General features: G+C 39.1%; 61 protein-coding genes, 1 tRNA gene and 1 pseudogene (2 of these 63 running past the window's edge). 33 read left to right on the plus strand and 30 right to left on the minus strand.

Annotated features, from left to right (window positions below; all coding sequences use genetic code 11):
- Positions 1-4, minus strand: the start of a protein-coding gene (locus tag MKL62_RS18280) for a hypothetical protein (protein ID WP_085941198.1). It extends 131 nt beyond the left edge of the window; the window shows 4 of its 135 coding nt (coding positions 1-4); the start codon lies at positions 2-4; the stop codon falls past the left edge of the window.
- A 58-nt stretch (positions 5-62) separates the two neighbouring features.
- Here MKL62_RS18280 and MKL62_RS18285 point away from each other — a divergent pair.
- Positions 63-138, plus strand: a tRNA-Asn gene (locus MKL62_RS18285).
- Between the two features lie 183 nt (positions 139-321).
- On the opposite strand, the gene MKL62_RS18290 is transcribed toward MKL62_RS18285, so the two are convergent.
- The 12 genes from MKL62_RS18290 to MKL62_RS18345 all read right to left on the minus strand — a co-directional run bounded on the left by MKL62_RS18290 (position 322) and on the right by MKL62_RS18345 (position 10,641).
- On the minus strand, positions 322-1,080 hold the full coding sequence (locus MKL62_RS18290) for an SDR family oxidoreductase (protein ID WP_000880601.1): 759 nt from the start codon (positions 1,078-1,080) through the stop codon (positions 322-324).
- 293 nt (positions 1,081-1,373) lie between these two features.
- The gene (locus MKL62_RS18295; protein WP_000095056.1) at positions 1,374-2,018 is read right to left on the minus strand and encodes a MiaE family protein; all 645 of its coding nucleotides are present in this window, start codon (positions 2,016-2,018) and stop codon (positions 1,374-1,376) included.
- Between the two features lie 6 nt (positions 2,019-2,024).
- Positions 2,025-2,750 (minus strand): pyridoxine 5'-phosphate synthase, encoded by a 726-nt coding sequence (pdxJ, locus tag MKL62_RS18300; RefSeq protein ID WP_000729414.1) that lies wholly within the window; start codon positions 2,748-2,750, stop codon positions 2,025-2,027.
- Positions 2,751-2,763: 13 nt separating this feature from the next.
- The gene (recO, locus tag MKL62_RS18305) at positions 2,764-3,477 is read right to left on the minus strand and encodes a DNA repair protein RecO (protein WP_030423607.1); all 714 of its coding nucleotides are present in this window, start codon (positions 3,475-3,477) and stop codon (positions 2,764-2,766) included.
- 9 nt (positions 3,478-3,486) lie between these two features.
- Positions 3,487-3,687 (minus strand): NF038104 family lipoprotein, encoded by a 201-nt coding sequence (locus MKL62_RS18310; RefSeq protein ID WP_001985517.1) that lies wholly within the window; start codon positions 3,685-3,687, stop codon positions 3,487-3,489.
- 18 nt (positions 3,688-3,705) lie between these two features.
- Positions 3,706-4,728 (minus strand): GTPase Era, encoded by a 1,023-nt coding sequence (gene era / locus MKL62_RS18315; protein WP_001985518.1) that lies wholly within the window; start codon positions 4,726-4,728, stop codon positions 3,706-3,708.
- A gap of 11 nt (positions 4,729-4,739) precedes the next feature.
- Entirely contained in the window at positions 4,740-5,432 is a 693-nt protein-coding gene (rnc, locus tag MKL62_RS18320; protein WP_000160699.1) for a ribonuclease III, read from the minus strand.
- A complete protein-coding gene (locus MKL62_RS18325) occupies positions 5,404-5,778 on the minus strand; it encodes a DUF4845 domain-containing protein (RefSeq protein WP_001224039.1) in 375 nt (124 codons plus the stop codon). The genes rnc and MKL62_RS18325 overlap by 29 nt, the downstream gene beginning before the upstream one ends.
- Before the next feature lie 23 nt (positions 5,779-5,801).
- Positions 5,802-6,629, minus strand: coding sequence for a signal peptidase I (gene lepB / locus MKL62_RS18330; RefSeq protein WP_000344900.1), 828 nt, complete (start codon positions 6,627-6,629; stop codon positions 5,802-5,804).
- A 70-nt stretch (positions 6,630-6,699) separates the two neighbouring features.
- Positions 6,700-8,517, minus strand: a complete 1,818-nt coding sequence (gene lepA, locus MKL62_RS18335; RefSeq protein WP_000035781.1) for a translation elongation factor 4 — start codon at positions 8,515-8,517, stop codon at positions 6,700-6,702.
- 177 nt (positions 8,518-8,694) lie between these two features.
- Positions 8,695-9,144: an acyl-CoA thioesterase gene (locus tag MKL62_RS18340; RefSeq protein ID WP_005128127.1), complete on the minus strand. Its 450-nt coding sequence runs from the start codon at positions 9,142-9,144 to the stop codon at positions 8,695-8,697.
- 120 nt (positions 9,145-9,264) lie between these two features.
- Complete coding sequence (locus MKL62_RS18345; protein WP_000842416.1) at positions 9,265-10,641, minus strand: Do family serine endopeptidase; 1,377 nt, start codon at positions 10,639-10,641, stop codon at positions 9,265-9,267.
- A 230-nt stretch (positions 10,642-10,871) separates the two neighbouring features.
- On the opposite strand from MKL62_RS18345, the gene nadB reads away from it, so the two are divergent.
- Entirely contained in the window at positions 10,872-12,515 is a 1,644-nt protein-coding gene (nadB, locus tag MKL62_RS18350; protein WP_031945795.1) for an L-aspartate oxidase, read from the plus strand.
- Positions 12,516-12,569: 54 nt separating this feature from the next.
- On the opposite strand, the gene MKL62_RS18355 is transcribed toward nadB, so the two are convergent.
- The 4 genes from MKL62_RS18355 to pabC all read right to left on the minus strand — a co-directional run bounded on the left by MKL62_RS18355 (position 12,570) and on the right by pabC (position 15,616).
- Positions 12,570-12,986 (minus strand): PaaI family thioesterase, encoded by a 417-nt coding sequence (locus MKL62_RS18355; protein ID WP_000842540.1) that lies wholly within the window; start codon positions 12,984-12,986, stop codon positions 12,570-12,572.
- 136 nt (positions 12,987-13,122) lie between these two features.
- Positions 13,123-13,722 carry a dTMP kinase gene (gene tmk, locus MKL62_RS18360; protein ID WP_000470763.1) on the minus strand — a complete coding sequence of 200 codons (600 nt, stop codon included), beginning with the start codon at positions 13,720-13,722 and terminating at the stop codon, positions 13,123-13,125.
- Positions 13,723-13,731: 9 nt separating this feature from the next.
- Complete coding sequence (gene mltG / locus MKL62_RS18365; protein ID WP_001125860.1) at positions 13,732-14,802, minus strand: endolytic transglycosylase MltG; 1,071 nt, start codon at positions 14,800-14,802, stop codon at positions 13,732-13,734.
- 1 nt (position 14,803) lies between these two features.
- Positions 14,804-15,616, minus strand: coding sequence for an aminodeoxychorismate lyase (gene pabC / locus MKL62_RS18370; protein ID WP_000263427.1), 813 nt, complete (start codon positions 15,614-15,616; stop codon positions 14,804-14,806).
- A gap of 263 nt (positions 15,617-15,879) precedes the next feature.
- On the opposite strand from pabC, the gene MKL62_RS18375 reads away from it, so the two are divergent.
- The 6 genes from MKL62_RS18375 (at position 15,880) to MKL62_RS18400 (ending at position 21,389) form a co-directional block, all read left to right on the plus strand.
- Positions 15,880-16,887: a sulfate ABC transporter substrate-binding protein gene (locus MKL62_RS18375; RefSeq protein WP_001212600.1), complete on the plus strand. Its 1,008-nt coding sequence runs from the start codon at positions 15,880-15,882 to the stop codon at positions 16,885-16,887.
- 30 nt (positions 16,888-16,917) lie between these two features.
- On the plus strand, positions 16,918-17,526 hold the full coding sequence (locus tag MKL62_RS18380; RefSeq protein ID WP_000149921.1) for an RBBP9/YdeN family alpha/beta hydrolase: 609 nt from the start codon (positions 16,918-16,920) through the stop codon (positions 17,524-17,526).
- 80 nt (positions 17,527-17,606) lie between these two features.
- Positions 17,607-18,440: a sulfate ABC transporter permease subunit CysT gene (cysT, locus tag MKL62_RS18385; RefSeq protein WP_000083115.1), complete on the plus strand. Its 834-nt coding sequence runs from the start codon at positions 17,607-17,609 to the stop codon at positions 18,438-18,440.
- Positions 18,437-19,321, plus strand: coding sequence for a sulfate ABC transporter permease subunit CysW (gene cysW / locus MKL62_RS18390; protein ID WP_001048807.1), 885 nt, complete (start codon positions 18,437-18,439; stop codon positions 19,319-19,321). The genes cysT and cysW overlap by 4 nt, the downstream gene beginning before the upstream one ends.
- Before the next feature lie 11 nt (positions 19,322-19,332).
- A complete protein-coding gene (locus MKL62_RS18395; protein ID WP_000027499.1) occupies positions 19,333-20,394 on the plus strand; it encodes a sulfate/molybdate ABC transporter ATP-binding protein in 1,062 nt (353 codons plus the stop codon).
- Between the two features lie 71 nt (positions 20,395-20,465).
- Positions 20,466-21,389 carry a CysB family HTH-type transcriptional regulator gene (locus tag MKL62_RS18400; protein ID WP_001011052.1) on the plus strand — a complete coding sequence of 308 codons (924 nt, stop codon included), beginning with the start codon at positions 20,466-20,468 and terminating at the stop codon, positions 21,387-21,389.
- Between the two features lie 90 nt (positions 21,390-21,479).
- On the opposite strand, the gene carO is transcribed toward MKL62_RS18400, so the two are convergent.
- Positions 21,480-22,208, minus strand: coding sequence for an ornithine uptake porin CarO type 4 (gene carO, locus MKL62_RS18405; RefSeq protein ID WP_000866518.1), 729 nt, complete (start codon positions 22,206-22,208; stop codon positions 21,480-21,482).
- Between the two features lie 294 nt (positions 22,209-22,502).
- On the opposite strand from carO, the gene dapD reads away from it, so the two are divergent.
- The 7 genes from dapD to MKL62_RS18440 all read left to right on the plus strand — a co-directional run bounded on the left by dapD (position 22,503) and on the right by MKL62_RS18440 (position 27,202).
- On the plus strand, positions 22,503-23,324 hold the full coding sequence (dapD, locus tag MKL62_RS18410) for a 2,3,4,5-tetrahydropyridine-2,6-dicarboxylate N-succinyltransferase (protein ID WP_000080867.1): 822 nt from the start codon (positions 22,503-22,505) through the stop codon (positions 23,322-23,324).
- Positions 23,325-23,402: 78 nt separating this feature from the next.
- Positions 23,403-24,113: a 7-carboxy-7-deazaguanine synthase QueE gene (gene queE, locus MKL62_RS18415; RefSeq protein WP_000157724.1), complete on the plus strand. Its 711-nt coding sequence runs from the start codon at positions 23,403-23,405 to the stop codon at positions 24,111-24,113.
- Positions 24,114-24,153: 40 nt separating this feature from the next.
- Positions 24,154-24,825, plus strand: coding sequence for a 7-cyano-7-deazaguanine synthase QueC (queC, locus tag MKL62_RS18420; RefSeq protein WP_001247780.1), 672 nt, complete (start codon positions 24,154-24,156; stop codon positions 24,823-24,825).
- A 13-nt stretch (positions 24,826-24,838) separates the two neighbouring features.
- Positions 24,839-25,255 carry a hypothetical protein gene (locus MKL62_RS18425; protein WP_005128125.1) on the plus strand — a complete coding sequence of 139 codons (417 nt, stop codon included), beginning with the start codon at positions 24,839-24,841 and terminating at the stop codon, positions 25,253-25,255.
- Between the two features lie 90 nt (positions 25,256-25,345).
- The gene (locus tag MKL62_RS18430; RefSeq protein ID WP_005128124.1) at positions 25,346-26,032 is read left to right on the plus strand and encodes a Dph6-related ATP pyrophosphatase; all 687 of its coding nucleotides are present in this window, start codon (positions 25,346-25,348) and stop codon (positions 26,030-26,032) included.
- A gap of 17 nt (positions 26,033-26,049) precedes the next feature.
- On the plus strand, positions 26,050-26,511 hold the full coding sequence (locus tag MKL62_RS18435; protein WP_001293484.1) for a peroxiredoxin: 462 nt from the start codon (positions 26,050-26,052) through the stop codon (positions 26,509-26,511).
- Between the two features lie 121 nt (positions 26,512-26,632).
- Positions 26,633-27,202: a CAP domain-containing protein gene (locus tag MKL62_RS18440; RefSeq protein WP_005128123.1), complete on the plus strand. Its 570-nt coding sequence runs from the start codon at positions 26,633-26,635 to the stop codon at positions 27,200-27,202.
- A gap of 70 nt (positions 27,203-27,272) precedes the next feature.
- On the opposite strand, the gene MKL62_RS18445 is transcribed toward MKL62_RS18440, so the two are convergent.
- Positions 27,273-27,863, minus strand: a complete 591-nt coding sequence (locus tag MKL62_RS18445; protein ID WP_001991184.1) for a nicotinate-nicotinamide nucleotide adenylyltransferase — start codon at positions 27,861-27,863, stop codon at positions 27,273-27,275.
- A 109-nt stretch (positions 27,864-27,972) separates the two neighbouring features.
- On the opposite strand from MKL62_RS18445, the gene MKL62_RS18450 reads away from it, so the two are divergent.
- On the plus strand, positions 27,973-28,773 hold the full coding sequence (locus MKL62_RS18450; protein WP_000175549.1) for an enoyl-CoA hydratase-related protein: 801 nt from the start codon (positions 27,973-27,975) through the stop codon (positions 28,771-28,773).
- Here MKL62_RS18450 and MKL62_RS18455 read toward each other — a convergent pair.
- From MKL62_RS18455 to purL, 4 genes are all read right to left on the minus strand, one after another.
- A complete protein-coding gene (locus MKL62_RS18455; protein ID WP_000916029.1) occupies positions 28,770-29,087 on the minus strand; it encodes a YqfO family protein in 318 nt (105 codons plus the stop codon). The genes MKL62_RS18450 and MKL62_RS18455 overlap by 4 nt on opposite strands.
- A 67-nt stretch (positions 29,088-29,154) precedes the next feature.
- Entirely contained in the window at positions 29,155-29,280 is a 126-nt protein-coding gene (locus MKL62_RS18460) for a KGW motif small protein (protein WP_000977277.1), read from the minus strand.
- 200 nt (positions 29,281-29,480) lie between these two features.
- Positions 29,481-30,686: a multidrug effflux MFS transporter gene (locus tag MKL62_RS18465; RefSeq protein ID WP_005128122.1), complete on the minus strand. Its 1,206-nt coding sequence runs from the start codon at positions 30,684-30,686 to the stop codon at positions 29,481-29,483.
- Between the two features lie 82 nt (positions 30,687-30,768).
- A complete protein-coding gene (gene purL, locus MKL62_RS18470; RefSeq protein ID WP_005128121.1) occupies positions 30,769-34,602 on the minus strand; it encodes a phosphoribosylformylglycinamidine synthase in 3,834 nt (1,277 codons plus the stop codon).
- A 309-nt stretch (positions 34,603-34,911) separates the two neighbouring features.
- On the opposite strand from purL, the gene MKL62_RS18475 reads away from it, so the two are divergent.
- The 10 genes and pseudogenes from MKL62_RS18475 to pal all read left to right on the plus strand — a co-directional run bounded on the left by MKL62_RS18475 (position 34,912) and on the right by pal (position 44,603).
- Complete coding sequence (locus MKL62_RS18475) at positions 34,912-36,252, plus strand: deoxyguanosinetriphosphate triphosphohydrolase (protein WP_000437078.1); 1,341 nt, start codon at positions 34,912-34,914, stop codon at positions 36,250-36,252.
- A 91-nt stretch (positions 36,253-36,343) separates the two neighbouring features.
- Positions 36,344-36,943 (plus strand): Holliday junction branch migration protein RuvA, encoded by a 600-nt coding sequence (gene ruvA / locus MKL62_RS18480; RefSeq protein WP_000578663.1) that lies wholly within the window; start codon positions 36,344-36,346, stop codon positions 36,941-36,943.
- 8 nt (positions 36,944-36,951) lie between these two features.
- Complete coding sequence (ruvB, locus tag MKL62_RS18485) at positions 36,952-37,956, plus strand: Holliday junction branch migration DNA helicase RuvB (RefSeq protein WP_001154002.1); 1,005 nt, start codon at positions 36,952-36,954, stop codon at positions 37,954-37,956.
- A gap of 205 nt (positions 37,957-38,161) precedes the next feature.
- Positions 38,162-39,496 (plus strand): annotated as a pseudogene (locus tag MKL62_RS18490) (M20 family metallopeptidase).
- 210 nt (positions 39,497-39,706) lie between these two features.
- Positions 39,707-40,114 (plus strand): tol-pal system-associated acyl-CoA thioesterase, encoded by a 408-nt coding sequence (ybgC, locus tag MKL62_RS18495; RefSeq protein ID WP_001273591.1) that lies wholly within the window; start codon positions 39,707-39,709, stop codon positions 40,112-40,114.
- Positions 40,115-40,137: 23 nt separating this feature from the next.
- The gene (gene tolQ, locus MKL62_RS18500; RefSeq protein WP_000224630.1) at positions 40,138-40,836 is read left to right on the plus strand and encodes a protein TolQ; all 699 of its coding nucleotides are present in this window, start codon (positions 40,138-40,140) and stop codon (positions 40,834-40,836) included.
- Positions 40,836-41,288: a protein TolR gene (gene tolR, locus MKL62_RS18505; RefSeq protein ID WP_001007562.1), complete on the plus strand. Its 453-nt coding sequence runs from the start codon at positions 40,836-40,838 to the stop codon at positions 41,286-41,288. Before tolQ ends, tolR begins: the two co-directional genes overlap by 1 nt.
- A 3-nt stretch (positions 41,289-41,291) precedes the next feature.
- Positions 41,292-42,638: a cell envelope integrity protein TolA gene (gene tolA, locus MKL62_RS18510; RefSeq protein WP_005128116.1), complete on the plus strand. Its 1,347-nt coding sequence runs from the start codon at positions 41,292-41,294 to the stop codon at positions 42,636-42,638.
- A gap of 93 nt (positions 42,639-42,731) precedes the next feature.
- On the plus strand, positions 42,732-44,012 hold the full coding sequence (gene tolB / locus MKL62_RS18515) for a Tol-Pal system beta propeller repeat protein TolB (protein ID WP_000858386.1): 1,281 nt from the start codon (positions 42,732-42,734) through the stop codon (positions 44,010-44,012).
- A 27-nt stretch (positions 44,013-44,039) separates the two neighbouring features.
- Entirely contained in the window at positions 44,040-44,603 is a 564-nt protein-coding gene (pal, locus tag MKL62_RS18520; protein WP_005128115.1) for a peptidoglycan-associated lipoprotein Pal, read from the plus strand.
- 54 nt (positions 44,604-44,657) lie between these two features.
- Here the strand turns inward: pal and MKL62_RS18525 are convergent, their stop codons facing one another.
- The gene (locus MKL62_RS18525) at positions 44,658-44,846 is read right to left on the minus strand and encodes an NF038105 family protein (RefSeq protein WP_000208542.1); all 189 of its coding nucleotides are present in this window, start codon (positions 44,844-44,846) and stop codon (positions 44,658-44,660) included.
- A 182-nt stretch (positions 44,847-45,028) separates the two neighbouring features.
- Between MKL62_RS18525 and MKL62_RS18530 the strand changes: the two genes are divergently transcribed.
- The 5 genes from MKL62_RS18530 to MKL62_RS18550 all read left to right on the plus strand — a co-directional run bounded on the left by MKL62_RS18530 (position 45,029) and on the right by MKL62_RS18550 (position 48,296).
- Entirely contained in the window at positions 45,029-46,000 is a 972-nt protein-coding gene (locus tag MKL62_RS18530) for a class 1 fructose-bisphosphatase (protein ID WP_000067971.1), read from the plus strand.
- Positions 46,001-46,056: 56 nt separating this feature from the next.
- Positions 46,057-46,833, plus strand: coding sequence for a TrmH family RNA methyltransferase (locus tag MKL62_RS18535; protein ID WP_000268346.1), 777 nt, complete (start codon positions 46,057-46,059; stop codon positions 46,831-46,833).
- A gap of 159 nt (positions 46,834-46,992) precedes the next feature.
- Positions 46,993-47,607 (plus strand): RNA polymerase sigma factor, encoded by a 615-nt coding sequence (locus tag MKL62_RS18540; RefSeq protein WP_000362312.1) that lies wholly within the window; start codon positions 46,993-46,995, stop codon positions 47,605-47,607.
- Positions 47,597-47,917 (plus strand): hypothetical protein, encoded by a 321-nt coding sequence (locus tag MKL62_RS18545; RefSeq protein WP_005128113.1) that lies wholly within the window; start codon positions 47,597-47,599, stop codon positions 47,915-47,917. Before MKL62_RS18540 ends, MKL62_RS18545 begins: the two co-directional genes overlap by 11 nt.
- On the plus strand, positions 47,907-48,296 hold the full coding sequence (locus MKL62_RS18550; protein ID WP_000225917.1) for a DUF3106 domain-containing protein: 390 nt from the start codon (positions 47,907-47,909) through the stop codon (positions 48,294-48,296). Before MKL62_RS18545 ends, MKL62_RS18550 begins: the two co-directional genes overlap by 11 nt.
- An 89-nt stretch (positions 48,297-48,385) precedes the next feature.
- On the opposite strand, the gene MKL62_RS18555 is transcribed toward MKL62_RS18550, so the two are convergent.
- The 4 genes from MKL62_RS18555 to cxpE form a co-directional block, all read right to left on the minus strand.
- Complete coding sequence (locus tag MKL62_RS18555) at positions 48,386-50,815, minus strand: CSLREA domain-containing protein (RefSeq protein ID WP_005128112.1); 2,430 nt, start codon at positions 50,813-50,815, stop codon at positions 48,386-48,388.
- A gap of 15 nt (positions 50,816-50,830) precedes the next feature.
- Positions 50,831-52,684 carry a rhombotarget A gene (rbtA, locus tag MKL62_RS18560; RefSeq protein ID WP_270899798.1) on the minus strand — a complete coding sequence of 618 codons (1,854 nt, stop codon included), beginning with the start codon at positions 52,682-52,684 and terminating at the stop codon, positions 50,831-50,833.
- Positions 52,685-53,001: 317 nt separating this feature from the next.
- Entirely contained in the window at positions 53,002-53,700 is a 699-nt protein-coding gene (gene hda / locus MKL62_RS18565) for a DnaA regulatory inactivator Hda (RefSeq protein ID WP_001249535.1), read from the minus strand.
- Between the two features lie 20 nt (positions 53,701-53,720).
- Positions 53,721-54,914, minus strand: a complete 1,194-nt coding sequence (cxpE, locus tag MKL62_RS18570; protein WP_001153980.1) for a chloramphenicol efflux transporter CxpE — start codon at positions 54,912-54,914, stop codon at positions 53,721-53,723.
- 135 nt (positions 54,915-55,049) lie between these two features.
- On the opposite strand from cxpE, the gene purM reads away from it, so the two are divergent.
- Entirely contained in the window at positions 55,050-56,120 is a 1,071-nt protein-coding gene (gene purM / locus MKL62_RS18575) for a phosphoribosylformylglycinamidine cyclo-ligase (protein WP_000071984.1), read from the plus strand.
- Positions 56,117-56,746 carry a phosphoribosylglycinamide formyltransferase gene (gene purN / locus MKL62_RS18580; protein WP_000975534.1) on the plus strand — a complete coding sequence of 210 codons (630 nt, stop codon included), beginning with the start codon at positions 56,117-56,119 and terminating at the stop codon, positions 56,744-56,746. Before purM ends, purN begins: the two co-directional genes overlap by 4 nt.
- A 63-nt stretch (positions 56,747-56,809) precedes the next feature.
- On the opposite strand, the gene MKL62_RS18585 is transcribed toward purN, so the two are convergent.
- Both MKL62_RS18585 and sppA read right to left on the minus strand, forming a co-directional pair.
- Positions 56,810-57,619, minus strand: a complete 810-nt coding sequence (locus MKL62_RS18585) for an alpha/beta fold hydrolase (RefSeq protein ID WP_000114072.1) — start codon at positions 57,617-57,619, stop codon at positions 56,810-56,812.
- Positions 57,620-57,637: 18 nt separating this feature from the next.
- Positions 57,638-57,671, minus strand: partial view of a signal peptide peptidase SppA gene (gene sppA / locus MKL62_RS18590; RefSeq protein WP_025469996.1) — the 3' portion only. Its footprint extends 983 nt past the window's final position; 34 of the gene's 1,017 nt are visible here — the last part of the coding sequence; the start codon falls outside the window, past its right edge; it ends in the stop codon at positions 57,638-57,640.

Below are 57,671 nucleotides of genomic sequence, written 5' to 3' on the forward strand. Positions count from 1 at the left end.
GAATGAAACATGACGATTTTTACTTGACCCTTGTCAAAATCTCCTTATAATCGCATGCAGATTCTCCCATAGCTCAGTCGGTAGAGCGACGGACTGTTAATCCGCAGGTCCCTGGTTCGAGCCCAGGTGGGAGAGCCAAATACTAAAAAGCCCGCAGCATTAAAGCGGGCTTTTTTATTGCTCTCTATTAAAGTATACCTATAAAAAAATCCCCTACTGCCTGTAGAGGATTTGCTTTTCATAATTCGAATATTTACCAGATCAAATCATCAGTTCTAAACTTAGGTAGACCTTCTACGCTTAGATCTTTTTAAAATTACATTATTCCACTTCTACAACTTTTAAAGGGTTAAAAGTCTGAGTCGTTGGCATCATTTCTATACGGTTAATATTAATATGCGGTGGTTGTGATGCGATCCATGCTACTGTATTTGCAATATCTTCCGGCAAAATTGGATTTTTCTTATCGTATAGACTGTTAGCTTTCTCCTGATCTCCCTTAAAACGTACAAGAGAAAATTCGGTACCACCACACAACCCTGGCTCAATATTCGTTACTCGCACGCCAGTACCAGCCAAATCTGCACGTAGATTTAAACTAAACTGCTCTACAAAAGCTTTTGTTGCCCCATATACATTACCACCTGGATATGGGTATGTACCTGCAATTGAACCCATATTAATGATTAAGCCTGATTTCTTCTTTACCATACTTGGTAAAATTAATCGGGTAACCGTAACAAGGCCTTTAACATTGGTATCAATCATGGTGTACCAATCATCTAAATCCGCTTTATCTGCTGGCTCTAGACCCAATGCCAAGCCTGCATTATTCACTAATAAATCAATTTGATCGATTTGAAATTCATTTGGTAATTCTTTAAATAACTTATTTATATTTTCTGCCGTATCAGTCATATCAAATACGAGTGGGTAGAAATTTTCGCCAAGCTGTTTTTGTAGTTCTTCTAATTTTTCTGCGCGTCTTCCACATCCAATAACTTTATAGCCTGACTCAATCAGTTTTTTTGAAATACTATAACCAAAACCTGCTGATGCGCCTGTAACTAATGCTAACATTCTTATATCCTTAGAAATAATCAACTGTTTCAGTTGAACTCATGATGAACATATCAGCCTTTATATTTACACAATATTTATTATTAGCCTAAAAAAATAAAAGTTTTTTTAAAAATTTTAAGAGAAATTTAAATCTGTAAAAAATATATTTATTAAATAATGATATGCATTAAAAAACTAAAAAATGGTCCTTACTTAACCTTAAATATCGGCTCAAACTATTTAGAAGTTAGAGCTACTTAATAAAAAAGTTTACCATGAAAGGTAAACTTTTTAACTTGAGGTATCCAAGCTTATGCAGGGATACCACTATGAAAACGGAAAGTATCATCTGGAGTCAAAATCAGATTCTTTTCAACTTCACGGATATGTTCAATACGCTGTTGAATATCTTCTTCAGGATCTTTCATTTTGGCAGTTTTTGCGACGTCAAGCGCTAGTGCTAAATAGTCTTCAAAATGACGAGATTCTGACTTAAGCAAGTAACGGTAATAGCGTCCTAACTCATCATCAACACGCGGAGCAAGCGCATAAAAGCGTTCACATGAACGTGCTTCTACAAAAGCCCCAATCACGAGTACATCAATTAGAGCTTCTGGTTCATATGTGCGGATTTCTTTTCGTAAGCCACCTGCATAGCGTCCAGCACTTAAACCTTTCCACTCTTGCCCACGTTTCGTCATAAATTCTAGAACTTGTTCATAGTGAAGCATTTCTTCACGTACAAGCTGGGCAAGCTTAACTTGTAGGTCCGTGAAAAAGCTATAGCGGAACATCAAGTTCATGGCTGTACCCGCTGCCTTTTTCTCACAGTTAGCATGATCTTGCATCAAGATGTCTAAATTATTAACAGCCTCATCCAACCATTCTTTTGGGGTTTGGCACCCTAAAAATGCTAATACAGGCTGCATTAATTCATCGTAATTGATACTCGACATTACTACTTATCCTGCTGCCTGAATCGCTGTTTTCATGTCTTTCACCGCCTGTACTAGTCCAACAAAAACACTTTCCGCAATAATTGAGTGACCAATATTTAACTCATGAATTTGTGGAATTGCCGCAATTGGAGCAATATTTTTCAGATTCAAACCGTGACCAGCATTTACAACCAAACCTTTTGAAGCTGCGTATTCTACACCTTTTACGATGCGAGCAAGTTCTTCTTGTTGCTCTTGCTCTGTTGTTGCATCTGCATACGCCCCAGTATGTAATTCAATAGTAGGCGCTCCACAAGCAATTGCTGCATCAATTTGAGCAAAATCAGCATCAATAAAGAGTGAAACATCACAACCAATGGCAGCTAAAGCTTGAGTTGCAGCTTTAACTTTTTCAAAGTTACCTACTACATCTAAACCGCCTTCTGTTGTAACTTCTTGGCGTCGTTCTGGTACAAAACACACATGTTGTGGTTGAATTTCTTTCGCAAACTCAACCATTTCATCAGTTACGGCCATTTCAAGATTCATACGTGTTTTCAATAATGGACGCATACGGCGCACGTCATCATCTTGAATATGTCTGCGATCTTCACGCAAATGCAAAGTAATCCCCTCTGCACCCGCTTGTTCACAAATAAGAGCAGCTTCTACAGGGTCTGGGTAAGCAGTACCGCGCGCCTGTCTTAAAGTAGCAACATGGTCTATGTTTACACCAAGCAATGCAGCCATAAAAAAATCCTAATTACGATTGAGTTTGAGTATTTTGAATCCACAATTGTCGACTTTTTAGGGGACGGTCACCTAAAAGCGATGTAATCATTTGACGGTATAGTTTACCTAATAATTGCAATTGTTCGTGAGAAAAATCCTGTCCCTGCTCATAATCCAGCATGGATAAAATTGCTTTTCCTGACAAAGATGAGCGACTTGCCTGAACAATGGGGGCAAAGCCTTCAGTCACTTGAAACTGATAAAACTGTTGAGGCAAAATTTCTTTTTGTGAGCTATCAATTGAAAAATCAATCGCATAGCCTAGCTCTGCAAGCAAGATATGGTCAAATTGTCTCAAAATCTGTCTAAGAAATAAATCCGGATTTTCATGAGAAGACAGCTGCTGGAGTTGAAGCAGCGTTAACTGGTATTGTTCAAAAGTTTGTGGCATTGCCTCTTCTAGTGGGCAAAGTCTAAGAACAATTTCGTTTAAATAGAACCCTGCAAAAAAAGCATCGCCAAAAAAGAAAACCGGCTGATTTAGTATTTCCAGCTTTGTAAAATTTTTGAGCTCACTTTTGCCTGTGGCTTGCAACCGGATTGGCTGATATTGAGGAGGCGGAGTCTGTCTTAAAATACCATCAACCCGCCCATATTCTTGAGTGAAGAGATGCACAATATGGCTTTTTTCACGGTATTTACGATGGTGAATCATATATCCATGTAGGACTTCATTGCGCATCATAAAAAGAAACTATTCCTCAGATTCTTTTTCTTTTTTATCGTCATCATCACCATCAGGAATTACAGCCCCTACAACAGCAGCTGTACCCTTCACTACACCTTTAGTCGTTTTATAAGCAATACCTACTGGTACGGTTACAAGCTTATATACACAACCTTGCAACATCGATGTACATCCAACGATAATCAATATTGATGTAATTGCTTTCATACCAGTATTCCCTACTTTTTAGATATCACTATATCCTAAACTTTTTAAAGCACGTTCATCATCAGACCAACCGCCTTTGACCTTAACCCATAAGGTAAGCATGATCTTTTGTTCGAACATTTTTTCCATGTCTTTACGTGCATCCATGCCAATTGTTTTAAGCTTGGCACCTTTTTCACCAATTACAATCGCTTTTTGACCAGGACGATCCACAAAAATAGTGGCATCAATATAGGTACATGCTGGTTTTAAACGACCAGTTTTTTCATTAACAGTTGCTTCTTCCGTTTTGAAAGATTCAATTTGTACTGTTAAATCATAAGGTAGCTCTTCACCCAACTGACGCATGATTTTTTCACGGATGATTTCACTTGCCAAGAAGCGCTCTGAACGGTCCGTAATTTGATCGAATGAATACAAAGGTGGCTGATAAGGAAGATATTTTTCGATCGTTTCACTTAAGTGCTCTAAGTTTGCTCCACGGAGTGCAGAAACAGGAACAATCTCAGCAAAATTCATAAGTTTGGCACGTTCTTGAATTAAAGGGAGAATCTCTCTCTTATCTCCAAAAGTATCAGCTTTATTAATCACCAAAATAACTGGCATATCAGCATTCTTGAGTTTCTCAAGAACTAAATCGTCATTTTGTGTCCACTTGTGGGCATCAATAACAAATAAGACTAAATTCACGTCACGTAACGCAGAATGCGCAGCACGGTTCATCATTTTATTGATTGCACGTACTTCTTTCTTATGCATACCTGGGGTATCGACATAAACCGCTTGCATTTTTTCACGCGAATCAATCCCAATAATTTTATGGCGTGTCGTTTGAGGTTTACGTGAAGTAATAGAGAGTTTTTGGCCCAATAAATGGTTCATGAGGGTAGATTTACCCACATTTGGACGTCCTACAATCGCCACAAATCCGCTCTTAAAATCCGAAGGAATTGTAACGCCTTTGGAACTAAAAAATTGATCAATCAGATTGTTTGGATCTTGGTTTTCGTTTGAATCTGGATTGATTTGATCAGAATGCATCGACATGCAGGTTATTGCTCCAATAACTTTAAAATTTCCGCCGCTGCTGCCTGCTCGGCAAAACGACGACTTGACCCCTCACCATGAATTTTTGATAAACCATCTACCAAACATTCGACTTTAAAGTGCTGATGAGGCGCATCACCCTGAATATCTACAACCTCGTAAACAGGGAGAGGTTTTTTACGTGCTTGTAGATACTCTTGTAAACGTGATTTTGGATCCTTGAGTTGATCTGTTGGCTCAATATGATCTAAATAAGGCGTATACCATTTTAACACAATATCTTTAAGTAGGTTCAGATCACTACTATCAAGATAAATTGCACCAATAATGGCCTCCACTGTGTCAGCCAATATTGACTCACGATGATGACCACCAGATTTCAACTCGCCTGTGCTTAATATTAAACACCGACTAAGTTGCAAATCGGTTGCAATTTTACCTAATGCTTCCTGACGTACTAAAGTCGCGCGCATACGCGTTAAGCGCCCTTCATTTTCATGAGGGTACGCATGGTATAAATAATTGGCGATAATCATCCCCAACAGTGAATCGCCCAAAAATTCCAGACGTTCGTAGTTATACTTATGACTCACCGAACGATGAGTCAAAGCCAACTGTAGCAATTCAGGCTGCTTAAATTGATAACCGATTCGACTGAGTAAGCGAGGATCACTTAGCTTGAACTGATGTTTTGTCAAAACTCTTCTCAAATGTTAAAACTAAATCAATATTCAGTAAGAAAGGCTTTCTTACCTCATATTTCTTTTTGACTGTTAGACTTGGCTGGTTAAACACTTCAGCAATCTCTTTAAAATGCAGATCACGAATGTTGTTCATTTCCAGTCGTTGGTCCATCTGTGTCATAAACTTTTGGGGTGTGATATCAGCCGAGCTTTGTTGCATAAGCTCTGTAATCTGATTATTAATCACACGATCATCCCAATATGCTGGCCAAACTGCAAGTACGGCTTTCACCGCAATTGCAAATATGACCACCCCAAATAAAATTGCTAAATACGAAGTACCCTGTTGTGCCTTACGCATTTTTGTTTTCCTAATGGTTGTTTTTAATCTATTTTCCCATTTCGGTTAAAGCTTGGCAGGTGGAAACCAGGTTCTTTATGCATCCAGACATAGAAAGCTCGGCCTGTTAAATTTTCTTCAGGTACGAAGCCCCAGAAACGACTGTCAGCACTTTGATCACGGTTATCCCCCATTGCAAAGTAATGTCCTTTCGGAACTGTTACTTCCCAATATAAACCGTCTTGGTTTGCATATTTACCATTATCAACATAGTTGATAAATGGCGCCTGACGCGCAACATTTACGCCTTCAAGCTCACGCATCGTAAAGGTATGATCACCAATTGTTTCTTTATGATAAATAGAAGTTGGTGTATCTAAAGCATCTTTTTCGCGACTAAACTGTGTTGGTACTTTAGGAATTTTTTGACCATTAATAATCAATTGTCCATGATCATAAACAATATGGTCACCAGGTAAGCCAATTACACGTTTAATATAACTAATAGTAGGTTGTGGTGGATAACGAAAAACGATGACATCACCACGTTTCGGTTCACCGATATCAATCACTTTTTTATTGACGATAGGTAAACGGACACCATAGTCAAATTTATTAACTAAAATAAAATCGCCAGTCTCTAAGGTCGGAACCATAGAGTCTGATGGAATATTAAATGGTTCATAAAGAAATGAGCGAAGTACAAGCACAACAGCTAAAACCGGCCAAAAGTCATAGGCCCATGTAATAACAAAATTTTCGTTCTCTCGCCCTTTATTTGCACGCTGTTTAAAAACAAGCTTATCTAGCAACCACACTGCAAATAAAATCAGCGTAACAGGAACAAGAATTAAATTAAAATCAAAATCCACAGGACCTCACTCGCAGCTTAGCTGCTTGCCTTGCGGCTGGGAGAAGATAAGTTCATCCCAGCCTTTTCTCTTATCTTTCTACTTTCAAAACAGCTAAGAACGCTTCTTGTGGGATTTCTACACTACCCACTTGTTTCATACGTTTCTTACCTTCTTTTTGTTTCGCAAGTAGTTTCTTCTTACGAGACACGTCACCGCCATAACATTTTGCTAAAACGTTTTTACGCATCGCCTTCACGGTCGAACGAGCAATAATTTGTGCACCAATAGCAGCCTGAATTGCGACATCGAACATTTGACGTGGAATCAAATCTTTCATTTTCTCAACTAAAGCAATACCACGATGACGAGCATCATTACGGTGACAAATCATTGCAAGCGCATCGACCTTCTCACCATTAATTAACACGTCAACCTTAACTAAAGATGAACTCTCAAAACGAATAAAGTTATAGTCAAGTGAAGCAAAACCACGTGAACATGATTTAAGCTTATCAAAGAAGTCCATAACCACTTCAGCCATAGGAATTTCAAAAGTAATTGAAACTTGATTACCTAAGAATTTCATGTCTTTTTGTACACCACGGCGCTCAATACATAGGGTCATGACGTTACCTAAGTACTCTTGCGGTACAAGAATATGACACTCTGCAATTGGCTCACGCAAATCTTCAACAACAGAACCATCCGGCATTTTAGATGGACTATCAATATAGATCGTATCGCCTTTTTTAGTGACAGCTTCATACACTACCGTTGGCGCTGAGCTGATCAAATCAAGGTCATACTCGCGCTCTAAACGCTCTTGTACGATTTCCATGTGCAACATGCCCAAGAAACCACAACGGAAACCAAAACCAAGCGCATCTGAACTCTCAGGTTCAAAGAATAAAGCCGAGTCATTGATCTGTAGTTTTTGTAGGGCTTCGCGGAATGGTTCAAAATCGCTTGCATCAATTGGGAAAAGACCTGCGTAAACCTGAGGTTTAACCTTTTTAAAACCAGGAAGTGAAGCTACTTCAGGGGTTGTTGAAAGCGTGATGGTATCACCTACCGGCGCACCAAAAATATCTTTAATACCCGCGATAACAAAGCCTACTTCACCAGCTTCAAGCACGCCAGTTTCAGTATGTTTAGGGTTGAATACACCTACCGATGTAACAATATGAGTCTGACCAGTAGATTTAACCAACATTTTGTCGCCCTTGCGGATACGACCATCTTTAATACGAACTAAAGAGACAACACCTAAATAGTTATCAAACCATGAGTCAATGATTAATGCCTGTAAAGGAGCCTCACGGTCACCTGTAGGAGCAGGAATAACATCAACTAATGTTTCTAAAACACCTTCAACGCCTAAGCCTGTTTTTGCAGAACATGTAGGTGCATTGGTTGCTTCAATACCGATAATTTCTTCAATTTCGTGAATAACGCGCTCAGGCTCTGCTTGCGGTAAATCAATTTTATTTAAAATTGGAAGAACTTCGAGACCTTGCTCAATAGCGGTATAACAGTTTGCAACTGATTGTGCTTCTACACCTTGTGCAGCATCAACAACCAATAACGCACCTTCACAAGCAGCTAATGAACGAGATACTTCATAAGAGAAATCAACGTGTCCCGGAGTATCAATAAAGTTAAGCTGATATTCCTGCCCGTTTGGATGAGTATAGTACAACGTCACCGAAGCAGCTTTAATGGTAATCCCACGTTCACGCTCGAGCTCCATTGAGTCCAAGACCTGAGCTTGCATCTCACGATCTTGCAGGCCACCACACATCTGAATAAAACGGTCAGCCAAAGTAGACTTACCATGATCAATATGAGCGATAATCGAGAAATTTCGGATATTTTTGATATCAACGGATTTTTTAGCTTGCGCCATGGGCTACCTTGAGAAAATATAAAGTGCTATGTAGCTTGTTTTAATACATAGCCAAAGCGGTTTAACAAATTGCGAGAGATTATAGCAGATGGATATTTTAAAGTATCCAAAATTCATGAGCTTTGTACTTATGTTTTAAAAAATGATAATTCAAAGTACAAGTAATGCTTCTGATTATCAGGCATATGAAACGGTGAAATCTAAAGGATTTATACTTGAATCAAGAGGTTTATAAGCCTGTGTAAAAGTCGGCGACATACGTTTGGGTCGACCTGAAGCGATTTCAATACATGCCCATTTGGTATTTCCGACGAACAAAATTGCCTGATCAGAAGGACGGAAAAAGACATACTGACGAAATGAATACAGAGCATTAATATCATCTAGCCATGTCCGCAGTACAATTTCTTCACCTTCAAACGCAGCTTTACGGTATTGCACATGGTGTTCAACCGCAACCATTGCATGTTTTAGCTCTAGATATTTGGTTACCCCTACCCCTAATGTTTCCACATGAGCAGCAGCGACGTCTTGCATCCACTGGACATACATTACATTGTTAACATGCCCTAAAGCATCAATATGCTGTGGCTGAACCTGAATATGTAAATCGAAAATACTGCTCACAAAACACCCACTTTAATCATTAAATCCAAAGCTAAAATTTAATTAGCTAGATCGAACATTATGCCGAATACAAATAATAAAAAACCACCCATTTTCAGGGTGGTTCATTTTTATAATATTTTACTGAATACGTAAACCAAGCATTGCTCGTTGTCCTTGACGAATAATCCCAACTCGCGCAACTGTATTTTTCGGCAAATTCGAAACAACTTTTGCAAAATCCTGACTGTTCAAAATCTGAGTATTATTAACCTGAATAATCACATCGCCAGGAATGATATTTGACAATGATGCTAATCCACCACGGCGGACATCTTGTACATAAATACCACCTTTTATACCTAAAGCATTTTTCTCTGGCACAGCGAGATCACGAATACTCATTCCCAATACTGGACCTTTAGAAGCAGAGGCTTGATTACCGGTAGCAGGTGTTTCATCAGGTGCAGTTGCTAGTGTTGCCGAGATATTTCGGGTTTTATCATCGCGTAAAACTTCAAACTGAACAGTTTGGTTTGGTTGTACTTTATTTAATGCATAAAGCAAATCACTAGTACGCAGTACAGAAGCACCATTTAATTTTAGAATAACATCGCCAGCCCTAAGCCCTGCTTTTTGTGCAGGTGAATTTGGAGAAACCTGAGTAATCAGAGCACCTTCCGGTTTAGGTAATTTATAGGCATCTGCAAGGTTACGGTCAATATCTTGCATCATAACGCCTAGGTAGGAACGAGTCACTTTCCCTTTCGTTTTAAGCTGTTCAGCTACATCCATCGCAACATCAATTGGAATAGAGAAAGATAAGCCCATATACCCCCCCGTACCACTAAAGATACGTGAGTTCACGCCGACAACTTCACCATTTTGGTTAAACAATGGACCACCTGAGTTACCAGGGTTCAACGCCACATCGGTTTGAATAAATGGTACAGAGGTTTCACCGCTCATGTTACGTGATTTAGCGCTGACAATACCTGCCGAAGCTGAATAATCAAAACCAAATGGTGAACCAATTGCTAAAACCGGCTCTCCTACACGTAAACGGTCAACATTTCCTACGCGTAAAGCAGGATAGTTAGTTCCGTTTACCTTTAATAATGCAACGTCTGTCCGCTCATCACTACCGACCACTGTTGCATCAATTTCACGACGGTCATTTAAAGTAATACTGATGCGGGAAGCATTTTCAATTACATGGTGGTTCGTAAGTAAATAACCATCTTTACTAATAAAGAACGCGCTACCATATGCAGTTTTCTCTTGAGGACCTTGTTGCTGTGGAATGATGACCTGATTACCAAAGAAACGTTTTAAAATTTCAGGAACTTGCTGTTGTAACAGTTCATCCTGAGTCATTTTTTTTACAACGTTTACACTCACCACAGCCGGACTAACTTGTTCAACGAGGTTTGAAAAATCAACAGCAGCATTTGCTTGAACAGCAGCAACTGTAAATACCGCTGCATACATTCCTTGTTGTAAATAGCGAGATTTCATTCGGTGCTCACCCACAATTGGTCTACGAGAATAAGAATAAAACTTTTGTATCACAATGCTTTGGAATTGTGCGTAACAATATGTTTATTTGTAAGGCATCCTCATCACGTTTATTTTACACATTGCAATTTTTTAAGCTAATTGCAATTTTTCTGTGACTTAGAGCGCTTAAGCTCTTGCCTTTTTAGGTAAAAAGGGGTGTCATTAGCGGACGTTTTAAATTGATGCGAATGGACATGCCTAATCAACAGACAATTCACCACTTTGACGTGATTATTGTGGGCAGTGGCGGTGCTGGTTTAAGTCTGGCTTTATCGTTACCAAGTCATTTTAATATTGCAGTTTTAGCTAAAGCTGCTTTAACTGAAGCAAGTACCTTCTATGCACAAGGTGGTGTTGCTGCAGTACTTGATGAAACTGACTCTATTCAACAACACATTAATGACACTATGATTGCAGGTGCTCATTTATGTGAAATGGATGCAGTCCAGCATACTGTAGAAGGCGGCCGTCCTTCTGTTGATTTCCTTTTAAAGCAAGGTGTGCAGTTTACCTTAGATGAAGATGAACAGCTTCATTTGACTCGTGAAGGTGGCCATTCGCAGCGCCGTATTATTCATTCTGCTGATGCAACTGGCAAAGCTATTTCAACCACTTTGGTTGAACGCGCCAAAGAACGTAAAAACATCACTATTTTTGAAAACTATATTGCGATTGATTTAATCACGTCGCATAAGTTAGGTCATACAGAGCAGGCAAATCGTGCTATTGGTTTGTATGCACTAGATGAAAGTACTGAAAAAGTTCATACCTTCCTTGCCCCATTTACCGCACTTGCTTGCGGCGGCGCAATGAAAGCTTACCTTTATACATCTAATCCGGATATTGCTACTGGTGACGGTATTGCGATGGCATACCGTGCAGGTTGCCGTGTTGCCAATATGGAATTTAACCAGTTCCATCCAACCTGCCTTTACCACCCGCAAGCACGCTCTTTCTTAATTACTGAAGCCATGCGTGGTGAAGGTGCTTACTTACGTTTACCAGATGGCGAACGTTTTATGCTACGTTTTGACGATCGTGCAGAGTTGGCTCCTCGCGATATTGTGGCACGTACCATTGACCATGAAATTAAACGTCTCGGTATTCGCCATGTGTGGTTAGACATTACACACAAATCACCGGATTTTATTAAAGAGCACTTCCCTACACTTTATGCACGATTGCTTGAGCTAGGTATCGACATCACTAAAGATATGATTCCAGTGGTGCCGGCTGCACACTATACCTGTGGTGGTGTTGTGGTTGACTCAAATAGCCAGACTGATATTGAAGGTCTATATGCAATTGGTGAAACCTCTTATACGGGTTTACATGGTGCAAACCGTATGGCGAGCAACTCATTACTTGAATGCTTCGTTTATGGCATGAGTGCAGCAAAAGATATCGAAAGTAAGTTTGATAAAAACTTCAAATTACCGGAAGTACCCACTTGGGACGATTCTCAAGTAACCAATCCAGATGAAGATGTCGTGATTTTACAAAACTGGGATGAGTTACGCTCGACCATGTGGAACTACGTTGGTATTGTAAGAACCACAAAACGTTTAGAACGTGCTTTACACCGTATTGAGATGTTAAAGCGCGAAATTACTGAATATTATCAAGATTATCGTGTCAGCAAAAACCTGATTGAATTGCGTAATCTTGTACTTGTTTCCGAAATGATTGTTCGTTGTGCTATGCACCGTAAAGAATCACGTGGCTTACATTACACACTTGATTATCCGGAAACTTCGAGTGAGATTCGTAAAACGGTTCTGACGCCTCCAAACTTTGCAGTAGAGCAACCTTTGGTGAATACGAGTGTATAAATAGTTTTTTATAAAAAAGCACGGTTCATGCCGTGCTTTTTTATTACTTAAGATTTATGGTCTAGGAGGAATTGAGTAAGTCGCGGTCACATGTGCCACGGGTTCCTCTTGCCCTACTGAATAAATCCAGACCTCACCTACGACTAAGCTCTTTCCTACTTTCATGAGCTTACATTCACTGCGTAAGTCTTGATCACCTGCGGGTTTTCTCAGGAAATTAATATTAAAATTGGTGGTTACAGCTAAACCAATAATTCCAATTTCACCGAGTATTGCAATATATAAAGCAAAGTCTGCCAAAGTCATCATAGTCGGGCCAGATATAGTACCACCCGGACGTTGATGTCTTTGGTCAACGTGATAATAAACAACGGCAGCTTTAGAAGTCACTGATTCAATCGTGCAATGTTCCAAACTTTGTGGGAATTCCTTTTCAAGAAATGCCACAATTTCTTCTTTTGAGCTTTTCATCCTTGTTATTCTTCAATTTTAGACAGTAATTAAAATAGCATAAGATACTGCCCAATATTTTCTATGACGTTTAAAACCAGATTTCTTGTCATTTTTCACCACTCCCCAAAAATATGAGAGTGGCTAATCCCATAGCTTATGCTAAATATTGCAAAGCTTGCTCGAATACCTGATCAGGACTTTGGGTAGCATCTAAACGTTTAATACGCTCAGGCTCAGCTTTCCATAAGGTTTCATATCCTTCACGAACCTTGGTAAAGAAGCTTAACTTTTCCTGTTCAAAACGGTCTAAAGCTCCGCGTTCACGTGCACGGTTCATACCGAGTTCAATCGGCGCATCTAACCAAAAAGTCACTTCTGGCATGCGTGAAACGAAGTTCTGGTTTAAAAGCTGTAATTTGTCTTGGCTTAAACCACGACCGGAACATTGATAAGCAAAACTCGCATCGGTAAAACGGTCACTTAATACAATTTTATTAGACTCTAATGCTGGCAAAATAACTTGTTGTAAGTGTTGAGCTCGTGCCGCATAAATTAAGAGCAACTCAGTATCATGACTCATATTTTCATCATGATTCACTGCCAAAAGCATAGAACGGATTTGTTCTGCGAGCGGTGTTCCACCCGGCTCTCGAGTTAAAACAACTTGTTTGCCTTGTTCTTCAAAATGCTGATGAATTTTTCGAATGAGTGTAGTTTTTCCTACCCCTTCCGTGCCTTCAAAGCTAATAAACATCTCTTTTCCTTATTTCTTCGATCTCAACACGGATAAATACTCTTGCACTGCTTGGTTATGTGCTTGCAAGTCTGCCGTAAATTTATGTCCACCATTACCAGTCGCTACAAAATAGATGTTATTTGAATCATCTGGATGTAACGCAGCCTCAATGGCTTTTTGGCTTGGCAGCGCAATTGGAGTTGGCGGTAACCCATTAATTGTATAGGTATTATATGGTGTTGGTGTACGTAAGTCTTCGCGAGTAATGTTACCCTTATAGTTTGCACCCATACCATAAATTACGGTTGGATCAGTCTGTAAACGCATACCGAGTTTTAAACGGCGCACGAAAACCCCTGAAACTTGTGTAAGTTCGCTATCGAGGCTCGTTTCTTTTTCAACAATAGAAGCCATGATTAAAGCTTCATACTTATCTTTATAAGGTAAATTCGGTGCCCGCTTTGCCCAAGCCGCATCTAAGGCTTTCATTTGACGATGGTATAAATCAGTCAGGATTTTCTTATCGGTCTCACCTTTAGCAAAGAAATAAGTGTTGGGTGCAAACAGACCTTCAGGATGATGATAAGGAATACCTAAAGCCTTCATAAGCTGGTCATCTGGTAAATCCAATATCGTATTTTTTACATTTTTATCGTTTTTTAGTGCTGTAATCAGCTGCTTAAAAGTTGTTCCTTCAATCACTAGAACACGGTTCATCTGGGCATTATCAGCATCAGATAACATTTCTAATACTTGTCTTACGCTCATTCCCTGCTCTATCTCATATACACCAGCTTTCATACTGTCATGAATCATAAACTTTTGATAAAGCTTAAGTACAATTGGGAAATGGATTTTATTTTCTTTGGCTAAGCGATCAATAAAACCAGAATAGGTCTCACCTGATGTGATCGATAGCATCTGCTTTTTCCCTTCAATAGGATAAGCTTTAAATAAACTTGACCATAAAATAGCAAAAATAGAAATTAAAACGATAAAACAGCCAATCAGCACTAACTTTTTTGGAAAATTAGATGCTGTTTTCTTGCCCTTTTTTTTAGCATTTTTTGCTTTCGCATTCACAGGTGGCTTCGGCATATTAATGAATCTGATTCAAGTTAAGAGTATGAAATAAATTTAGGCACGCCTGTGACTCTAGAATTTGTTCACTGATTTGAGTAACTACTCGCATTGGATGTAAAGCATTACAAAAGAATAGACTCTGTATTTGTGGTACTTCATCTAGCTCAATTATTCTGACTTCACAGGCAATTCCGTAGTGCTGCATACGCGCCAAAATTTCTGCACGCATCACACCGTGGACGCCATTATAGCGAAGTTCCGGAGTAATCCATCTATCATTTAAACGAATAAAACAATTACTGCTTACCCCTTCAACAATATAACCTTGTACATCAGTTACTAAAGCTTCAACCCAGCCTTGTTGATCTGCTTCTTTTTTTAGCAATACCTGCTCAAGACGGTTTAAGGATTTAAGCCCAACTAAACTCGGCATGGTTAAACCTAAAGCCTGATTTAAAACACCACACTGTATAAAATCTGGCTGGAACTGCTCCAATGCTTTTGGATAAAACCAGATATAAATATCTGCCGCATGCTTTGGCAAACTATAGCCACGATCACCTTCACCACGGCTAATCACAATTTTTAAAGTCCCGTTGAGCACGAGATTCTGATTTTGTAGATGCTGCAAACTTTGTTCGATTAACTCAAAATCTGCAACCAAAGATAATTTTTGGCAAGCAAGTTTTAGACGTTCCCAGTGCCGTGCTTTAAGCTCAATCTTATTTTGAAAAACACGAATTGTGGTAAAGCAGCCATCCCCATAATGAAATGCCCGGTCCAATAAAGGAATGGTCTCTACAGGTTGTCCATTTTTAAAACACCACATGCTCAATCCGTCCTTTATTTAAAACTACCCAACAATACAACACCTTTCATTTAATTAATAAATGACTGATTTTAAAAAATTATACCGATTTAAGAGAAACTTTTGAAACTTGTTATATATCAAGATTTAAGAATAACTTATCCATTTTTATTATTTCTATATTTTTCATATTAAATTCGTTTTTTATTATTTTTTTAGAATAAAGACTAGCGCTATTCTGCGTTCATGTTTTGAACATTTCGTATTTTTTGAGGGGTTATCTCATGCGTTTTTCTCAGTTAAAAGTCGGGGTTATTGCTGCATTACTTTCTGTTTCATCGTTTGCAGCTCAAGAATTCTTAAACGTTTCTTACGATCCAACTCGCGAGTTATATACAGATTTCAACAAACAGTTCGGTACTTACTGGAAACAGCGTACCGGTCAAGATATTGAGTTTAAACAGTCACACGGTGGTTCTGGTAAACAGGCCCGCGCTGTAATCGACGGCTTAAATGCAGATGTTGTGACATTAGCACTTGCTGCTGATATTGATGAAATTGCTGAAAAAGCAAAATTGCTTCCAACAGACTGGCAGAAAAAGTTACCGCAAAACTCTACTCCGTACACATCAACTATCGTGTTTTTAGTTCGTAAGGGTAACCCTAAACAAATTAAAGATTGGGGTGACTTAATCAAGCCAGGCGTGGAAATTATTACGCCAAACCCGAAAACTTCTGGTGGTGCACGTTGGAACTATCTTGCAGCTTGGGCTTGGGCAAAACATCAAGCAGGTGGTAACGATGCAAAAGCACAAGAATTTGTTCGCCAAATTTATAAACACACCAAAGTTTTAGATTCAGGCGCCCGTGGTGCAACTACTACATTTGCTGAACGCGGAATTGGTGACGTATTACTGGCTTGGGAAAATGAAGCACATTTAGCTATCCGTGAACAACCAGGCAAGTTTGAGATTGTGACGCCATCTTTATCTATTTTGGCTGAGCCGCCAGTTGCAATTGTTGAAAAAAATGCAGCGAAAAAAGGCAACTTAACTATTGCAAAAGGTTACCTCAACTATTTGTACTCACCTGCTGGTCAAGAAATTGCAGCACGTAATTTCTACCGTCCTCGCAATGCAGCTGTACTCAAAAAATACAGCAATGTATTTAAGCCATTGAAACTTGTCACCATTGATAAAGAGTTTGGCGGCTGGACAAAAGTACAAAAGCAACACTTTGATAATGGTGGTGTTTTCGATCAAATCGTGAAAATCAATAGTGCAGAGAAGTAATTCTTTGTTCTAACGATAAGGAGAACAGACATGACACATACTGTAATTGTTCCGGGTGTAGGTGGAAGTGAACATCAACATTGGCAATCTTGGTTGCAGCGTCAACTCGTGTCTAGTTCTCGCGTTGAGCAAAAAAACTGGGATAGACCCGTATTAAGCGAATGGATTGAGCAATTCGTTAACACAGTTCAAGCAGTACAAACACCAGTCCAAATTGTTGCGCATAGTTTCGGCTGCCTAACTAGTGTTGCTGCCTTAGCAGAGCATCCAGAGTTACAACTTCAAGTTAAAAAACTGATTTTGGTTGCTCCTGCAAATCCGGCACGTTTTGGTGAAGCGGGATTTGCCCGTCATAGTTTGACTGACTACAAAGATTATTTTCATCAGCTAAAAATTAATGTGCCTGCAACGCTACTCATTAGTGAAAATGATCCATGGTTAGACTTTTTTGATGCTTTACAGCTTGCGAAATCTTGGCAATTAACCCCGATTAACCTTGGACAAGTCGGTCATATTAATGTTGCTTCAGGCTTTGGTCCATTTCCTGACTTACTGAATCATCTACTTCCTGAAGATTCGATGTGTAGCCACTCATCTATTGATCCGGTAAAGACACATTTCTCTTTGAAATTTGCTTAATACCTAGCTTTATACCGCGCCGTTTATCTTTATTTATTCGCTTACTGGTTTCAGCAGGCTTTTCTCTTTGAGGAAATATCATGTCGCAGCGATCCCGAGTGCTGCCTGGGTTTGGTCTATCATTGGGCTTCACCCTCGCTTACGTTTCTTTTATTGTGCTTATTCCATTAGCCGCAGTCTTTATCAAATCATTTGGAATCGGATGGGACGGACTATGGGAAATTTTAACCTCTGAGCGTATTTTAAAATCGCTTCAACTCAGCTTTAGCTCAGCCTTAATTGCGGCGTTTATTAATGTTGTTTTTGGGCTACTTTTAGCTTGGTGCCTTGTCCGTTATAACTTTCCCGGAAAGCGTCTGGTTGATGCCTTAGTGGACTTACCTTTTGCACTTCCAACAGCGGTTGCAGGCATTGCGTTGACCTCACTCTATGCGCCGACAGGCTGGATCGGTCAATATTTAGAACCACTTGGTATTCAGGTTGCATATACCCCCATCGGGATTACGCTAGCTTTAGTATTTATCGGTATTCCTTTTATTGTTCGAACCGTTCAACCGGTATTAAGCGATATTGAAACTGAACTTGAAGAAGCGGCTTCCGCACTCGGTGCAAATCGTTGGCAGACCATTACCAAAATTATTTTACCAATATTACTCCCTGCCCTATTTACAGGCTTTGCTTTAGCATTTGCTCGCGGTGTAGGTGAATATGGTTCTGTAATTTTCATTGCAGGTAACCAGCCGTTCAAAACTGAAATTGCTCCGCTTATGATCATTTCTCGCCTCGAAGAATATGACTATGCAGGTGCCACGACTATTGCAGCAGTGATGTTGGTTCTCTCTTTCATTATTTTATTTGTCATTAACTTACTTCAAGCATGGGCAAACCGTCGTACAGGGAGAAATGTCACATGAACCTACATACCGACAGCAATGCACTTGCCTTGAAATTGCAATCTCGTGACGCGACACGTGAACCAACTTGGGTACGTTATACGCTTATTACAATTGCACTGATTTTTTTCCTTAGCTGCCTCATGTTGCCACTTATTCTGGTTTTTGTTGAAGCATTTAAACAAGGTCTTGAAGTCTATGTTCAAGCTTTAATTGATCCAGATACGTTATCAGCAGTGAAATTAACACTATTGACCGCAGCAATTGCCGTTCCGATTAATGTGATATTTGGTGTTGCCGCTGCATGGGCTGTTTCCAAATTTCAGTTTAAAGGTAAAGCAATTTTAACCACCATTATTGATATGCCTTTTTCAGTCTCACCTGTTATTGCAGGTTTAATGATTGTACTGATTTTCGGTGCTCAAGGCTGGTTAGGCGGTTGGCTCATGGAACATGACATCAAGATTCTATATGCCGTACCTGCCATTGTTTTAGCGACCATCTTTATTACAGTTCCATTTGTGGCGCGTGAGTTAATTCCACTTATGGAAGCGCAAGGAACTGAAGAAGAGGAAGCAGCGATTGTACTCGGTGCATCAGGCTGGCAAACCTTTTGGAAAGTCACACTCCCTAACATTAAATGGGGTCTGATTTACGGCGTGATTTTGTGTAATGCCCGTGCAATGGGTGAGTTTGGAGCAGTATCAGTAGTTTCCGGCCACATCCGTGGTGAGACCAATACCCTACCTCTTCATGTCGAAATTTTATATAACGAGTACACCTTTAGCGCAGCTTTTGCGGTGTCCTCACTACTTGCTTTCTTGGCACTATTAACACTGATTTTAAAAACCTGGTTAGAACTACATCAAGACAAACCAGAACCACATTCAACTGATTCGTAAGGAATGAAATCATGAGTATTCAAGTTAAAAATATTGAAAAACACTTTGGTGCATTCCATGCGCTTAAAAATATTTCACTCGATTTCCCAGAAGGTGAACTGGTTGCCTTACTCGGCCCATCTGGCTGCGGTAAAACGACGCTACTTCGTATTATTGCGGGTTTAGAGTCAGCAGATGGCGGTCAAGTCTTACTAGAAGGCGAAGATGCAACCAATGTACATGTCCGTGAACGTCAGGTCGGTTTTGTTTTTCAGCACTATGCTTTATTCCGTCATATGACCGTATTTGACAATATTGCCTTTGGTTTACGTGTCCGTCCTCGTGCCACACGCCCATCGGAAGCCGAAATTAAAAAACGAGTGACTCGTCTGCTTGATCTGGTTCAACTGGGCTTTTTAGCAGACCGTTATCCAGCCCAGCTTTCTGGTGGTCAACGCCAACGTATTGCCTTAGCTCGTGCACTTGCCGTAGAACCTCGTGTGTTATTGCTTGATGAACCATTTGGTGCACTAGATGCTAAGGTTCGTAAAGAATTACGCCGCTGGTTACGTAACTTGCATGATGAGCTGCATATCACTTCAATTTTCGTAACCCATGACCAGGAAGAGGCACTTGAAGTAGCAGACCAAATTATTGTGATGAATAAAGGTAACGTCGAACAAATTGGTTCTCCGCGTGAAGTTTACGAAAAACCTGCAACGCCATTTGTATTTGATTTCTTGGGTCAAGCAAATCGTTTTGAAGGTGAACATGCAAGCGGTATTATCCGTATTGGTAATGATCGTATCGAATTACCGACCACAGTTCAGGCTCCACAAGGAAAAGTAATTGCTTTTGCCCGTCCGGATGAGTTACATATTCATGCGCAACCACAGGCAAATACAATTGAAGCAACTTTTGTACGTGAAGTCTGGATTGCTGGAAAAGTAGTGGCGGAATTACAAGATCGTAATGGACGTTTAATTGAGATTGCTCTGAGCAGTGAAGCTGCAAAACAACATGCATTTAAACCAAATCAAACTGTTTGGGTAAGTGCATCTCAACTTCACCTATTTGCAGATCAAGTTGCTTAAGGAATTATTTGGTGAGGAGCCATCTCGCGGTATTTAAAGCCGTTCCTCACCTCTTTTGAGGAAAAGTGTAAATGAACTTTCAACAATTAAGAATTATCCGAGAAACAGTACGCCAAAACTTTAATTTAACGGAAGCATCTGCCGCGTTATACACCTCTCAATCAGGTGTAAGTAAACATATTAAAGATTTAGAAGATGAATTAGGCGTACAACTTTTCGTCCGTAAAGGTAAACGTCTGCTTGGTTTAACTGAACCCGGTCAATCACTCCTTAGCATTGTAGAACGCATGCTTGTAGATGCTGAAAATATTAAACGTCTTGCCGATGATTTTAATAAAGTGGACGAAGGTACTTTAACGATTGCAACAACTCATACTCAAGCACGTTATGTATTACCACCAATCGTCAATCAATTTAAGAAACTATTTCCAAAAGTTCATTTGATTTTGCAACAAGCAAGTCCTGTCGAAATTGCAGAAATGCTTTTACAAGGTGAAGCTGATATTGGTATCGCGACAGAGTCTTTAACAACTGAAGAAAATTTAGCAAGTATTCCATACTATCAATGGCAGCACAGCATTATCACTCCTCAAGATCACCCACTTACACAGCTCGATAAAATTGATCTTGATGCTTTATCTGAATACCCACTAATTACTTATCACGGCGGTTTTACAGGTCGTTCAAAGATCGATAAAGCATTTGAAGATGCACAAATTGATGCCGATATTGTAATGTCTGCGCTTGATGCCGATGTTATCAAAACTTACGTTGAACTCGGAATGGGCGTCGGAATTGTCAATGATGTCGCTTACGATGCAGAGCGTGACTATCGTTTAAAACAGATTAAAACTGATATCTTTGGTGTCAACACCACATGGATTGCTGTTCGCAAAGGCCATTTATTACGTGGTTATGGTTATGAGTTTATTTCTTTATGCTCACCTGATGCTGACATTAAAGCATTGAAAAAAATTGCCTATCCAGATGAATAAAATTTAAGGGAAAAATAAAAGAGTTACGTAAGTAGCTCTTTTATTTTTAGACATAAAAAAACGAGCCGAAGCTCGTTTTTTTAAGCTTTATTACCAGAAGAAGTTCACACCAACTTTACCAACTGGCAACCATTGATATTTATCGTCGTTACGGATTTTATTTTCTTCAGCACGTAAATCTTTATCAAAGTCAGCACCGTTAACATTAACAAAAGTACCATTTGATTTAAGATTTACTGTTGGGTTACCAGTATAGTAAGCACCTACTTCACCGAATACGCCCCAGTTTTTATTGATTTTAGGTGCAAAACCAAAACCTAAATAAGGAGCGATATCATTTTTATAACTTAATTTACCATCCACTGACCCATTAAAGTTATAATTATTACCATTTACTTTAATAGTCCCATCTTGTGAACGTTTAGTTAGGTCATAATCGTTATCTAAATACGCCGCACCTGCAGCTACATATAAGCCTTGAGCCCAACGGTTAGTACTTGCACCCCATGGGCGAATTTCGGCATTTAAATATACGTTGTTATTATCCATATCAACGTCATATTTAGTACCATTAATTGATAAGTCATCTCGCCAAGAAATGTCACCGCCGTTATAACCCAATGCTAAACCTACATATGGGTTTGCTTGCCATAACAAAGCACCACCGTAACCTGTAGTACCTACTTCAGCACGAGCGCCTACTGGAATTAATTGGTTTTTATCGAATGCATAGCTGTCATGAACAACAGCTTCATCCGCCATTGCAGCACCAGCAGCAAGTAAAGCTGTAGTTGTCACTAAAACACGTAATACTTTCATCGTTTTCTCCTTAAGAAAAGGCTCTGTTTTTAATTTATTCAGCTTGTGACAAAAATTATATTCAAGAGCATAGATTCTTTTTTATACAAAAACTGCTAGATTTCTGTTATTTTTTGATACAAATTGAGTTAAATTTTTATTTTCAAATCATTTTTGTGTAAAAAACACTTGATTATCTAATAAGCTTATTTTGATTTAACTCATTTATATCTCAATTAAACGTAACACGTTTTTTCAAAGATTCTTGTCACAAATTAGTGTAAAATCTTTAAAATTTTTTATGGAAGGAAGATCATGTCTCAGCTTTCTACGATCATTGAGCAAGCATTTGAAGACCGCGCAAATTTTACTGCAGCAGATTGCCCAAGCGAAATTCGCCAAGCTGTTGAAGAAGCAATTGCTGGTTTAGATAACGGTACACTTCGAGTTGCAGAAAAAATCAATGGTGAATGGGTTGTTCATCAATGGTTAAAAAAAGCTGTTTTATTATCATTTAAACTTAATGACAATAAACCAATCGAGTCATGTGATCTTCGTTTCTACGACAAAGTTGAAACTAAATTCTCTGGTTGGACTGAAGAGCAATTTAAAGCTGCGGGCGTTCGTGTTGTTCCTCCTGCTGTTGCTCGTCGTGGTAGTTTCCAAGCTAAAAATGTGGTGTTAATGCCATCTTATGTCAACATTGGTGCTTACGTAGATGAAGGCACAATGGTTGATACATGGGCAACTGTAGGTTCATGTGCTCAAATCGGTAAAAACGTTCACTTATCAGGTGGTGTTGGTATCGGTGGTGTTTTAGAACCATTACAAGCTAACCCAACCATTATTGAAGACAACTGTTTTATCGGCGCACGTTCTGAAATCGTTGAAGGTGTTATTGTCGAAGAAGGCTCTGTTATTTCTATGGGTGTTTATATCGGTCAATCTACACGCATTTATGATCGTGAGACTGGTGAAATCCATTACGGCCGTGTTCCTGCTGGCTCAGTTGTTGTACCAGGTAACTTACCGTCAGCTGATGGTAAATACAGTTTATACGCTGCAATTATCGTGAAAAAAGTTGATGCACAAACACGTGCAAAAACAAGTTTGAACGATTTGTTACGCGCTGACTAATTTCAGTTTGATCAAACATCTCTACGATCAACACTGATCGTAGAGATTTTATTTTTTATATAGTGTGGTATTTCTAGAATGGCTTCCTTACGTTCCTCTGCAATTCCTGTCTCTGACCCTGCGTCCGGTCTACGCATTACCGAGATTTTTTACTCCTTGCAGGGTGAAGCAAATGCCTCTGGTCTACCGACTGTATTTATTCGTCTCACAGGTTGCCCTTTACGTTGTAGTTATTGCGACACCACCTATTCTTTTGAAGGTGGCGAACGCTTATCACTTGAGCACATTATTGAAACGGCTGAAAAATATCAAACGCCTTATATTTGTGTGACTGGCGGTGAACCACTTGCACAACCCAATTGCTTAATTTTATTACAACGTTTATGTGACGCCGGTTTTGACGTTTCCCTAGAAACCAGTGGCGCTCTTGATGTATCAAGAGTGGATCCGCGTGTTTCAAAAGTTCTCGACTTAAAGACCCCAACTTCTGGTGAAGAACACCGTAATCTCATCAGTAATCTTGACCATTTAACACCGCGTGACCAAATCAAATTTGTGATTTGTAATCGTGAAGACTATGAATGGTCAAAACAACAAGTTGAACAATATCAACTGCAAACCAAAGTCAGTACTGTTTGGTTCTCCCCTGCTTTTGCGGTTGAAAAAGGTGCTGTTGGCCTGCCACGTTTAGCACGTGATCTGGCACAGTGGATACTGGACGACAAACTACCTGTACGTTTCCAGCTACAGTTACATAAACTGCTCTGGAACGATGAATCAGGTCGCTAATCGTTCAATAAAATAAATCATTCCGAATATGGAGAAAAATATGCGCCCTCGTGCCATTGTTTTACTTTCAGGCGGCTTAGACTCAACCACTTGCCTAGCTTGGGCACAAGCGCGCTATGAATGTATTGCTATTAGTTTTATGTATGGACAACGCTCAACCACTGAACTTGATGCCGCAAAAGCATTAGCTCAGCGTGCAGGTGTTGAACACCGTGTAATTAATATCGATTTAGCCAATTTAGGCGGGTCTGCACTTACAGATCATAACATTGCTGTACCAGAACAATTACAAGAAGGTATTCCTGTAACTTATGTACCAGCACGTAACACAATTTTCCTCTCTTATGCCTTAGCAGCTGCAGAAGTTTTCAATGCTGAAGCAATTGTTATCGGCATCAATGCTGTTGATTATTCAGGATATCCTGACTGTCGCCCAGAATTTATTGATGCTTTTGCCAATATGGCTCGTTTAGCAACTAAAGCTGGCGTGGAAGGAAAACCTCTTAAATTTGAAACACCCCTGTTACATTTATCCAAAGCGAATATTATACGTTTAGGGATTGAACATGGCGTAGACTATAGTCAAACGGTATCTTGCTACCAAGCAGATGCTCAAGGACGTGCGTGTGGTAAATGTGACAGTTGCCGTTTGCGTAAAGAAGGCTTTATCGATGCTGGTGTTACCGATCCAACACGCTATATACCGCAATAAGTAGGTAAAATTTATGAAGTTGTTAAAATCAAATCTTATTCTTTCATCTTTATTCTCAGCAGCTGCACTTATGGCTGGTTCGGCTCAAGCAGCTGAAAACCCAGTTCAAGCAGCATATAAAAGCACTAACGTTAAAGGTGCATTAATCAACGTTTGTAAAGACCAAACTGCAAAAGGCGGTAAATTAAGTTCAGCAGAAGTAAGCAAATTCTGTAGCTGCCAAGTTGAAGCGCAAGGTAAAGTGACTGAAGCACAAAAATGGGAAATTCAAAGCGCAATCAATGCGAAGAAAAGCCCAAGCTCTTTAGGTTTTGTACAACAGCAAAACCGTGACCTTAAAGCATGTTTCGGTCCTCAGTTAACAACTAAGCTTGAGAAATTAACTGAAGAAGCAATGAAAGCAGCTCAACAACAAGCTCCTAAAAAATAAGCTTTTGTTGCTCCAAATTAAGCCTGCATTTATGCAGGCTTTTTTATAGCTCTGTTAAAATGACACCGATCTCGTCATTCGAAATAAGCCATGCAAGACCAATGGAAAACTAACGCACATAACAGACCGTCAATTGTTTCCTTTAGTGGAGGTAAAGATAGCTCTCTTGCACTTTATCATGCCATGCAAACCGGTAACGTAATTGGTTTAATCGTTATGCTGGAAGAGCAAGGACAACGCTCCCGTTCACATGCAATGCCACTTGATATTATTCAGGCGCAAGCTCAAGCAATTGGCTTACCTGTATTTATGGCATCATCTAGCTGGAATGACTATGAAAATAAATTCATCAACTTACTAAATGAAGCCAAACAAAAAGGTGCTGAGGTACTGGTTACAGGTGATTTAGATATGCCGAAACATGGTTGTTGGCATGATCGTGTTACTCAATCAGTGGGCCTTAAATTAGGAATGCCGCTCTGGCTACGGCCCCATCGTGAAGTTGTTGAAGAATTTATTCAACTTGGGTTTCAGAGTGTAGTTGTGACTGTAAACCTTAAACTCGGGATGAAGGTGGAAGATTTAGGTCAAGTGTTATCGTTAGAATATATACAGGAACTTGAAAACCGTGGAATTGATCCATGTGGAGAAGGCGGTGAATTTCATACCACTGTGATTGATGGTCCAATTTTTAACAAAGCTATTCCTGTAAGAAAGCTCGATATTGTTTATCATGAAGAATATGCTTTTTTACCACTTGAATTAGATCAAATTTAACTTTTAAAGGATAAGAAATGTCTGAGAATATTCACCTGCCAAATCAGGTTTTCCCAACCACACACGGCGAAGTTAATTTGGCTGAAGTCGATAATGAATGGCTGATTATTTACTTCTACCCTAAAGACTCAACGCCAGGCTGTACAACACAAGCTGTCGGCTTTTCTTGTTTAAAAGATCAATTTGATGCTTTAGGTGCTCGTATTTTTGGAGTATCACGCGACTCGGTAAAAGCCCACCAAAACTTTACAGAAAAGCAGGCACTAACAATCGATTTAATTAGTGACAAAGAAGAAGTACTTTGCAAACACTTTGATGTGATTAAAGAAAAGAATATGTATGGGAAAAAAGTAATGGGGATCGAACGCTCTACTTTTATTTTCCATAATAAAACCTTAGTTAAAAGTTACCGTAAGGTGAAAGCAGCCGGCCATGCTGAACAGGTTTTAGAAGATTTAAAAGCATTACAAACAGCTTAATAAGCCTGAGTAACAAAAAAGCGAGTTGAATACTCGCTTTTTTACATGCACATAAATTGCTCAGCCATTTTAATTTGGCGTATGATAAAAATATTAAAATAACTCGAACTCAGGCATTGCTATGAATCTACTAAAAGTTTGTACTTTATTGCCTTGTAGCCTTGTTATTGCTGCCTGCTCCGTTAATTCATCAAGCACTCCTCCTACACTGAGCTCTTCTACACCACAAGTTCAAAAATCATCGATAGAAATAAGCTGCCAAGATTTACAAAATCCTGCTTACCGACAAGCTGTGCTCAATACAATTAATCAAATACGGCAACATCCTCGTCAATGTGGTCAGCAGTATTTTTCTGCAGCTAAACCTTTAAGCTGGCATAATAATTTATATCAAGGTGCAAGTGCTCACTCTAAAGATATGGCAAATAACAACTTTCTTGGGCATGTTGGCTCAACAGGTTTAGATTTAAGAGCGAGATTAAAAAAATATCATATGCTGAGTAAAGCCAATGGTGAGAATGTCGCGAGTGGACAAAAAACTTTAAATGAGGTCATGGCTAAATGGATCGCCAGTCCTCTGCATTGCAGTAATATTATGAACCCTAGATATACCAAATATGCCATTGCATGTGCTTCTGACCAGTCTGCTAAACAAAAAAGCTATTGGACACAACAATTTGCAGGTTTTTAAAGTAGACTCAAAAAAGCATCAAAAAATTCAATCTACTTTTAAAAACCAGAGATTCTTTAGTTAGATCGACTCATTCTTTATGAGACGACACGGTTTCCTCAATATTTGAATGGTCTGCCTGTAAAAACTTTTGCTGTAGCTGTAAATATAACGGTGTATTTTGGAATTCTTCCAAAAATTGAATGGTGCCTTTGGGAAATGCATCCGTTTTAATTTTGCCCTGATAGTAGGCTTCACGCATTGGAGTGGCAGAAATCGAATCTTTTAAGCTATCAAGTTCGACCATCACCCATTCTGGAAATAGTCGTAAATAATAAGATGACTCATCTTTGAAGTGGCCAATCAAACCAACTTTTGAGTTCGGTTCTATTACACCATTTACTAATGATTTAACCTGTTTTACCCACTTCTCATCATTATAAACATCAACCACATGTACAAAACGAATGCGCTTTTGCTCATCTAATGAAAAATTAGATAAAATCATTTGTTCTCGTTCAATTGCAAGAAACGGATTTTTTATATTACGTTCCATTTGGGCAGAACCTAAAGCCAAAATCACATAGCGACTTTGTTGCAGTGCAATTTCAATCGTTTGCATATGTGCCAAATGAAATGGCTGAAAACGACCTATAAAAACGAGATAGTCAAATGTATACATAATTAGTTTTTCACTTTTTATGAACTCACCAGTTACGCTCATTACAAAAAATATGCGCCATAATGAGAACCTAAAAATCAACAACGTGGTTTAAAGCAAGGATAGTACGATGACACTTAGCTGTATTCAACAACCTCATCAACATTTACAAGCAAATTTAGAAGGTGGCGTACTCACCTTAGCCATAAATCGCCCAGAAGCAAAAAATGCATTATATGGCGAACTTTACTTATGGATTGCCAAAGCACTTGATGAAGCCGACCAAAATAAAGATGTACGAGTAGTCGTTCTACGTGGTGCCGAACATGACTTTACCGCTGGTAATGACATGAAAGATTTTATGGGTTTTGTACAAAATCCGAATGCTGGTCCAGCAGGTCAAGTTCCTCCATTTGTACTCCTTAAATCTGCTGCCAGATTATCGAAGCCGCTTATTATTGCAGTAAAAGGCGTGGCAATTGGTATTGGTGTTACGATTTTATTACAGGCAGACCTCGTTTTTGCCGACAATACGGCCCTCTTTCAAATTCCTTTTGTTAGCCTTGGGCTTTCTCCTGAAGGTGGTGCAAGTCAATTATTGGTTAAACAAGCTGGTTATCACAAAGCAGCTGAACTTCTGTTTACTGCCAAAAAGTTCAATGCAGAAACTGCTGTACAAGCTGGTTTAGTTAATGAAATCGTTGAAGATGCTTATGCCACTGCTCAGGCAACTGCCCAACACTTAACAGCTTTACCGCTTGCTTCATTAAAACAAACCAAAGCATTAATGAAACATGATTTAGATCAGATTATTGAATGTATTGACCATGAAGCAGAAATCTTTATGCAACGCGTTCAATCACCAGAAATGCTAGAAGCTGTGCAGGCATTTATGCAAAAACGTAAACCGGACTTTTCACAGTTTAATTAAAAATCAACTTCTATGATTTGAATAAACTCAAAGGCAGGCTCTTCGTAAGGATGGCTTGCCTTTAATGCTTTTGCCACTGCACTTGCCTTTTCTTCAAGCACAATCGTTTCAACACGCCATTCGTCAACTTGCTCAAGTTCACCTAGCTCTCCAATATAAGGGTCAGCTCCTTTAACTGGCTTGAATTGCCCTATCCCTTTAACTTGCCAAGCACATTGTTCATAGTTCCCTATCCCACCTGCTCCGGCCGCAAATATAGACTGTTTAGTCGACTCAAGATGTGACTCTGGTACGTAATAAATCAGCTTTAACATGAATAGAATGACTCAAAACTAGTAATTTGCTTTAAATCATACCCTTTAAGAAGACTCCGAATCAAAGTCAGCTCATCATTGCTAAATAATTTGCTCCAATAAAAAGTATTTGCAGGGCAAGCGCCAAGCCAAATAAGCGCCAACCTTTATCTCTTGTGTACATCGTTCTTATGTGATTTTTGTTTTTCATCATTTTGATCTCCGATTTTTATCGTTGTTACAGAGAAAGCAAAAATTGAACCAACAGCAATCCAAGCATAAGGGGTTAAATATACTTATGTCTATACTCTTATAGATTTTCTTAAAGTCCTTAAAAAACGTATTTTCTTACCTTTACTTTAAGTTTAAAAAAAATTTTTCTAATTCAGTGAGCTATCATTATTCTGAATCATTTTAAACATTCGATTTCTTTAAATATCTGTTCTCATATACTGTCATCATAAATGCTAAACCACATAAAATGACAAAACCGCAAGTCATTGGAATTAGTGTGCCGTTATATAATTGCCCAATAATAGAGGCAAGAATAAGTGACAATACGGACGAAGCTGCACCAATAATAGCTGATGCCATACCAGCTACATGTCCCATAGGTTCCATTGCAATCGCGTTTAAATTACCAAATAAAGTTCCAAATAATAAAAATAAAATACAGGCATAAAGCATAAACATCCAAAATGCTACAGTCACACCTATAAGTTGAATCCCTAAGAAAATTAATGAAATTAAGCACAGACCGAGAAAGCCATAAATACAGATTGGACGCATACCAAACTTCATGACAATTTTAGAATTGGTAAATGAAGCAATGCCCATTACACCAGCAAGCACAGCAAAATAAGCACTAAACTCTTGCCCAGTTTTACCAAACTGCTGCATAAAAATTTGCTGAGAAGTACCTAAGTAACCAATAAATCCCCCAAAGCAAAAGCCTGCACATAACAAATAGCTCATGGTGGTTTTATTACTTACAACTACTTTGAAACCCTCTTGAAATGCTTGTAAACGCATAGGTAAACGATTTTCAGGAAGTAACGTCTCTTCTAAACGTAAAGCGACCCACGCTCCAACGACTGTGGCATAGATCATGTATAAGACAAAAATATCACGCCAACCAAAGAAGTGAATAATGAGTTGTCCCAGACTTGGTGCAATCGCGGGAGCGACCATAAATACCATCATGATTAAGGACATAATACGGGCCATCTGAGCGCCGCTGTATTTATCTCGCACAATGGAAATTGAGGCGACATAAGGACCTGAAACCCCAATACCTTGAATAAAGCGACCTACTAAAAACCATTCAAAACTTTGTGTGGTAAAGCACAATAAACTTCCCAAAAAGTAGATGATAATACCGGTAAATAAAATACGTTTTCGTCCAATCGCATCGGAAAGTGGACCTGCAATCAACTGCCCTATTGTCATGCCGGAGAAAATACCAATAATGACCCACTGGGTCTGATTATTATTCTTTAATTCAAAAACTCGTCCAACCTCACCTAAAGCAGGCAACACTGCATCTATCGAAAAAGACACGATAGACATGAGTAATGCCATCAACAGTGCAAACTCACGGAAATGGATTTTTGACTTCATTTTTCTTCTCTACTATTTATTCTACTTACATTGTACTACATACAAATAAGCCACCTTACGGTGGCTTATTTCAATTTTTATATTAACCAATAAACTTACGTGCGTTACGGAACATACGTAACCAAGCACCGTCTTCAGTCCACTCTTCTGGACTCCAAGAGTGTTGAATTGCACGGAAAGTACGCTCAGGGTGCGGCATCATGATCGTTGCACGACCATCTTTAGACGTTACGCCCGTAATCGCTTCCGGTGAACCATTTGGGTTCAATGGATAATGTTGAGTCGGGTTACCGTGGCTATCAACATAGCGCAATGCAACTTGATTCGCTGCATTTAAGCTTGCAATATCAGCTTCGCTAGCAACCGCACGGCCTTCACCATGTGCTACAGCAATCGGTAAAATTGAACCTTCCATACCATCAAGTAATACAGAAACTGATTTTTCAACACGAACGTTTACGCTACGTGCTTCAAAAACTTCTGACATATTGCGGTGGAAACGTGGCCAGTGTTCAGCACCCGGAATAAGCGGTGCTAATTGTGACAACATTTGGCAACCATTACAGATACCTAAGCTAAACGTACCTTCACGATGGAAGAATTGTTCAAACTGATCACGTAACTTCGCATTGAACAGAACTGATTTTGCCCAGCCACCGCCTGCACCCATTACGTCACCGTAAGAGAAACCGCCACAAGTCACTAAACCTTCGAAATCACTTAAGCTCACACGACCAGCAAGTAAATCGCTCATGTGTACGTCAATTGTGTTAAAGCCAACTTTATCGAAAGCTGCTGCCATTTCAATATGACCATTTACACCCTGCTCACGCAAGATTGCCATATTCGGACGACGGCTATTAATAAACGGTGCTTCGATAGGTTCATTTAAATCAAATGTAGGTTTTGCAATTAAACCTTGATGTGATTTATCAGTAATTAAAGCAAATTCTTGGTCAGCAGTTTCAACGTTATCACGTAAACGTTGGATCTGATGAGATACTTCAGACCAAGCCTGTTGTAACTCTGCACGCTCTAAAGTTAAGCCATTTACAGATAATTGATCAGTAATATTTACGCGACCAACTACTGCAATTGCATCTTTTAAGCTAGAAGCAGCAACTTCTGCTTGTAAAGCTTCCCAGTCAGCTGCTTTGATTTGAACTACTGCACCAATTTCTTCTGCAAATAAACCAGCAGTAGTCTGATCTTCTAATGCTACACCTAAACGCGAAGCGAACATCATTTCAGCTACAGTTGCGAGTAAACCACCATCACCGATGTCATGGTAAGCCTGAATCAAGCCACGGTTATTCCAGTCTTGAATTAAAGCAAAGAACGCTTTGAAATCATCAAAACTATCAACATCTGGAGTGACTGAACCAATTGCTTTATATACTTGCGCAAGAATCGAACCACCTAAACGGAATTGTCCTTTAGATAAATCAATACGGACAAGTACTGAGTCTTCTAAATTCTTAAGTTCAGGTGTTAAAGTCTTACGAACATCAGCTACTGGAGCAAATGCAGTAATTACACCAGTCATTGGAGATGTTACAGCTTTATCTTCACCGTTGTCGTTCCAAGTGGTACGCATTGAAAGTGAGTCTTTACCTACAGGAATCGCAATTCCCAAAGCAGGACACATTTCCATACCAATTGCTTTCACGCCTTCAAACAATGCTTGGTCTTCACCTTTTTGACCAGCAGCAGCCATCCAGTTTGCAGAAAGTTTGATATCGCTAATTTGTTCAATGTTTGCACATGCAATATTGGTAATTGCTTCAGCAACTGCCAAGCGAGCAGACGCTGCTGGATTTAACAATGCAACTGGTGGACGTTCACCCATTGCCATTGCTTCACCAGTGAAGCCTTGTAAGCTGGTAGTCGTTACTGCTGCATCTGCAACAGGAATCTGCCAACGACCAACCATTTGGTCACGTGCAACCATACCTGTAATTGAACGGTCACCAATGGTGATCAAGAATGATTTAGACGCAACTGTAGGATTTTTCAATACACGGAAAATCGCATCTTTCAAATCAACTTTTGAAGCGTCAAATTCGTTGCCTTTACGTTCAATTGTTTCATAAGAACGTTGCATACGCGGTGTACCACCAAGCATCACTTGCATTGGGATATCAACTGCGTTGTTTTGGAACAATGGATCTTCAACAGTTAAGTGACGAGCTTCAGTTGCTTCACCTAACACGGCAAATGGACAACGTTCACGAGCACAGATTGATTCGAACTGTTCTAAAGACTCTGGACGAATTGCAAGAACATAACGCTCTTGTGCTTCATTTGACCAGATTTCCATTGGGCTCATGCCCGGCTCTAATGAAGGAATCTTACGAAGGTTAAGAACTGCACCTAACTCATGATCGTTTACAAGCTCAGGCATTGCATTTGATAAACCACCAGCACCTACGTCATGAATAGACACGATTGGGTTGAAGTCTTCTAAACGCCAGCAAGTATCAATCACTTCTTGACAACGGCGTTCCATTTCTGGGTTTTCACGTTGTACAGACGCGAAATCAAGGCTTTCACCCATTGTACCGCTGTCTACAGAAGAGGCTGCGCCACCACCAAGACCGATTAACATCGCAGGGCCACCCAATACAATGAGCAAGTCACCCGGTTGAATCGCATCTTTTTCTACATGGTCAGGACGAATGTTACCGTAACCACCCGCGATCATGATTGGCTTATGGAAGCCCTTCACTTCACCATTTACGTTTTGTTCGAAAGTACGGAAATAGCCATTTAATGCAGGACGGCCGAATTCATTGTTAAATGCCGCGCCACCTAATGGACCTTCAATCATAATTTGTAATGGCGATGCCATACGTGAAGGTTTACCGTAGTTTTCTTCCCAAGGTTGTTCAAAACCAGGAATATTTAAGTTAGAAACTGTAAAGCCTGTTAAACCTGCTTTCGGTTTACCACCACGACCAGTTGCACCTTCATCACGGATTTCACCGCCTGAACCTGTTGCTGCACCAGCAAATGGAGAAATTGCTGTTGGATGGTTGTGAGTTTCAACCTTCATTAAAATGTGAGCAGCTTGGCTCTTATATTTGTAAACAAAATGACCGTTTTCATCTGCTTTCGGATAAAAACGCATCGTGTCATAACCAACAATTACAGATGCGTTATCTTTATATGCTGATAACACGTCAGTTGGAGATTCTTTATAAGTGTTTTTAATCATTTGGAACAATGATAATGGTTGTTTTTCACCATCAATTGTCCATTCAGAACCGAAGATTTTATGACGACAGTGTTCAGAGTTTGCTTGTGCAAACATCATCAACTCGATGTCATTTGGGTTACGACCAAGTCGAGTAAATGCTTCAGTTAAATAATCAATTTCTTGTTCAGATAACGCAAAACCAAATTCGTTGTTGGCTTTTACTAATGCTTCTTTACCTTGACCTAAAATATCAATTGAATTTAAAGGTTTTGGTGCTGTTTCTGAAAACAGTGCTTTTGCATCTTCAATTTGTGCAAAAACAGTTTCAGTCATACGGTCATGAAGTACTTGTTTTACTTCATTAGAAATTTCAGAAACACCTTTTAAGGTAAATAAAAGACCACGTTCTAAACGGTGAACTGGAGTATTACAGTTTTTGAAAATGTCAGTCGCTTTAGATGACCAAGGTGAAATCGTACCCACACGTGGTGTTACTAAAATCTGAATCTCATCACTTGCAGGTTGACGAAGTTCAAAAGACTCACCGTCATTTAATAATTGCAAAGCAGATTGATGTTGCTGCTCGTTGAGCGCTTGATCAAACAAATAGACCCATTGGCTGTCAAAAGATTGAACAGAACTAATTGACGATAAACGTGTTAATAGTTGAGCTTTCTTAAAAGAAGAATGTGCTGCTGCACCGGCCACGATAAACATGTTGATTTTGGCTCCACGGGCAGGTCTTGTGAACCTTACCGCAATGTGACTTTAGAGAGAGCGCATATTCTACTGTGTCTTGCTAAAATCAGCTAGATGTAGAATCAGTATTCTGTAACCTAATTCTGCAAGAAGTGATGTGTTTTTTGTTCAAAATCATTTTTTTAATCATTCTCGCTCAAAATAAATTGTTTCATGTTTATTCAATAACATAATAAAACCTGAACTAAGACAAACTATGTCGCACCAAGCTAGTGCTTTTAGCATTTTTTTGGCATGATCAGGCTTTATAGTTTTGAATAATGATAAATGGAACAAATGCGTTGGTTAGAACTGCTATCTGCAGTTCGTTTAGGTAGTAAAAAAAGCAGTACAGAGCTGGCTCGAAGCCCATTTCATAAAGATTATGACCGCATTATATTTTCACAAAGTTTTCGTCAGTTAAACCGCAAGACTCAAGTTCATCCTTTAGCACAGCATGATGGCATTCATACCCGTTTAACTCACTCGCTTGAAGTTTCCTGTATTGGCCGTTCCATGGGCATGCTGGCAGCCGAAAAAATTAAAGATGAATTGCCTGTCTGGATTTCTCCTGCCGATGTCGGCGCAATTATTCAAGCGGCCTGCCTTGCTCATGATATTGGCAACCCACCCTTCGGGCATGCAGGTGAATATGCAATTCGTGAATGGTTTGACGATGCCTCACATAATGATTTTTTAAAAAAATTAACTCCCGAAGAAGAAGCCGATGTCCGTCAGTTTGAAGGCAACGCCCAAGGATTACGCTTATTAACCCGTATTGACTATCATCCAGATGATGGAGGCATGCGTTTAACTTACGCAACCTTAGGCGCTTATTTAAAATATCCTTGGCTTTCAAAAACAATCGCGTCTCAAGGTGATCGTCCATCACACCAACGAGCGAAATTTGGTTGTTATCAATCTGAAAAAGAAATTTTAAAACAAATTGCTGAGCAGCTCGGACTTATTCAATTAGGTGAATATCACTACTGCCGTCATCCACTTACCTATTTGTTAGAAGCTGCCGATGATATTTGCTATGCCCTCATCGATTTAGAAGATGGCATTATTCTAAATATGCTGAATTACCAAGAGGTTGAACCAATTTTTCTCAACTTGATTGCAGATTATGGCCAACCTGAAGAGCTATCACTTCCAAGCAGTACATGGCAACAAAAAATTTCGGCATTGCGTGGTCGTGTTATGAAGCGTCTGGTTGATGAAGTCACTACAGCTTTTGCCAAACATCATTATGAAATTATTACTGGTCAGCTCAAAGGTAGTCTTTTACAGTACTGTTCGCCTGATATTGCGGCAGGTATTGAAACAGCCAAAAATCTGGCACGTGAAAAAATCTTTGAACACCCACAAAAGTCTGGTTTAGAAATTATTGCTCACCAAAGTTTGCAAACTATTCTTGATGCATTTGTTCCCTTAACGATGCCGCATAAATCTTTAAGCTTTAAAGAACAGCGCTTGATGTCTATTCTTAATTTGTACGGTGCTCGCTTTAGTAATAACCACTACAGCAATATCATGCAGGTACTCGATATTATCAGTAAGTTTTCAGATCATCAGGCTTATAGCTTGGCTCAAGAGCTACAAGGTAATAAAATCGGCTTGTTTTAAGCTGCCTTAATATAGAAAGAAATACAGCTAGTGTCGTTTTAATACATTTAGAACGACCAGATTTACAGTTATGAATAAGTGAAATTACGCTATGATCGGATGTTTAATTGGCGAAGTGTTTGCCCTAGAAGCTCCAACTGTCTTACTGAATGTAAATGGTGTGGGCTATGAAATTGATACACCACTTTCAACATTTTGCCAATTACAAAAAGGCCAGAAAGTTACGCTATGGACGCATTTGGTCGTCCGTGAAGATGCTCAGCAGCTTTATGGTTTTAGTGATGCTCAAGAGAAAACTATTTTCCGTACCTTACTAAAAGTAAATGGTGTGGGCCCGAAAATGGCATTAGGTATTCTTTCTACGTTAAGTGTTGAATTGCTGGTACACACAATTGAACATGACGATGTGAATACTTTGGTTAAAGTTCCGGGGGTAGGCAAAAAAACAGCTGAACGTTTAATGATTGAACTTCGTGACCGTTTTAAAACTTTGGCACAAGGAACTTCTAGCGCTGCGGCCCTGCCTCAGATTCAATTTGTTTCGAACTCACCTGTTGCAGAAGCAGAAGCAGCATTACAGTCACTAGGTTATAAACCTCTAGAAGCACAAAAAGCTGTTGCGGCGGTTAAAGCCGATTACACTGAATCAGCCGATATTATTCGTGCTGCACTTAAATCAATGATGAAGTAAACACACCTATGCAAGACCGTCTAATCAGTGGAACAGAAAAACCTGAAGATCATTTTGATCGGGCTATTCGACCGACTTCACTTGCCGATTATATCGGGCAACCAGTCGTACGCGAGCAAATGGAAATTTTCATCGGTGCGGCTCGTGGTCGTGGTGAAGCACTCGATCACACACTGATTTTCGGTCCACCGGGCTTAGGAAAAACCACGCTTGCCAATATTATTGCGCGTGAAATGGGTGGCAATCTCAAATCCACTTCAGGGCCTGTTTTAGAGCGTGCGGGTGATTTGGCTGCAATGCTGACTAACCTTGAAGAAGGCGATGTTTTATTTATTGATGAAATTCACCGTCTTTCACCAGTGATTGAAGAAATTCTTTATCCGGCAATGGAAGATTACCAACTTGATATCATGATTGGTGAAGGTCCTGCTGCTCGTTCAATTAAACTCGATTTACCACCTTTTACGCTCGTTGCTGCGACCACACGTGCCGGCTTACTCACCTCGCCTCTACGTGACCGTTTCGGTATTGTGCAACGTCTTGAATTCTATTCTGTAGAAGACTTAACTCACATCGTGTCACGATCTGCAAACCTCATGGATGTACCCATTACAGTTGAGGGTGCAGAAGAAGTTGCACGCCGTTCACGCGGAACACCGCGTATTGCCAATCGTTTATTACGCCGTGTACGTGACTATGCACAAGTAAAAGGTACGGGCGAAGTTAACCATGAAATGGCACAACGTGCGCTTGATATGCTTAATGTCGATAAAGCTGGTTTAGATACCTTAGACCGACGTTATTTAAGTATGCTGTTAGAACGTTTTGATGGTGGACCTGCTGGTGTTGAAGCCCTTGCAGCTGCTATGGCTGAAGATAGTGGAACACTTGAAGATGTTATTGAACCTTATTTAATTCAGCAAGGTTATGTTATGCGTACTGCACGAGGTCGCATTGCAACCAACCAATCTTATTTGCAGTTTGGCATGACGCCACCTGAGCCTAAAAACTAATCAAAGGAAGAGAATTTTCTCTTCCTTTTTTTATTTAACTATTCTTTTTAACTCAAATAAAAAATTGTCTTATCAATAAATTAGCCACTCTATACCTTTTAAGTCTTTCTTTATACCTTATTGATTTTTTAATATTTTTAAAAACTGAATTATAAGAAATCTAGATATCAAATCTTCTGAACAATAATATTTTTAGGATAAGGATATGTACAAAAAAGCCGCTTTAATTTTTTCACTTGCCCTAATAAGTCAATTGAGCCTAGCAGATTGGGTAAAAGATGCTACACAAAAAAATGAAAATCAGATCATTCAATTAAGACAACACATCCATGAGCACCCTGAACTAGGCAATATGGAATTTAAAACATCTGCATTGATTCAAAAAGAATTAAAGTCTTATGGCATTCAAGTCAAAACAGGTTATGCAAAAACAGGGGTAATCGGCATTTAAAAAGGGAGTAACCCTGGCCCTATTATTGCGCTTAGAGCAGATATGGATGCGCTACCTATGGAAGAAAAAAGTGGTGTGCCATTTGCTAGTAAACAAAAAGCAATTTATCAAGGTAAAGAAACTTATGTGATGCATGCTTGTGGACACGATGCGCACACTGCAATGTTATTAGGTGCAGCAAAGATATTGGCGGCCAATAAAGATAAAATATTAGGCACTGTAATTTTTGTATTTCAGCCCGCTGAAGAAGGTGGAGCAGATATCGATAACTTCACGCATGGTGATCAAATCGGCTCAAGAAAAATGATTGCGGATGGTGCATTTAAAGACTACAAACCAGAAGCCATTTTTGGCATGCATGTCATGTCTGGCATGAAAAGCGGACATCTATATTATAAAGATGGTGCTATTTTAAACAGCGCCGATCACTTACGGATTCAAGTTAACGGCAAACAGGTTCATGGCTCAACCCCTTGGTTAGGCAGAGATCCAATTTATGCATCAGCTCAAATGATTAATAATTTACAAAGTCTTATTAGCCGAAGAACCGACCTAACCCAAGGTATGGGCGTTATTAGTATTGGCAATATTCAAGGCGGTACAGCTGGAAATGTGATTCCTGAACAGGTCAATATGATCGGTACTATTCGATCTAACAACGAACAGATCCGAGAAAATATCCTAAAGAGCTTACCAACTCTGGTGGAACATAACGCTCAAGCCAATGATGTAACAGCAAAAGTTGAAATTGCACCTTATGCTCCAGTAACCATCAATAATAAGGCACTTACTCAACTTATCCAGCCAACATTAGCCAAAACTGTTGGAGATTCGAATCTTCATGTTTTGGACCATAATGCAAGTGCAAGTGAAGATTTTGCCTATTATGGGAAATTAATGCCCTCTTTCTTCGTTTTCTTAGGAGCAACACCTGAAAATCAGGACTTAAGCCAAGCTGCACCGAATCATAACCCTTCTTTTATAGTAGATGATAAGGCCTTAAAGGCAGGAACCGAGCTACATATAAGATTCGTTTTAGACTATCCGAATATCGCTAAACAAGTTCAGGCTGCATGGAAACAGTCTTAACTTAACAATATGTTCACCATAGAGTGTTCCGTTTTAAAGAAGAAAGACAGCAGTCGCGATTGAAAGGTTGTGCCATAGGACTTAGTATGCAATCTGCTAAACTGCCCCGTATTTAAAAGCAGATGTATGGCTTTGGATAGAACTGATATTTTATTCAACAGTCATATTTTAAATATAAAGCTCTATAGTGAACTAAAACGGAATACTCTCATGGCGAATCATTTTGAATTCAACATTCGTGTTTATATTGAAGATACGGACGCAGGTGGTATTGTTTACCATGCCAACCACATTCGCTATATGGAACGTACCCGTACAGAATGGCTCCGCGCTGCTGGCGTTGACCATTACTGGCATCAAAAAGACTACAACTTTGTAGTATATAAAATTGACGTAAAATATATGCGTCCTATTTTAATGGATGACTTAATTACTGTTACAGCGCGTGTAGTTTCATGTAAAGCTGCGTCATTTGTGTTGCAACAAAATATTTATCGTGGTGAAATCTTGCTTGCTTCTGGTGAGGTTGAGTTGGCATGTTTAAGTAAAGATCTAATGCCACGTCGTCTTCCGGAAGAAATACGTGATCTTATTCGTAAAGAATTGGAACAAGACTAAAAAAACAACCGGCATATGTAACTATGGCAACAAACATTGAATCAACCCTGCATATTTCTGACCTTATTTTACAAGCAAGTCCAGTCGTCCAGTTGGTCATGCTGATTTTATTGTTAGCATCAATTTTTAGTTGGTACCTGATTGCCAAGTTACATATGAGTTATAAAAAAGCACGCCAAGATGATGAACATTTCCAAAAAATGTTCTGGTCTGGTGCTGAACTCAATACGCTTTACAACAACGCACAACTCAATTCAAAACGCTCAGGCCTTGAAGATATCTTTTATCAAGGATTAAGTGAGTTTTTTAAACTCAAAAAACGCCAAGCTCCTACCTCACAAATGATCGAAGGAACAGAACGTATTTTACGTGTCGGTTTAAGTCGTGATCAGGGTAGTCTGGAATATGGTTTAGGTACTTTAGCAAGTATCGGTTCGGTTGCCCCATATATCGGTTTATTCGGTACTGTTTGGGGAATCATGAATGCTTTTATTGGTTTGGCTGCTGTTGACCAAGTGACGTTAGCGACAGTTGCGCCAGGCATTGCCGAGGCCCTTATTGCAACTGCAATTGGTCTATTTGCTGCAATTCCTGCGGTATTGGCTTTTAACCACTTTACGGCTAAAAGCGAAAGTGTCTACTCTGATCGTGCATTATTTGCCGAAGAGATGATTGCTTTATTGCAACGTCAATCTGTGGGTTCGTCACAGGAAGATGCATAATGGCCATTCAACGTTCAGGGCGCTTTGAGCGCATAAAAAAACCATTAAAAAGTGACATGAACGTCGTGCCTTATATCGATGTAATGCTGGTACTTTTAGTGATTTTCATGGTGACTGCTCCCATGATTACCAGTGGTATTAAAGTCGATTTACCTCAGGCAAATAATCATCCAATTGAATCAAAAGATATGCCAGCCATGGTCACGATTGGTAAAGATGGCAATATTTATCTTCAATATGAAGATTACAAAGATAATGAGCCACTTTCTCTTGAAAAACTTGAGTCTGTTTTAAGTGAAGCACAAAAACAAGCTGAGCAGGAAAATAAACAACTTACAGTTTTAGTGAATGGTGATAAGACTCGCCCTTATGGAGAAGTCGTATCATTGATGGCAAGTTTACAAGAAGCAGGTTTAACTCAAGTTGGCCTTCTGACAGAGCCTTTAAAATAAGCTATGAATAAAAATCAAAAGCCTCCTTTTAAACAAAATGCAATAGCATTGAGCTTCACCCTCGGAGTTCATGTAATTGCCATTGTTGGCTTGCTTTTTTTAGGCTTGAGTAAACCACCTGAACAACCAAAAAAGCTGACCACTGTTTTAGTTAAACCAGAAGATTTACCACCACCTTTGGCAAAAGAAGTTGAGCAACCAACCGTAGCAGAAAATCAGGCTGAAGAAGTTCTAAGCCCGATTGTGGATGAAACTCTTCCTCAAAATCTTCCAGCTGCCCCTCCTCCTCCAACAGCACAACAACTTGCTGCTCAAAAGCAAAAAGCTGAGCAGGCACAACAAGCAAAATTAGCTGAGGAAAAGCGTAAAGCTGAAGAAGCTGCTAAAGCAAAGCAAGCTGCAGAGCAACAACGTTTAGAGGAAGTACAAAAGCAACAGGCTGAAGCTAAGCGTCAAGCAGAGGCTAAAGCGAGAGCTGAAGCTGAACAAAAACGAAAAGCCGAACAAAATGCAAAAGCTGAGGCCGATGCGAAAGCTAGACAAAAAGCAACTGAGGAAGCTAAACGTAAAGCGGAGACTGAAGCAAGACTAAAACGTGAAGCTCAAAAGGCTGAAAACGCTAAACTTCAAGCACAACAAGAAGCTAAACGAAAAGCCGAAGCAGATGCGAAAGCCAAACAGCAAAAAGCTGCCGAAGACGCCAAACGTAAAGCTGAATCAGATGCTAAGGCTAAGCAACAAGCAGCTGATAACGCGAAACGTAAAGCCGAGGCCGATGCGAAAGCTAAACAGCAAAAAGCAGCTGAAGATGCTAAACGTAAAGCTGAGGCTGATGCAAAAGCCAAGCAGCAAAAAGCAGCTGAAGATGCTAAACGCAAAGCTGAGGCCGATGCGAAAGCTAAACAGCAAAAAGCAGCAGAAGACGCTAAACGTAAAGCTGAGGCTGATGCAAAAGCCAAACAACAAAAAGCAGCAGAAGATGCTAGACGTAAAGCCGAAATTGAGGCCGAAGAAAAAGCTGCCTCTGCTAAAAAAGCTCAAGAAGAAGCTGCCCAGAAAAAAGGTGAAGCTAAAAAAATTGCATCTTCGGCTAAACGTGATTTTGAGCAGAAAATTCGTCGTGCTTGGGATGTTCCTACAGGAAGCAGTGGTAAAACTGTTAGCGTTAGATTTACCCTGTCTGACTCAGGTAGTGTTAGCTCGATTGTTATTACACGGTCAAGTGGAGATGATGCATTGGATGCAAGTATCAAAGCTGCAATTCAGGCGTCTGCTCCTTACCCAATGCCATCGGATCCTGATGCAAGACGAGAAGCGCGAAGCGTTACCTCTACTTTCAGAGCACAATAATTTTGTAAGAGTTACATGCTTTAAATAGTTTGAAGCATGTAACTATGCTACAAAATCACCAGTCACAAAAATACCTTCAATGACTTTAAACCTATGAAAACGAGCCGCAAACACCTTCTAGCCTTAACGCTACTTACAGCATTAAGTCCTCTTGCACCAACAGCTGCCTTTGCTCAATTACATTTAGAGATTGCAAAAGCACCTGATCAGGCGCCTAAAATCGCTATTGTGCCTTTTAATAACGACAATGGACTTTATCCTATTGTTGAAACTGACTTGAACCGCTCAGGACGTTTCACAAGTTCATCAAAAAATTTACCTGCGAATGCCGCTATTAACCAGATTCAAGCATCTGATTGGCAAGCTGCGGGTATTCCTTATGTTGTTACTGGACAAATTAAGCAAACAGCTGACGGGTTTGAAGTCCATTACCAACTTTATGATGTACAAAAACAGCAATATCTTCTGAATGAGTTGTTAAATGTTCCTGCTTCACGCATACGTCAAGCAGGACATATGGTAAGTGACGCTATTTATCAGGCCTTAACCGGAATTCCAGGCGATTTTAGTGGCCGTATCGCTTATGTATTACGTAATCCTGCCACTCCTGCTGAACGTTATACCTTACAAATCGCCGATACAGATGGTGAACAACCGAAAACTGTTCTCTCTTCACGTGACCCGATTTTGTCTCCGGCATGGACTCCTGACGCTAAAAAAATTGCTTATGTTTCTTTTGAAACTAAACGTCCAGCCATTTATTTACAAGATCTCTCTACTGGAACACGTGAAGTACTTACGAGTTTTAAAGGCTTAAATGGTGCACCAAGCTTTTCACCAGATGGCAAATCAATGCTATTTACAGCATCGATGAATGGTAACCCTGAAATTTATCAAATGGATTTATCAACTCGCCAAGTCAAACGCATGACAAATGACTCGGGAATTGATACTGAAGCGCGTTACACACCAGATGGAAAAGCTTTTATTTTTACATCTGACCGTGGAGGCTCTCCTCAAATTTATCGCTATGATTTTGGGAATGGCTCAGTAAAACGCTTAACATTTAAAGGGTCATTTAATGCTCGTGGCACTTTAAGTGCAGATGGTAAAAAAATTGCACTCGTGCATCGACCAAGTGGTAGTAACTATAAAGTTGCAATCCAAGATATTAATACAGGCATTGTCAATATTCTTACCCCAACCAGTTTAGATGAATCACCAAGTTTCTCACCAAATGGGCAAATGGTGGTTTATGCAACTCGTGAAGGGAACCGTGGTTTACTGTCTATCATGTCCACTGATGGTCGTTTCCGTATGAATTTACCGAGTGAACAAGGTGAAGTACGTGAACCAGCCTGGGCACCTAAATAACTTTTTATTCCATTGATGGAGATGATGATGAAATCAATTAAATATTTGACCTTTCCTCTACTTAGTGCGGCACTTGTCATGACAGGTTGTGCAAGTCGTAAGCCAGCAACAACGGCAACTACAGGTACAACTAACCCAAGCACAGTAAATACGACAGGCTTAAGTGAAGATGCTGCATTAAATGCTCAAAATCTAGCAGGTGCTTCTTCAAAAGGTGTAACTGAGGCAAACAAGGCTGCCCTAGCGAAACGTGTCGTTCACTTCGATTATGACAGTAGTGATTTATCTACTGAAGATTACCAAACACTTCAAGCTCATGCTCAGTTCCTCATGGCAAATGCAAACTCAAAAGTTGCATTAACTGGTCATACAGATGAGCGCGGTACACGCGAATACAACATGGCCTTGGGTGAGCGTCGTGCAAAAGCAGTTCAGAATTACCTCATTACCAGTGGTGTAAATCCTCAGCAACTTGAAGCTGTAAGTTATGGTAAAGAAGCGCCTGTTAATCCTGGCCATGATGAATCAGCTTGGAAAGAAAACCGCCGCGTTGAAATTAACTATGAAGCGGTTCCTCCTCTATTGAAATAAAACATCCAAAAAAATAAACGCCCAAATATGGGCGTTTATTTTTACATTCTTACTTTAAGAAGATTTGTTCTGCTCTTCTTCTGAATGTTGCATTGACTCAATCAAATCATGCTTATTAAAAGCTTTATATTCAGGTTTTGCCTCATAATCTTTCCAAGCTTCCTGAACACTTTCTTTCGAAATTTCTTCTAAATTGATTGGTTCACCTGCTGTTGGGGTCGCATCAAACTTCTTAGTTGTCATTTCGATTCTCCTAAATCTACATTCCTTTGTTATGCAAACAACATACCACGTAAAATGGGGCTTGTAAGCATAAATGCAACACAAATAAAGTAAGATAATTTTTATTTTTCGGCATTCTCATCTAGAATATGCCACGTATTTATCTGACTCATTTTGATGCTTGCGCACAGGAGCGTTTTTTTATGTCCAACCTCACATTGTCCCAATTTTTACAACAAGAAAAAGGGAATCTTACACCTGAGTTGGCTCAAGTCATCGACACAATTGCTGCGACTTGTAAAACCATTGATCAAGCCTTACAAAAAGGTGCCTTGGCTGGAATTTTGGGTAGCGCAGGTAACGAAAATGTTCAAGGTGAAACACAGAAAAAACTTGATGTGATTTCTAATGACTATTTAATCGATGCTTTAAAAGTCCATCCTCACGTCGGTGGTCTTGCATCTGAAGAACTTGATGATTTTACACCAGCACAAGAAAACGGCGAATACTTGGTTCTATTTGATCCATTAGATGGTTCAAGCAACATTGATATCAACATGTGTGTAGGAACAATCTTCTCGATTCTTCCTGCAAAAAATGCGGTTACACAAGCACAAGATTTCATGCAGGCAGGTACTCAACAAGTTGCTGCTGGCTATGTGTTATATGGCCCATCAACTATGATGGCTTTAACAGTTGGAAACGGTGTAGCTTTCTTTACGTTAGATCCAGAAACTCAAACATTCTTACTTACCACAGAGAATGTTCAAGTATCAGCAGATACTCAAGAATTTGCTATTAATGCATCTAACCAACGCCATTGGGAACAACCAGTAAAACAATATATTGAAGAGTTACTTGCTGGTAAAACATCTGTACGTGAAAAAGACTTCAATATGCGTTGGGTCGCATGTATGGTGGGTGATGTTCACCGTATTTTATGCCGTGGCGGTATTTTCCTTTATCCATATGACTTGAAAGACCCGAAAAAAGCTGGTCGTTTACGTTTAATGTATGAAGCTAACCCAATGAGTATGCTCATTGAACAAGCAGGCGGCGCATCAACTACTGGCCGTGTACGCATTCTAGAGATTGAACCTACAGAACTTCATCAACGTGTTCCTGTGATTATCGGTTCTAAGAATGAAGTTGAACGCGTAACAAGTTATCATTAATAATTTAAATTACACAGGGCGTCATAGTATGATGACGCCCTTTTGGATATTTCCTTATGGCGGTTATTTTTTTAGAATCAAAAGACAATGCAAAAATTAAACATTTGCGTGGTTTAATTGAACTCAATAGCGCCCGAAAAAAGCATCAACAAACAGTTCTTGAAGGTACCCACCTTTGTCTAGCTTGGTTACAACAACAGAAAAAACTCTTTTCATTGTTTACGACTGAACAAGCCTTAGAACATCCCGATTTAAAGAAAATCATTGAACTTCACCAAGGTCATGTCTTTATTATTAGCGAAGTTTTATATAAAGACTTAAGTACTTTAGGTAATACTCTTCCTTGCTTGGCTATTATCGATTTACCGAAAACCGCATCAACCATTGACTATAGCGTAGATACGTTAATTCTAGAAAATGTACAAGATCCAGGTAACGTAGGTACATTGTTACGTTCAGCGGCAGCAGCAAATATAAAACAGATTATTTGCACACAAGGTTCTGCCTCACTTTGGTCTCCACGAGTTTTAAGAGCAGGTATGGGGGCACATTTTAGCCTGTCTTGTTTTGAAAACTTTCAATTGACCGATATTCTTCCTAAATTCGATATTCCTGTTTTCGTTACAAGCTCTCATCGTTCGACTAGTCTTTATTCAAAAGACCTTTCAAAACCATGTGTTTGGATTTTAGGCAATGAAGGACAAGGTGCAAGTGATTATGCTTTAGAACATGCACAATCAGTGACTATACCGCAGCCAGGTGGTCAAGAGTCATTAAATGTAGCAATTGCAGGATCAATTTGTTTTTTTGAAATGGTTCGCCAACGCCAATAAAACGTTAATTTATTTTACATCGCTCATATTTGTGAAAAAAATCATTTACACTACTAAAAAATAGCCGATTGTTGTCAACCTCCCACCTCTTTTCAACGTTATATAAGAGATATATTGAAGATAAGGTGGGTACGTCCAATGACAGGATTTTCCATCTCCATGGATTTAGCACCGAAAAAGTCTCGATCGGAAGCATCTAGTGCTCATGCCAGCACGGCTGAGCAACGCCTAAAGGTTTTCATGCAAGATGTTACTGGTCGTGCTTTAGTGATGATGGAAAGTGCTACCCAAGGTCAACAAGGCATTGCTATGGACTTGGTTCAAGAAGCATTTATTGCTTTACACAAGTCTTACGCCGATCGAAGTACTGAAGAATGGTATCCCCTATTTTATACTATTCTAAATAATAAACTTCAGGATTGGCGCCGCAAAGAAGCACGTCGTGCAAACCCATTTTCATTCTTCAAAAAAGTTAGTCTAGACAATGATGATGAAGAAATCATTGATATTGTCGATGAAAAAGCAATCAATCCAGCAGATTTTCTAGATCAAGCAGTGACCATAGAAGAGATCCAGGAAGCGATTGCAAAACTACCTGTTCGTCAACAACAAGCTTTTATGTTACGTGCGTGGGAAGGTTTTGATACCCATACTACAGCGCAAATTATGAACTGTACCGAAGGTAGTGTAAAAACCCATTATCATCGAGCAATTCAGGGACTTAGAGAGTATTTAGCGCATTTAAATCCCATGGGAGGTTCCAATGAATCATGATGATTTCACTAAAAAGGTGACATCCAAACTCGATAGTTTGGCCCATCACCATAAAAATAAAACAGTGGTGATGAATCATGTGCTTGACCATATCCAGCAAAAACCAGCCTCTTATTATAGTGTCTGGAAAATGAGTGGTTTTGCACTTGCAGCAGCGATTACTGGTTTTGTTATTTTACCAAATTCAGTAGATATGCTTGATAAGCCACAAAATCAAGTTGTTGTAAATCCTAAATTATCGCCACAAATGGTAGAAGATTTAGAAATGCTCATGGTGTTGGGTGAGGATAAAGTTCAACATGGTAGCTAAAAAGTTAGCACTTATCCTTTGTTCATTAAGTTTCTTGCAAACAAGTTTTGCAGGTTTCGAACGTTTCTGGATTTTTTCGAAAGATGCCAATACGCAAGTAGATGATACTTGGAATGCTCTATCTGAAGAAGAGCAACGAGCTGTAATTAAACGTTATCAAAGCTTAAAGGAATTACCATCCAACCAAAGTGCTAACTTGCAACAACGCATGGATTGGTTTAACCAGCTTCCAGATGCAGAAAAGCAAAAAATGCGTGAAGCCTGGCAAAAAATGAGTACACAAGAACGTAATGATTTACGTCAACGCATGCTCAAAGCAAGTGCTGATGAAAGAACTGCTATACGTGAAGAATATATAAATAAATATTTAGAGCACTAAAAACCGTATTTAACATTTATCTTTTTTAAAAATAAAAAGTTACTAACAAATAAAAAAGCCTCCTAGTGGAGGCTTTTTTATTTTTCTCATCACTTACGATAACGTCTATAAGCAATTAAACTTAGTAGTGATACGATAGAAAGGATTCCAATACTTCCACCACCTCCACCACCACGTGAATCATCAGTTGTGGTTGCTGTACTTACCAACTTAATAGTACCCTCATTTGAGATTTTACCATCAGCATCATATACATAATAAGTTAAGGTATCGTTGAAGGTATTAAATACATTACTAGCTTGAATATAAATATTACCACCATAACAGATATTACCACTATCTTCTTTAGGACATGGGCCTTCACGATCTGCTTTAACTACCTTAAAAATACCATCCGTTGAAGTTTTATTTGGTATATAAATTGGTAACTCCACACCTTGATCATTTACCCAAAATTGAGATTTATTCGATTTTGTCTTAAGAGTATTAGTAGGTCCATCCCCTTCATCATTCGCAAATTGTAATAGATTTAAAGGAATGATCTCATTTGCTAAATATTTAAAAGTTACAGTACCCTCACCAGCTACTGGTGGAATATTATCAAATCGAGCTTCTAATAAACCAGATGTTTGCGTAATTCCATCCTTACTACTAATTGTATATTTACAATAGTTGTAATCACCAGCTTGGGTAATAATATCATCTGAACGATAGAAGATTATTTGTTGGAGAGCAGGGTTCCATTCACAAAACAATCCATCGTCTTTTTTAATGCTTGTAGTTTTATCATCAATCAATCCTGTGCCAACAACTTCAAGGTTAATATTATAATCAGTAGCATTAAAGAACTTTAATAAATGGTTACTATCTTCATTCGGCAAAGGTAAGCCATTAGCTTTCAAATCTATATAGATAGCTCTGTATTTTGCACTTGCTTTGGTTTGATCAAAAAGATTTTTATAATTTGCAGAATCGATTTTTAATACATTTAATAAATATGCATAATCTGGATTTAATATATTTTTCTGAACCGTATCATATTGGGATTGATATTTTGCAAGTAGATCTGTAAGGGAAGTATTCCCTAAACCTTTTATATCACCAGCAGTCAGTTTCATTAGTTCAATTGAACCAATATCACAACTATTACGGTTATTTGGTTGATAGTAGAGCTTACTATCAGCAAGTCGTGATAGGCCTCGTTGATCTATAGAAGTACATGTATCTCTACCTTCTGGGTCTACATCTACTAAATTCTTACCACCAATATTATTCTTTGGATAGTAAATTGGTAAAAAGCCAGTTTCTGGGGCAGATGAATGTAAAGGTTCAAGCAATAAATTAAAAGCCTGTCCCGCTATATCAACCGTTCGATGCGTAGATGTAAGAGCTTCCGCCGGCAAATCACATTTTCCAGCATCATTCATTAAATTTAATGCATTAAAGGATAGTATGAAACCAGCATTTTTTAAATCAGTGGCCGGTCCTATAAAATAATGACACGCATAAATTCCAGAATTATAACCAATTAAGTTAAATCTTAATTCTTTACTTCCTAATGTGTCATATAAAAACGTGGTATAAGCATTATTTTCAACAATAGTATTATTCTTTAAGGTTAAACTACTGTTAGAACTAAGTATGGTCGAAGGATTAGGTGTCCCGTTAGGAGTAGCATCACCAGTAAATTTCAAAATGCTACCATTGACTGTATTTGCAATATTTCGAGCAATTGTATTAATTGTAAAGGTTGCTTTCGGCTCTCCACAGAACTCAAAAGTATTATTGGAACTATTTGAACCATTATTCAGAATACTAGAAGAGGTAAATGTTACTTCCCGTTTTGCATAGGCTGTACCATTCCAACAACTCATTGAAAGTACACTTCCTGCTGTTGCAGTATTACCTTGAATCAAAGAGTGAGTTGCAGATAAATTAACATTATCGCCACCGAGGAAAATGGCACCGCCTTTAGATGCTTGTGAATTCAAAATTTGGCTATTTAATAAGGTAACATTACCACCTGCATAAATAGCGCCACCAAAATCTGGAGCTGAACCATTTTCCAAAATAATGTTTTGAAGGAATAAGGGTTGTTTATTTACTGCCGTATTAAAGATACGTGATTTACCAGCAGCATTAATTCTCGTCTGTAACGGTTGTAATGCTGGATAATCATTGGTTAAAACACTCTTCTCTGACCAATTTTTATCTTGATCTTTTTCACCAAATCCATAAATCGCTATATCTGCATTTGGAGCTAGTTCTTTATTTAAGTTATAAGTTCCTGCTTTTAGCTGGATGACCTGACTTTTAGAAGTGTTATAAACTGTACATCCGTAATCAGATCTTCGTGTTTCAGCAACTTTTATCGCCTCCCTTAACGAACAAGCATTAGGGTTTTCACCATCTTCATCTGCAAAAGTTGTTACTTCGATTCTTTGATTTGCTGTATCGGCAAAAAGAGGCATAGCCGCTAGTACAGCTAATGCTAATACTGCTTTTTTATAATTTTTCATAGTCCACATCCCTGATTATGACTTGAAACGGCGTAATGCAATTAATCCAAATAACCCTAAAATTAATCCACCACCGACACTTCCCCCACCACCCGTACTCACAGATTTATCTTCAATACCAGATACAGGTTCCTGGACTACAGTTGCTGGAATCGAGATATATTGGAAATCTGAACCATCGTTAAATCTCGATACACTTGTAACGACTTGAATACTAAAAATATCTGCACCATGCCAATTACCATTTGGTGTATAAATTACATTTCCATTTTGATCTATAGTTACACTGCCTTTAGAAAATGGTGTATCCGTACTTTGTTTTATTTTCAAACAGCCGGGTTGCCATTCTTTACCATCAGGACGTTCACCGAATAAACGCTTACACGTGGCAGGTGTAACCAAGTCTGCTTCACTTAAAGAATTTAAAATATTAAATCTTGCGACTTGTCCATATTTAATATCCTGCCCCACTGTACCAATTTCATTATTTAAAATATATTCAATCGCCCCTAGATCACATAATTCATCGTAACCACTGCGATTTTTTCCACGTTGGTCAAGTCTCTCACAACTTGCTAAACCAACTGATGAACCATCACTATATAAACACCCTTTATTAATAATTAAAGAGTCGGCTAAAGTATTATAGCTCTCAAGTAACCTTGGCTTAAAGAAACCAAGAAAACTATCTTTTGGTGTATTAAATGGGCATAACAAGCCATTTTTTGCAGTTACATCACATATACCTTCATCACTATCGCCAGCAATTAATTTTTCATCTGCAGGAAAGATTATATTAGGAAGCTTTGATGTAGCATTACGATTACAGTCAGATATAACCAGATTACTTTGAATAATTGCTTTATCCGTTGAACTAGCCTGACAATTAATAGTATTTCCTACTAATATACTATTTGAAACTGAAGCATTACCTTGTGGAGCATCAAGAAATAAACCTGCCGCATTTTTAATCATTGTAATATTATTAACAAACATCCCATCTTTAATGTTTGCAATAAAACCAACTTTATTATGGAAAAAGGTACTATTACTAAAACCGATGGCACGTACATTTAAGTATCCACCAGTACTTTCATCATCAAATTTTGTTGCACCATAAAACAAGGCACCATCTGCAGAAGAGACTTCATTATCACGTACTACAGATTGGGTCACCAAATATAAAGGCTGCTCACTATAAATGACACCACCTTGGGTTGCTTTATTATTTTGAATCAAACTATTTATAATACTTACAAAGCCGGCTGTTTGACCTGTTTTAGATAATAATCCTTGGTTGTAAATCGCCCCACCTTGATTCGCATATCCACCAATCAGTCGAGAGTTCTGAATAGTCAGTTTTTCATGGTTTAAAATTAAACCGCCTGTTAATACATTAGAGCTTGCGCCTGCACCTTGTAAGTTAATATCACTTAAGGTCACAGCAAAAGATGCTTTCTCAACGCTACCATCATCAATTTTAAATAGCTGATCTGTACCTGCCATTTTAATGGTTGCATTATGAGAACCGGGCTGATCAGTATCAACTAATGTAGAATCGTTTTTTACTGTACTAATTGTAAGGGGTGCTGTAATCGTTATTCTGCTATTTAACGTATATTCTTTATCGCGCTGTAAAATAATATTTGATGAAGCGTCCTTATTTCCGCAGCCATGATAACCATTCGCATATTTTTCAACGTCAGCTGCGTTAGATGAACCACGATAATTCAAAAACTGTACTGCTTCTCGTAAAGTACAAACAGTATCATCTTTATCTTCATCCACTAAACTTGTAACTTCAATATCAGCAGAATAAGCGTGCCCAGCAGCAGCCAATAATGCAAAAGCAATGCTCCGTTTGAGCATACCCTTCTCCTTACCTATTTTTTTCATTTTTCTTTGTCAGTATTGCAAAGTTTCCACTTTTGCAAACGCATCCTTTGTGCGTACTTTGTCACAGGAATCAGAATTTCTCAAGATGTTTTGATCGGTCTATAGCGTCATTTTCGGTAGGGAACTTTCTAACTATTTGTACAATTAAAGATCTATTGATATATGAAAATTTTACTTATAAAAAATTTAAAAGTATTTTCCAAGGTTAAAAGAATAAGTAGATCGTGATTTTTATAGTAGGGAGAGCCTACTTAGGCTAATAAATTAAAAGTCCAGAAGCTAGAAAATTATTATTGTTGATATTCATCAATTAAAGCATAGATTTGTCTTAATGTTGCATTTGAAAGTTTAGTCTTCTCACCTTTAAGGAGTTTTTCTAATTGTGCTACGGTTTGCAATAGAATAGAAGCTTGATGAGGCCCATGTAAAAGTAAATAGTCTACAATCTGCTGATCAAAATGGATCCCACGTCTAGCCATTACAGAAGTGACTAAAGCATAGCGGTCAGCATATAAACTTCCGCTCGGCACTTTTACACTCACTGCTTGTGTAAGTCGCGATTGTAAATCTGGTAACTCTAGTTTTAATTCAATCGGTGCAACACGTGAAGAAAATACAAGTTGCCCTTCATGGTTATTCATTAAATGAAAAACAGCTTTTTGCCAGTGAGGCACCCCACTAATTGACTCAATATCATCTAAAGCCACCAGATCATAGTGCTCTAAGCAAGTAATTGCCTCAATTGGAGCATCGAGAAGTTCAAGCAAAGAAACTTTAATTGCAGATTTACCGACCTCTAAATAAGAATCACAAATCGCTGAAAGCAAATGGCTCTTGCCTGTTCCTGCGCCACCATAGATATAAAATCTATTTACTAGACCCGCATGTAGTTGTCGCACTGCATCCACTACATGCCCCCAACCTGGTCCCGAAAAATCACTGATTCGGGCATCAAGTTGAGGTTCTATATCCAGTTGGAGTTGACGCATATAATGAATTGGCCTTGAAATTATTTCTGATCTGAAAGATTCGGGGTATCTGTATCTTGCTGTTTTTTAACTTCAAGATCAAGTTTAGTATTTTCAGTTTCTACATGAAGTTGCTCAATATTACCCTCTTGGATTAATAATGTAGAAGATGGAGCATAGAATGAACTCCGTTCGTAATTTTCTCTGAGGTGTTTTAAGAGCACCACAATGACAGCCGCCACAGGTAATGCAATTAACATTCCTAAAAAGCCAGCCAATTGAGCCCCTGCTAAAACAGCAAATACAACTGCAACAGGTGAAAGACCAATTTTATCACCGAGTAGGAATGGCTGCAGAATATAGCCCTCTACTGCCTGCCCAATCATAAAGACTACGCCAACAAGTAATAAGTGTGTCCAGTCCATTCCAAATTGGAACAAACTTGCAATAACCGCTGCAATAATCCCGACTGCAAATCCTAGATAAGGAATAATACTGGCAAGACCTGCCACCATACCAATAATTAGGCCGACCTCTAGTCCAATTAATTGTAAGCCTACTGCATAAACTACACCGAGCAAAAGCATAACAAGGAACTGACCTTTAACAAATGCTCCTAACACGCTATGGCATTCACGGACGATTTGTAAGGTCGTAGCTTCATATGGCCGTGGAATGAGACGACGTAAGTTTTGTAACATACGGTCCCAGTCTAATAAGAAGTAAAAAGCAATAATTGGGATTAAAACAACTGTTCCACCAATTTGAATAAAATTAAGTCCTGATTGTGCAAGCTTTAATAAAACTGCTTGAATACTATCGGCACTGTAATTGGTCTGAACATAATCCATCACAGCTTTGGACATTTGATCGGTATCAATTTCCATTTGCTGGACATGGAATGTCGAAGAAATCCACGGTAATAGCTCTGCATTAATCCAATGGATCCCCGCTGGAATACTATCTCGAGCGTAAACAAGTTGTTTCCAGATCAGTGGAACTAGGTACCATAATGCAACGGTTAAAGTTACACCTATACCAATAAAAACAATACTAATTGCCAACCAGCGAGGTATCTTAATTTTTACTAGAACTTCGACTAGTGGACTAAATAAATAAGCCAGGAAAAAAGCACCAATAAATGGGATGACCACAGGCTTGAGCAAGTATAATACCCATACCAGCAATACAATACCTGCGAGTAAGAAAATACGGCGCAGTATACGATCTTGCATAAAATCTAGCCTTTTTTGATTTAATCGTTATAAATGGAAAAATATTTTTATTAAAGATAGCATTTTCGAGCATAAATAACATAAGAGTTTCGTATATTCAGGTTATAATCTGCCGCCAATGCGGAGACTTCATTTATGAGCAACTCAACTTCTACCCCAAATACCGGTTTAAGCTACAAAGATGCGGGTGTTGACATTGAAGCGGGCGACGCACTGGTCGATCGTATCAAGTCAGTCGCTAAACGTACAACTCGTCCAGAAGTAATGGGCGGACTTGGTGGCTTTGGTGCACTATGCAAAATTCCTAAAGGTTACGAAGAACCTGTTTTGGTTTCTGGAACTGACGGTGTAGGTACTAAACTACGTTTAGCACTTAACCTTAATCGTCATGACACAATCGGCCAAGATCTTGTCGCTATGTGTGTAAACGATCTTTTGGTTTGCGGTGCAGAACCACTATTCTTCCTCGACTATTATGCGACTGGTCACTTAAATGTCGATGTAGCTGCAAACGTAGTTACTGGTATCGGTAAAGGTTGTGAACTTGCAGGTTGTGCACTTGTAGGTGGTGAAACAGCTGAAATGCCTGGCATGTATGAAGGCGAAGATTACGATCTTGCTGGTTTTGCCGTAGGTGTAGTTGAGCAAAGCAAAATTATTGATGGCTCTAAAGTAAAATCTGGTGATGTACTTATTGGTGTTGCATCAAGCGGTGCTCACTCAAATGGTTATTCATTACTACGTAAAATCTTAGATGTTAAGAATGTAGACTTAACTCAAGTAATTGATGGTCGCCCTCTTGCAGATGTAGCAATGGAGCCAACACGTATTTATGTAAAACCAGTTCTAGAGCTTTGCAAACAAGTTGATGTACACGCGATGGCACACATCACTGGTGGCGGCTTACCAGGTAACTTACCACGTGTATTACCAAATGGTGCTCAAGCTGTAATTAATGAAGCTTCTTGGGAATGGCCAGAATTATTCAAACTTTTACAACGCGAAGGCAATGTAGAACGTTTTGAAATGTACCGTACCTTTAACTGTGGTGTAGGTATGGTCATTGCTGTTGATGCAAATGATGCAGAAAAAGCAATTGAAGTGCTTAATGCTCAAGGTGAAAAAGCTTGGAAAATCGGACATATCCAAGAAAATGCTGAATCAGTGGAAGGTGCAGACGAAAAAATTCGTGTGATCTTTGAATGATGAAAATTGCTGTTCTAGTCTCTGGGAACGGCAGTAACTTACAAGCCTTGATAGATGCAAATCTATCAGGGCAAATTGTAGGTGTACTGTCTAATAAAGCCGATGCTTATGCCCTAGAGCGTGCTCAAAATGCCAATATCGCGACAGCCGTAATCTCTCACAAAGACTTTCCTAGTCGTGAAGATTTTGATGAAGCTATGCATCAGCAACTTATCGCATGGCAAGCTGACGTGGTTATTTTAGCTGGCTTTATGCGTATTTTAACTGCTAACTTTGTCGATAAATGGCAAGGTAAAATGCTTAATATCCATCCTTCATTATTACCTGCCTATAAAGGCGTTAATACACATCAACGTGTATTAAATACGGGGGATCGATTACATGGCTGTACCGTTCACTTTGTGACTTCTGAACTTGATGCTGGTCAAGCAATTGCTCAATCTGCCATTGAAGTAAAAGAACATGACAATGTTGCATCCTTGGCCGAACGTGTACATAAACTTGAGCATTTTATTTATCCTCAAGTTGCAGAGTGGTTATGTAATGGCCAGCTCACATGGAAAAATGGACAAGCCTATTTCCGCAATCAAATTCTTGAACACCCTATTCGTTTTGCATCTTGGTAAAAGTTTGCTTAACGTCAATTAAAAAAGGACATGCATGCATGTCCTTTTTTTGCGAAAGCTTTATTAGCGTGAATTACGCTGAATAAGTTCCTTAATATAATTCACTGTATCAATCGGATGCTCTAGAGGGAACATATGCCCTCCTTCAACTACACTAAATGGAATCCCCATTTTACGTTTTGCCATTTGAGGAAAACCTCTTTTTAAGAAGGCACTCTCTTTTCCTACAACTAAATGTACTGGCATTTTCGGTTTTGGCATGGGTAACCACCACCAAGAAGGATTTTTACGGAAAATCGCAACTTCATCTTCACGGGAAATAGTTAACGTTACACCACCACGTACCGAGTCTTCTTTTAAAGCATAGTCAATGTATGCTTGAAAGCAATCTTCATCAAAGTCTTTATAAAAACCTTTTGGGCGTAACAATGCAGCTGCTTGCTCACGTGATTCCCAATGCTCGCGACGACGTGCAGATAAACCCGCTGGTGTCATATCATCAACTATTTTAGGCTTAAATAATTTTGCCATATGAAAAGCAAAAGAATATCTACCCAAAATAAGAGGCGGATCTAACATGATCACTTGTGAGAACAACTCAGGCCGTCTAAAAGAAGCCATTAAAGTTAAAACCGAACCGAGTGAATGACCCAGTCCAATCACTTTTCGCCCCTTCGCTTGACGTACAATACTATCAATTACCTGATCAACCAAAAAAGGCCAATGATTGGTAATCGGATAACGTTTGTCCGGTCCAATGAGTGGAACATAAATTACGTCATACTCATCTTTTAATTGATCAAACAATTTTTGATACACCATAGATGGCACGCCGTTGGCATGCGCAAAGTGTATAACCGGTTTTACTGACATACCGTTATCCTGCTTAAATTATTGTAGTTTTGCGTCCTGACTTGTTTGTAAG

It is taken from the genome of Acinetobacter sp. AOR01_HL (assembly GCF_027855455.1).
Classification (GTDB): Bacteria; Pseudomonadota; Gammaproteobacteria; order Pseudomonadales; family Moraxellaceae; genus Acinetobacter; species Acinetobacter baumannii.

Bases quoted from the DNA above. Each gene is read 5' to 3' on its own strand.
- MKL62_RS18290 (WP_000880601.1), bottom strand. From the start codon at position 1,080: ATGTTAGCATTAGTTACAGGCGCATCAGCAGGTTTTGGTTATAGTATT.
- MKL62_RS18295 (WP_000095056.1), bottom strand. From the start codon at position 2,018: ATGTCGAGTATCAATTACGATGAATTAATGCAGCCTGTATTAGCATTT.
- pdxJ (WP_000729414.1), bottom strand. From the start codon at position 2,750: ATGGCTGCATTGCTTGGTGTAAACATAGACCATGTTGCTACTTTAAGA.
- recO (WP_030423607.1), bottom strand. From the start codon at position 3,477: ATGATGCGCAATGAAGTCCTACATGGATATATGATTCACCATCGTAAA.
- MKL62_RS18310 (WP_001985517.1), bottom strand. From the start codon at position 3,687: ATGAAAGCAATTACATCAATATTGATTATCGTTGGATGTACATCGATG.
- era (WP_001985518.1), bottom strand. From the start codon at position 4,728: ATGCATTCTGATCAAATCAATCCAGATTCAAACGAAAACCAAGATCCA.
- MKL62_RS18325 (WP_001224039.1), bottom strand. From the start codon at position 5,778: ATGCGTAAGGCACAACAGGGTACTTCGTATTTAGCAATTTTATTTGGG.
- lepA (WP_000035781.1), bottom strand. From the start codon at position 8,517: ATGGCGCAAGCTAAAAAATCCGTTGATATCAAAAATATCCGAAATTTC.
- MKL62_RS18345 (WP_000842416.1), bottom strand. From the start codon at position 10,641: ATGAAATCTCGCTATTTACAACAAGGAATGTATGCAGCGGTATTTACA.
- nadB (WP_031945795.1), top strand. From the start codon at position 10,872: ATGGACATGCCTAATCAACAGACAATTCACCACTTTGACGTGATTATT.
- MKL62_RS18355 (WP_000842540.1), bottom strand. From the start codon at position 12,986: ATGAAAAGCTCAAAAGAAGAAATTGTGGCATTTCTTGAAAAGGAATTC.
- tmk (WP_000470763.1), bottom strand. From the start codon at position 13,722: ATGTTTATTAGCTTTGAAGGCACGGAAGGGGTAGGAAAAACTACACTC.
- mltG (WP_001125860.1), bottom strand. From the start codon at position 14,802: ATGCCGAAGCCACCTGTGAATGCGAAAGCAAAAAATGCTAAAAAAAAG.
- pabC (WP_000263427.1), bottom strand. From the start codon at position 15,616: ATGTGGTGTTTTAAAAATGGACAACCTGTAGAGACCATTCCTTTATTG.
- MKL62_RS18375 (WP_001212600.1), top strand. From the start codon at position 15,880: ATGCGTTTTTCTCAGTTAAAAGTCGGGGTTATTGCTGCATTACTTTCT.
- MKL62_RS18380 (WP_000149921.1), top strand. From the start codon at position 16,918: ATGACACATACTGTAATTGTTCCGGGTGTAGGTGGAAGTGAACATCAA.
- cysT (WP_000083115.1), top strand. From the start codon at position 17,607: ATGTCGCAGCGATCCCGAGTGCTGCCTGGGTTTGGTCTATCATTGGGC.
- cysW (WP_001048807.1), top strand. From the start codon at position 18,437: ATGAACCTACATACCGACAGCAATGCACTTGCCTTGAAATTGCAATCT.
- MKL62_RS18395 (WP_000027499.1), top strand. From the start codon at position 19,333: ATGAGTATTCAAGTTAAAAATATTGAAAAACACTTTGGTGCATTCCAT.
- MKL62_RS18400 (WP_001011052.1), top strand. From the start codon at position 20,466: ATGAACTTTCAACAATTAAGAATTATCCGAGAAACAGTACGCCAAAAC.
- carO (WP_000866518.1), bottom strand. From the start codon at position 22,208: ATGAAAGTATTACGTGTTTTAGTGACAACTACAGCTTTACTTGCTGCT.
- dapD (WP_000080867.1), top strand. From the start codon at position 22,503: ATGTCTCAGCTTTCTACGATCATTGAGCAAGCATTTGAAGACCGCGCA.
- queE (WP_000157724.1), top strand. From the start codon at position 23,403: ATGGCTTCCTTACGTTCCTCTGCAATTCCTGTCTCTGACCCTGCGTCC.
- queC (WP_001247780.1), top strand. From the start codon at position 24,154: ATGCGCCCTCGTGCCATTGTTTTACTTTCAGGCGGCTTAGACTCAACC.
- MKL62_RS18425 (WP_005128125.1), top strand. From the start codon at position 24,839: ATGAAGTTGTTAAAATCAAATCTTATTCTTTCATCTTTATTCTCAGCA.
- MKL62_RS18430 (WP_005128124.1), top strand. From the start codon at position 25,346: ATGCAAGACCAATGGAAAACTAACGCACATAACAGACCGTCAATTGTT.
- MKL62_RS18435 (WP_001293484.1), top strand. From the start codon at position 26,050: ATGTCTGAGAATATTCACCTGCCAAATCAGGTTTTCCCAACCACACAC.
- MKL62_RS18440 (WP_005128123.1), top strand. From the start codon at position 26,633: ATGAATCTACTAAAAGTTTGTACTTTATTGCCTTGTAGCCTTGTTATT.
- MKL62_RS18445 (WP_001991184.1), bottom strand. From the start codon at position 27,863: ATGTATACATTTGACTATCTCGTTTTTATAGGTCGTTTTCAGCCATTT.
- MKL62_RS18450 (WP_000175549.1), top strand. From the start codon at position 27,973: ATGACACTTAGCTGTATTCAACAACCTCATCAACATTTACAAGCAAAT.
- MKL62_RS18455 (WP_000916029.1), bottom strand. From the start codon at position 29,087: ATGTTAAAGCTGATTTATTACGTACCAGAGTCACATCTTGAGTCGACT.
- MKL62_RS18460 (WP_000977277.1), bottom strand. From the start codon at position 29,280: ATGATGAAAAACAAAAATCACATAAGAACGATGTACACAAGAGATAAA.
- MKL62_RS18465 (WP_005128122.1), bottom strand. From the start codon at position 30,686: ATGAAGTCAAAAATCCATTTCCGTGAGTTTGCACTGTTGATGGCATTA.
- purL (WP_005128121.1), bottom strand. From the start codon at position 34,602: ATGTTTATCGTGGCCGGTGCAGCAGCACATTCTTCTTTTAAGAAAGCT.
- MKL62_RS18475 (WP_000437078.1), top strand. From the start codon at position 34,912: ATGGAACAAATGCGTTGGTTAGAACTGCTATCTGCAGTTCGTTTAGGT.
- ruvA (WP_000578663.1), top strand. From the start codon at position 36,344: ATGATCGGATGTTTAATTGGCGAAGTGTTTGCCCTAGAAGCTCCAACT.
- ruvB (WP_001154002.1), top strand. From the start codon at position 36,952: ATGCAAGACCGTCTAATCAGTGGAACAGAAAAACCTGAAGATCATTTT.
- ybgC (WP_001273591.1), top strand. From the start codon at position 39,707: ATGGCGAATCATTTTGAATTCAACATTCGTGTTTATATTGAAGATACG.
- tolQ (WP_000224630.1), top strand. From the start codon at position 40,138: ATGGCAACAAACATTGAATCAACCCTGCATATTTCTGACCTTATTTTA.
- tolR (WP_001007562.1), top strand. From the start codon at position 40,836: ATGGCCATTCAACGTTCAGGGCGCTTTGAGCGCATAAAAAAACCATTA.
- tolA (WP_005128116.1), top strand. From the start codon at position 41,292: ATGAATAAAAATCAAAAGCCTCCTTTTAAACAAAATGCAATAGCATTG.
- tolB (WP_000858386.1), top strand. From the start codon at position 42,732: ATGAAAACGAGCCGCAAACACCTTCTAGCCTTAACGCTACTTACAGCA.
- pal (WP_005128115.1), top strand. From the start codon at position 44,040: ATGAAATCAATTAAATATTTGACCTTTCCTCTACTTAGTGCGGCACTT.
- MKL62_RS18525 (WP_000208542.1), bottom strand. From the start codon at position 44,846: ATGACAACTAAGAAGTTTGATGCGACCCCAACAGCAGGTGAACCAATC.
- MKL62_RS18530 (WP_000067971.1), top strand. From the start codon at position 45,029: ATGTCCAACCTCACATTGTCCCAATTTTTACAACAAGAAAAAGGGAAT.
- MKL62_RS18535 (WP_000268346.1), top strand. From the start codon at position 46,057: ATGGCGGTTATTTTTTTAGAATCAAAAGACAATGCAAAAATTAAACAT.
- MKL62_RS18540 (WP_000362312.1), top strand. From the start codon at position 46,993: ATGGATTTAGCACCGAAAAAGTCTCGATCGGAAGCATCTAGTGCTCAT.
- MKL62_RS18545 (WP_005128113.1), top strand. From the start codon at position 47,597: ATGAATCATGATGATTTCACTAAAAAGGTGACATCCAAACTCGATAGT.
- MKL62_RS18550 (WP_000225917.1), top strand. From the start codon at position 47,907: ATGGTAGCTAAAAAGTTAGCACTTATCCTTTGTTCATTAAGTTTCTTG.
- MKL62_RS18555 (WP_005128112.1), bottom strand. From the start codon at position 50,815: ATGAAAAATTATAAAAAAGCAGTATTAGCATTAGCTGTACTAGCGGCT.
- rbtA (WP_270899798.1), bottom strand. From the start codon at position 52,684: ATGCTCAAACGGAGCATTGCTTTTGCATTATTGGCTGCTGCTGGGCAC.
- hda (WP_001249535.1), bottom strand. From the start codon at position 53,700: ATGCGTCAACTCCAACTGGATATAGAACCTCAACTTGATGCCCGAATC.
- cxpE (WP_001153980.1), bottom strand. From the start codon at position 54,914: ATGCAAGATCGTATACTGCGCCGTATTTTCTTACTCGCAGGTATTGTA.
- purM (WP_000071984.1), top strand. From the start codon at position 55,050: ATGAGCAACTCAACTTCTACCCCAAATACCGGTTTAAGCTACAAAGAT.
- purN (WP_000975534.1), top strand. From the start codon at position 56,117: ATGATGAAAATTGCTGTTCTAGTCTCTGGGAACGGCAGTAACTTACAA.
- MKL62_RS18585 (WP_000114072.1), bottom strand. From the start codon at position 57,619: ATGTCAGTAAAACCGGTTATACACTTTGCGCATGCCAACGGCGTGCCA.